This is a genomic window from Fischerella thermalis PCC 7521, assembly GCF_000317225.1.
GTDB classification, from domain to species: domain Bacteria; phylum Cyanobacteriota; class Cyanobacteriia; order Cyanobacteriales; family Nostocaceae; genus Fischerella; species Fischerella thermalis.
In genome coordinates, this window is the sequence record NZ_AJLL01000036.1 from 1 (window position 1) to 57,671 (window position 57,671).

Annotated in this window: 56 protein-coding genes and 2 pseudogenes (1 of these 58 running past the window's edge); 39 read left to right on the top strand and 19 right to left on the bottom strand. The window is 39.7% G+C overall.

The window, feature by feature from the left end; translation table 11 throughout:
* Positions 1-202: 202 nt before the first annotated feature.
* The gene (locus tag UYK_RS0108485; protein ID WP_016871260.1) at positions 203-991 is read left to right on the top strand and encodes an HAD family hydrolase; all 789 of its coding nucleotides are present in this window, start codon (positions 203-205) and stop codon (positions 989-991) included.
* A gap of 48 nt (positions 992-1,039) precedes the next feature.
* On the opposite strand, the gene UYK_RS0108490 is transcribed toward UYK_RS0108485, so the two are convergent.
* The gene (locus UYK_RS0108490) at positions 1,040-2,044 is read right to left on the bottom strand and encodes a glycosyltransferase family 2 protein (protein ID WP_026086407.1); all 1,005 of its coding nucleotides are present in this window, start codon (positions 2,042-2,044) and stop codon (positions 1,040-1,042) included.
* Positions 2,045-2,428: 384 nt separating this feature from the next.
* On the bottom strand, positions 2,429-3,595 hold the full coding sequence (locus UYK_RS0108495) for a glycosyltransferase (RefSeq protein WP_009756645.1): 1,167 nt from the start codon (positions 3,593-3,595) through the stop codon (positions 2,429-2,431).
* Positions 3,596-4,274: 679 nt separating this feature from the next.
* Here UYK_RS0108495 and UYK_RS0108500 point away from each other — a divergent pair.
* The 4 genes from UYK_RS0108500 (at position 4,275) to UYK_RS0108515 (ending at position 8,276) form a co-directional block, all read left to right on the top strand.
* The gene (locus UYK_RS0108500) at positions 4,275-5,324 is read left to right on the top strand and encodes an amino acid ABC transporter substrate-binding protein (RefSeq protein WP_009756644.1); all 1,050 of its coding nucleotides are present in this window, start codon (positions 4,275-4,277) and stop codon (positions 5,322-5,324) included.
* Positions 5,325-5,491: 167 nt separating this feature from the next.
* Positions 5,492-6,409, top strand: coding sequence for an amino acid ABC transporter permease (locus UYK_RS0108505; RefSeq protein WP_009756643.1), 918 nt, complete (start codon positions 5,492-5,494; stop codon positions 6,407-6,409).
* A 4-nt stretch (positions 6,410-6,413) separates the two neighbouring features.
* The gene (locus tag UYK_RS0108510) at positions 6,414-7,433 is read left to right on the top strand and encodes an amino acid ABC transporter permease (RefSeq protein WP_009756642.1); all 1,020 of its coding nucleotides are present in this window, start codon (positions 6,414-6,416) and stop codon (positions 7,431-7,433) included.
* Between the two features lie 102 nt (positions 7,434-7,535).
* Positions 7,536-8,276 (top strand): amino acid ABC transporter ATP-binding protein, encoded by a 741-nt coding sequence (locus UYK_RS0108515; RefSeq protein ID WP_009756641.1) that lies wholly within the window; start codon positions 7,536-7,538, stop codon positions 8,274-8,276.
* A gap of 556 nt (positions 8,277-8,832) precedes the next feature.
* Here UYK_RS0108515 and UYK_RS0108520 read toward each other — a convergent pair.
* Both UYK_RS0108520 and UYK_RS0108525 read right to left on the bottom strand, forming a co-directional pair.
* On the bottom strand, positions 8,833-9,546 hold the full coding sequence (locus UYK_RS0108520) for a hypothetical protein (RefSeq protein WP_146004540.1): 714 nt from the start codon (positions 9,544-9,546) through the stop codon (positions 8,833-8,835).
* A gap of 244 nt (positions 9,547-9,790) precedes the next feature.
* Positions 9,791-11,950 (bottom strand): Tex family protein, encoded by a 2,160-nt coding sequence (locus UYK_RS0108525; protein WP_009456253.1) that lies wholly within the window; start codon positions 11,948-11,950, stop codon positions 9,791-9,793.
* Between the two features lie 249 nt (positions 11,951-12,199).
* Here UYK_RS0108525 and UYK_RS0108530 point away from each other — a divergent pair, with 249 nt between their 5' ends.
* Positions 12,200-12,643, top strand: a complete 444-nt coding sequence (locus UYK_RS0108530; protein WP_009456251.1) for a DUF4278 domain-containing protein — start codon at positions 12,200-12,202, stop codon at positions 12,641-12,643.
* A gap of 133 nt (positions 12,644-12,776) precedes the next feature.
* On the opposite strand, the gene UYK_RS0108535 is transcribed toward UYK_RS0108530, so the two are convergent.
* Positions 12,777-13,664, bottom strand: coding sequence for an aspartoacylase (locus UYK_RS0108535; protein WP_009456249.1), 888 nt, complete (start codon positions 13,662-13,664; stop codon positions 12,777-12,779).
* Positions 13,665-13,825: 161 nt separating this feature from the next.
* On the opposite strand from UYK_RS0108535, the gene UYK_RS0108540 reads away from it, so the two are divergent.
* Positions 13,826-14,053 (top strand): helix-turn-helix domain-containing protein, encoded by a 228-nt coding sequence (locus UYK_RS0108540; protein WP_009456247.1) that lies wholly within the window; start codon positions 13,826-13,828, stop codon positions 14,051-14,053.
* A 160-nt stretch (positions 14,054-14,213) separates the two neighbouring features.
* On the opposite strand, the gene UYK_RS0108545 is transcribed toward UYK_RS0108540, so the two are convergent.
* Entirely contained in the window at positions 14,214-14,414 is a 201-nt protein-coding gene (locus UYK_RS0108545) for a hypothetical protein (RefSeq protein WP_009456243.1), read from the bottom strand.
* Positions 14,415-14,933: 519 nt separating this feature from the next.
* Between UYK_RS0108545 and UYK_RS0108550 the strand changes: the two genes are divergently transcribed.
* From UYK_RS0108550 to UYK_RS0108560, 3 genes are all read left to right on the top strand, one after another.
* Positions 14,934-16,058 carry a site-2 protease family protein gene (locus UYK_RS0108550; protein WP_009456242.1) on the top strand — a complete coding sequence of 375 codons (1,125 nt, stop codon included), beginning with the start codon at positions 14,934-14,936 and terminating at the stop codon, positions 16,056-16,058.
* Between the two features lie 519 nt (positions 16,059-16,577).
* Positions 16,578-17,561, top strand: a complete 984-nt coding sequence (locus tag UYK_RS0108555; protein ID WP_009456241.1) for an NAD(P)/FAD-dependent oxidoreductase — start codon at positions 16,578-16,580, stop codon at positions 17,559-17,561.
* A gap of 14 nt (positions 17,562-17,575) precedes the next feature.
* Positions 17,576-17,758 (top strand): hypothetical protein, encoded by a 183-nt coding sequence (locus UYK_RS0108560; RefSeq protein ID WP_009456240.1) that lies wholly within the window; start codon positions 17,576-17,578, stop codon positions 17,756-17,758.
* A 20-nt stretch (positions 17,759-17,778) separates the two neighbouring features.
* Here UYK_RS0108560 and UYK_RS0108565 read toward each other — a convergent pair whose 3' ends face one another.
* Together UYK_RS0108565 and UYK_RS0108570 are read right to left on the bottom strand one after the other, a co-directional pair.
* The gene (locus tag UYK_RS0108565; RefSeq protein WP_009456239.1) at positions 17,779-18,006 is read right to left on the bottom strand and encodes a helix-turn-helix domain-containing protein; all 228 of its coding nucleotides are present in this window, start codon (positions 18,004-18,006) and stop codon (positions 17,779-17,781) included.
* A 129-nt stretch (positions 18,007-18,135) separates the two neighbouring features.
* Positions 18,136-19,095 carry a stage II sporulation protein M gene (locus UYK_RS0108570; RefSeq protein ID WP_009456238.1) on the bottom strand — a complete coding sequence of 320 codons (960 nt, stop codon included), beginning with the start codon at positions 19,093-19,095 and terminating at the stop codon, positions 18,136-18,138.
* 78 nt (positions 19,096-19,173) lie between these two features.
* On the opposite strand from UYK_RS0108570, the gene UYK_RS0108575 reads away from it, so the two are divergent.
* Both UYK_RS0108575 and UYK_RS0108580 read left to right on the top strand, forming a co-directional pair.
* Positions 19,174-20,025 carry a glycerophosphoryl diester phosphodiesterase membrane domain-containing protein gene (locus UYK_RS0108575; RefSeq protein WP_009456237.1) on the top strand — a complete coding sequence of 284 codons (852 nt, stop codon included), beginning with the start codon at positions 19,174-19,176 and terminating at the stop codon, positions 20,023-20,025.
* A gap of 21 nt (positions 20,026-20,046) precedes the next feature.
* On the top strand, positions 20,047-20,835 hold the full coding sequence (locus tag UYK_RS0108580) for an RDD family protein (RefSeq protein ID WP_009456236.1): 789 nt from the start codon (positions 20,047-20,049) through the stop codon (positions 20,833-20,835).
* Positions 20,836-20,965: 130 nt separating this feature from the next.
* Here the strand turns inward: UYK_RS0108580 and UYK_RS0108585 are convergent, their stop codons facing one another.
* A complete protein-coding gene (locus UYK_RS0108585) occupies positions 20,966-21,763 on the bottom strand; it encodes a DUF1868 domain-containing protein (RefSeq protein ID WP_009456234.1) in 798 nt (265 codons plus the stop codon).
* A gap of 175 nt (positions 21,764-21,938) precedes the next feature.
* Between UYK_RS0108585 and holA the strand changes: the two genes are divergently transcribed.
* The 3 genes from holA (at position 21,939) to UYK_RS0108600 (ending at position 24,485) form a co-directional block, all read left to right on the top strand.
* Positions 21,939-22,928, top strand: coding sequence for a DNA polymerase III subunit delta (holA, locus tag UYK_RS0108590; RefSeq protein WP_009456226.1), 990 nt, complete (start codon positions 21,939-21,941; stop codon positions 22,926-22,928).
* Positions 22,929-23,038: 110 nt separating this feature from the next.
* On the top strand, positions 23,039-23,521 hold the full coding sequence (locus UYK_RS0108595) for a DUF4168 domain-containing protein (RefSeq protein ID WP_009456224.1): 483 nt from the start codon (positions 23,039-23,041) through the stop codon (positions 23,519-23,521).
* Between the two features lie 598 nt (positions 23,522-24,119).
* Positions 24,120-24,485, top strand: coding sequence for a DUF6464 family protein (locus UYK_RS0108600; protein ID WP_172451408.1), 366 nt, complete (start codon positions 24,120-24,122; stop codon positions 24,483-24,485).
* A gap of 39 nt (positions 24,486-24,524) precedes the next feature.
* On the opposite strand, the gene fmt is transcribed toward UYK_RS0108600, so the two are convergent.
* Positions 24,525-25,532: a methionyl-tRNA formyltransferase gene (gene fmt, locus UYK_RS0108605; protein ID WP_009456220.1), complete on the bottom strand. Its 1,008-nt coding sequence runs from the start codon at positions 25,530-25,532 to the stop codon at positions 24,525-24,527.
* A 9-nt stretch (positions 25,533-25,541) separates the two neighbouring features.
* On the opposite strand from fmt, the gene UYK_RS27550 reads away from it, so the two are divergent.
* From UYK_RS27550 to UYK_RS0108645, 8 genes are all read left to right on the top strand, one after another.
* Complete coding sequence (locus UYK_RS27550; RefSeq protein ID WP_009456219.1) at positions 25,542-25,667, top strand: hypothetical protein; 126 nt, start codon at positions 25,542-25,544, stop codon at positions 25,665-25,667.
* A 971-nt stretch (positions 25,668-26,638) separates the two neighbouring features.
* The gene (locus UYK_RS0108610; protein ID WP_016871265.1) at positions 26,639-27,877 is read left to right on the top strand and encodes a hypothetical protein; all 1,239 of its coding nucleotides are present in this window, start codon (positions 26,639-26,641) and stop codon (positions 27,875-27,877) included.
* Between the two features lie 166 nt (positions 27,878-28,043).
* Entirely contained in the window at positions 28,044-28,289 is a 246-nt protein-coding gene (gene sipA, locus UYK_RS0108615) for a regulatory protein SipA (protein ID WP_009456216.1), read from the top strand.
* Between the two features lie 38 nt (positions 28,290-28,327).
* Positions 28,328-28,885 (top strand): peroxiredoxin, encoded by a 558-nt coding sequence (locus UYK_RS0108620; RefSeq protein WP_009456215.1) that lies wholly within the window; start codon positions 28,328-28,330, stop codon positions 28,883-28,885.
* A gap of 381 nt (positions 28,886-29,266) precedes the next feature.
* Positions 29,267-29,755: a hypothetical protein gene (locus UYK_RS0108630; RefSeq protein ID WP_009456213.1), complete on the top strand. Its 489-nt coding sequence runs from the start codon at positions 29,267-29,269 to the stop codon at positions 29,753-29,755.
* A gap of 320 nt (positions 29,756-30,075) precedes the next feature.
* Positions 30,076-30,270: a DUF2949 domain-containing protein gene (locus UYK_RS0108635; RefSeq protein ID WP_009456211.1), complete on the top strand. Its 195-nt coding sequence runs from the start codon at positions 30,076-30,078 to the stop codon at positions 30,268-30,270.
* A gap of 509 nt (positions 30,271-30,779) precedes the next feature.
* Positions 30,780-31,016 (top strand): Asr1405/Asl0597 family protein, encoded by a 237-nt coding sequence (locus UYK_RS0108640; protein ID WP_009456208.1) that lies wholly within the window; start codon positions 30,780-30,782, stop codon positions 31,014-31,016.
* Positions 31,017-31,082: 66 nt separating this feature from the next.
* Positions 31,083-31,721: a (2Fe-2S) ferredoxin domain-containing protein gene (locus tag UYK_RS0108645; RefSeq protein WP_009456206.1), complete on the top strand. Its 639-nt coding sequence runs from the start codon at positions 31,083-31,085 to the stop codon at positions 31,719-31,721.
* Between the two features lie 201 nt (positions 31,722-31,922).
* Here UYK_RS0108645 and UYK_RS0108650 read toward each other — a convergent pair whose 3' ends face one another.
* On the bottom strand, positions 31,923-32,744 hold the full coding sequence (locus UYK_RS0108650; RefSeq protein ID WP_009456205.1) for an SDR family oxidoreductase: 822 nt from the start codon (positions 32,742-32,744) through the stop codon (positions 31,923-31,925).
* 156 nt (positions 32,745-32,900) lie between these two features.
* Entirely contained in the window at positions 32,901-33,248 is a 348-nt protein-coding gene (locus tag UYK_RS0108655) for a translation initiation factor (RefSeq protein WP_009456203.1), read from the bottom strand.
* Between the two features lie 151 nt (positions 33,249-33,399).
* Between UYK_RS0108655 and trpB the strand changes: the two genes are divergently transcribed.
* From trpB to UYK_RS0108675, 3 genes and pseudogenes are all read left to right on the top strand, one after another.
* Positions 33,400-34,638 carry a tryptophan synthase subunit beta gene (gene trpB / locus UYK_RS0108660; RefSeq protein ID WP_009456201.1) on the top strand — a complete coding sequence of 413 codons (1,239 nt, stop codon included), beginning with the start codon at positions 33,400-33,402 and terminating at the stop codon, positions 34,636-34,638.
* Between the two features lie 241 nt (positions 34,639-34,879).
* A pseudogene (locus tag UYK_RS27195) lies at positions 34,880-35,095 on the top strand (FAD-dependent oxidoreductase); the annotation flags it as partial.
* Between the two features lie 149 nt (positions 35,096-35,244).
* On the top strand, positions 35,245-36,573 hold the full coding sequence (locus UYK_RS0108675) for a GTPase family protein (RefSeq protein ID WP_009456196.1): 1,329 nt from the start codon (positions 35,245-35,247) through the stop codon (positions 36,571-36,573).
* Positions 36,574-36,674: 101 nt separating this feature from the next.
* Here UYK_RS0108675 and UYK_RS0108680 read toward each other — a convergent pair whose 3' ends face one another.
* Entirely contained in the window at positions 36,675-37,367 is a 693-nt protein-coding gene (locus UYK_RS0108680; RefSeq protein ID WP_016871266.1) for a serine/threonine-protein kinase, read from the bottom strand.
* A 202-nt stretch (positions 37,368-37,569) separates the two neighbouring features.
* Here UYK_RS0108680 and UYK_RS0108685 point away from each other — a divergent pair, with 202 nt between their 5' ends.
* From UYK_RS0108685 to mutT, 6 genes are all read left to right on the top strand, one after another.
* Positions 37,570-38,361: an SAM hydrolase/SAM-dependent halogenase family protein gene (locus UYK_RS0108685; RefSeq protein ID WP_009456192.1), complete on the top strand. Its 792-nt coding sequence runs from the start codon at positions 37,570-37,572 to the stop codon at positions 38,359-38,361.
* Positions 38,362-38,793: 432 nt separating this feature from the next.
* On the top strand, positions 38,794-39,348 hold the full coding sequence (gene dpsA, locus UYK_RS0108690; RefSeq protein WP_016871267.1) for a DNA starvation/stress protection protein DpsA: 555 nt from the start codon (positions 38,794-38,796) through the stop codon (positions 39,346-39,348).
* Between the two features lie 693 nt (positions 39,349-40,041).
* A complete protein-coding gene (carB, locus tag UYK_RS0108695; RefSeq protein ID WP_009456185.1) occupies positions 40,042-43,341 on the top strand; it encodes a carbamoyl-phosphate synthase large subunit in 3,300 nt (1,099 codons plus the stop codon).
* A 550-nt stretch (positions 43,342-43,891) separates the two neighbouring features.
* A complete protein-coding gene (locus tag UYK_RS0108700) occupies positions 43,892-44,848 on the top strand; it encodes an RNA polymerase sigma factor, RpoD/SigA family (protein ID WP_009456183.1) in 957 nt (318 codons plus the stop codon).
* A gap of 250 nt (positions 44,849-45,098) precedes the next feature.
* Complete coding sequence (locus UYK_RS0108705; RefSeq protein ID WP_009456181.1) at positions 45,099-45,449, top strand: DUF760 domain-containing protein; 351 nt, start codon at positions 45,099-45,101, stop codon at positions 45,447-45,449.
* Positions 45,450-45,959: 510 nt separating this feature from the next.
* Positions 45,960-46,397: an 8-oxo-dGTP diphosphatase MutT gene (gene mutT / locus UYK_RS0108710; protein WP_009456179.1), complete on the top strand. Its 438-nt coding sequence runs from the start codon at positions 45,960-45,962 to the stop codon at positions 46,395-46,397.
* An 18-nt stretch (positions 46,398-46,415) separates the two neighbouring features.
* On the opposite strand, the gene UYK_RS0108715 is transcribed toward mutT, so the two are convergent.
* Positions 46,416-47,228, bottom strand: coding sequence for an inositol monophosphatase family protein (locus UYK_RS0108715; protein WP_009456177.1), 813 nt, complete (start codon positions 47,226-47,228; stop codon positions 46,416-46,418).
* 70 nt (positions 47,229-47,298) lie between these two features.
* On the opposite strand from UYK_RS0108715, the gene ureG reads away from it, so the two are divergent.
* Positions 47,299-47,895 (top strand): urease accessory protein UreG, encoded by a 597-nt coding sequence (gene ureG / locus UYK_RS0108720; protein WP_009456176.1) that lies wholly within the window; start codon positions 47,299-47,301, stop codon positions 47,893-47,895.
* Between the two features lie 63 nt (positions 47,896-47,958).
* On the opposite strand, the gene UYK_RS0108725 is transcribed toward ureG, so the two are convergent.
* Both UYK_RS0108725 and UYK_RS0108730 read right to left on the bottom strand, forming a co-directional pair.
* Positions 47,959-48,450 (bottom strand): hypothetical protein, encoded by a 492-nt coding sequence (locus UYK_RS0108725; RefSeq protein ID WP_016871269.1) that lies wholly within the window; start codon positions 48,448-48,450, stop codon positions 47,959-47,961.
* 132 nt (positions 48,451-48,582) lie between these two features.
* Positions 48,583-48,981: a DUF5684 domain-containing protein gene (locus UYK_RS0108730; protein ID WP_009456174.1), complete on the bottom strand. Its 399-nt coding sequence runs from the start codon at positions 48,979-48,981 to the stop codon at positions 48,583-48,585.
* A gap of 248 nt (positions 48,982-49,229) precedes the next feature.
* Here UYK_RS0108730 and UYK_RS0108735 point away from each other — a divergent pair, with 248 nt between their 5' ends.
* The 3 genes from UYK_RS0108735 (at position 49,230) to UYK_RS0108745 (ending at position 52,111) form a co-directional block, all read left to right on the top strand.
* Complete coding sequence (locus tag UYK_RS0108735) at positions 49,230-50,201, top strand: acetamidase/formamidase family protein (RefSeq protein WP_016871270.1); 972 nt, start codon at positions 49,230-49,232, stop codon at positions 50,199-50,201.
* A 163-nt stretch (positions 50,202-50,364) separates the two neighbouring features.
* Positions 50,365-50,736: a sulfite exporter TauE/SafE family protein gene (locus UYK_RS0108740; protein ID WP_009456172.1), complete on the top strand. Its 372-nt coding sequence runs from the start codon at positions 50,365-50,367 to the stop codon at positions 50,734-50,736.
* Between the two features lie 232 nt (positions 50,737-50,968).
* Positions 50,969-52,111, top strand: coding sequence for a BMP family ABC transporter substrate-binding protein (locus UYK_RS0108745; RefSeq protein WP_009456171.1), 1,143 nt, complete (start codon positions 50,969-50,971; stop codon positions 52,109-52,111).
* A 291-nt stretch (positions 52,112-52,402) separates the two neighbouring features.
* On the opposite strand, the pseudogene UYK_RS24915 reads toward UYK_RS0108745, so the two are convergent.
* Positions 52,403-52,660 (bottom strand): annotated as a pseudogene (locus UYK_RS24915) (CD225/dispanin family protein).
* Positions 52,661-52,797: 137 nt separating this feature from the next.
* Between UYK_RS24915 and UYK_RS0108755 the strand changes: the two are divergent.
* From UYK_RS0108755 to UYK_RS0108765, 3 genes are all read left to right on the top strand, one after another.
* On the top strand, positions 52,798-54,339 hold the full coding sequence (locus UYK_RS0108755) for an ABC transporter ATP-binding protein (protein ID WP_016871272.1): 1,542 nt from the start codon (positions 52,798-52,800) through the stop codon (positions 54,337-54,339).
* Entirely contained in the window at positions 54,332-55,393 is a 1,062-nt protein-coding gene (locus tag UYK_RS0108760) for an ABC transporter permease (protein WP_009456168.1), read from the top strand. Before UYK_RS0108755 ends, UYK_RS0108760 begins: the two co-directional genes overlap by 8 nt.
* Before the next feature lie 200 nt (positions 55,394-55,593).
* Entirely contained in the window at positions 55,594-56,508 is a 915-nt protein-coding gene (locus UYK_RS0108765) for an ABC transporter permease (protein WP_009456165.1), read from the top strand.
* Positions 56,509-56,715: 207 nt separating this feature from the next.
* Here UYK_RS0108765 and UYK_RS0108770 read toward each other — a convergent pair whose 3' ends face one another.
* Together UYK_RS0108770 and UYK_RS0108775 are read right to left on the bottom strand one after the other, a co-directional pair.
* Entirely contained in the window at positions 56,716-57,144 is a 429-nt protein-coding gene (locus UYK_RS0108770) for an FKBP-type peptidyl-prolyl cis-trans isomerase (RefSeq protein ID WP_009456163.1), read from the bottom strand.
* 409 nt (positions 57,145-57,553) lie between these two features.
* Positions 57,554-57,671, bottom strand: partial view of a dihydrolipoamide acetyltransferase family protein gene (locus tag UYK_RS0108775; RefSeq protein WP_009456160.1) — the final stretch only. The gene runs 1,166 nt beyond the window's last position; only the last 118 of its 1,284 coding nucleotides appear in the window; its start codon lies beyond the right edge, outside the window; the stop codon is at positions 57,554-57,556.

Sequence of the window (57,671 nt, forward strand, 5' to 3'; positions counted from 1 at the left end):
TTTCAAATTATTTCGACGGTCCAATATTTTTTTGTAAGGGCGAACACCGTGCAAGGCGATGCACACTGATGGTTTATCTGTGTTCGTTATTTAGAAGTTTTTTGTCTGGCTAGGATTTATTTCGATGAATTCATATAAAAATGCGAAATTTGAATTCATGAATACGCTAAGCTGACAACAGCAACATTAATCTCAAAAAACAATGGCAAACATTCCCTCAATTCTTGCCCTAGACTTTGATGGTGTAATTTGTGATGGGTTAATTGAATATTTTGAGGTAGCATGGCGTACTTATTGCCAAGTGTGGTTTCCTAGTCACGAAACGCCACCAGATGGTTTAGCTTCTCAATTTTACCGACTCAGACCCGTAATTGAAACAGGTTGGGAAATGCCTATTTTAGTTAAAGCTTTGTTAGAGGGAATTGCAGAAGCAGAAATTCTCCAAGATTGGCATAGTATTAACCAGAAAATTTTGCTAGCAGATCATCTTAATGCCAGAGAAATTAGCATAAAATTAGATAAATTACGCGATGAATGGATTGCTACAGATTTAGAAGGTTGGTTGAGTTTGCATCGATTTTATTCAGGTGTAATTGACAAACTTAAAGCTACTATTACCACTACAACCAAACTATATATTATCTCCACGAAAGAAGGACGTTTTGTTCAGCAATTATTGCACCAAGAAGGGATAGAATTAGGATCAAAAGAAATTTTTGGTAAAGAAGTGAAGCGTCCTAAATACGAAATTTTACGAGAATTAATTCAATTACACAAAGTACCACAAGAAACAGTCTGGTTTGTGGAAGACAGATTAAAAACATTGCAACTAGTAGACCAACAATTAGACCTCAAGGAGGTAAAACTTTTCCTCGCAGATTGGGGTTATAATACTCCCTTAGAAAAAACTACAACCCAAAATGATCCACGGATTCAGCTATTATCACTTTCCAAATTTGGGCAAGATTTTTCCAAATGGTTAGTAGAATAAATTTTGTGCAAGGATTTTGCTAGCTATTCAATTTTATTGGCGGACTAATCAGCTACTAACTTGCACTATTTTCTTAATTTGTGCAAAAGGTTTTATTGTAAAACGGACAATCTTGCGAGTAAAAATAAAAGAAAAGACAAGTCTTTCAGACTGACGAAAACCACAAATATTTTGTAGAAAAACATAAATTGTTTTTCTACTTTTGTTCTTAAAGTCTGGGTAGGTGATTAAAACTTCTTCGATTAACTTAAAGTATAGTTTAAAATAGTTATGCTTCAAAGCTACTCTAGACATATTCAAATAGCATTGAGCTATAGCATAACGATATTTATCATCAAGTTTATTCAACTTCAAGAGCTTATTTTCTGCCTTTTTTAAAACTATAGAGTGGTTTTGAATCCAGCGGTTTGGGGAGGAACTAGAGACTGTGACATAGCCATAGCGTCTGTAAACTGAATAGCAACCTGGTTGATATAGGACTTTAGCACCATTAATGACAACTGATAAGAAAAAATCTCTATCTTGTGCAGCTGCTAATTCTTTATCCCAGCCACCACTTTTTTCTACAGCTGTTCTTCTATAGAGTAAAGAAGCAAGAGCAGTCCACCAATCTACTAGTAGAGATTCAAGAATGTCTGCTTGTTCTCCCGGAATCTCTATTTTGTCTAAATAATTTGTTCCGTCGGGTAAATGATGCTTGTATCTCCAATCGCCATAAACAACATCCACCCCCGTTTTTTCTAAAAAGCGTACTTGCCTTTCGATTTTTTCAGGTAAGATGTAGTCGTCTGCATCCAAGAACTGAATATATTCTCCCTTTGATAAAGCAAAGCCGAAATTTCTGGCGTGATTTCCTCCTTGATGGGAGCAATTTTTCCAGATAATTTTGTCACCATAACTTTTGATAATTTCCAAAGAGTTATCAGTTGAACCATCATCAATGACAATAATTTCAATATTAGGATAAGTTTGTTGCAAGCAGCTATCTATGGCCTCTGCCAACCATCTAGCGGCATTAAAGCAGGGTATAATTACCGAAATAAGCTTTGACATTTTTGTTATCCTCTAAAGTTTGAAAAAAATAAGTGAGGTCATGACGATGGAAATGGCAGTTATTTTTTCCCATCTGTCTGAATCTGACTTGTTTGATTTTTCTTGATCATCGGAACTATTTTTTCTCAACGAACATTATTTCCGATATTTTTACAATTTTTTTTTTCAAAAAAGTAGAGAGTTTAGATTTTTTTAAAATAAAAATAATTTACTACTGTCGATAGAACACATAAGAATAAAATCATGTTATTTACCTCGTGATAAAAGTTTCTGTATCCTGAAAATAGTGAGCCGAATCGCTTTCTACGATTCGGCTGACGATGGAATTTGATTGCTGGACTACTCACTTATGAACTTGCTCTTGTTTGTTGATTCAACAAATCATCAACAAACCAAAAATTCTTGTTGTAACCGCTTTTGAAAAGCTTCCATACCAAAATTAGCGATCGCCATTTCTCGTAACCACTCACCATTACAACGTTGATCTTCGCCTTTGAGGATTTCAATACAAGCCGCAGCTACAGCATCAGGATCGCGGTGTGGGACTCGCCATCCGAGTTTACCATCCTGCAATGGTTCGGCTGAACCATCAGCATCACCAGATAGCACGGGTACACCACAAGCCATTGCTTCTAAATAAACAATACCAAACCCTTCCTGAGAAGGCATAATGTAGGCATCAGCGAGGCGGTAGTGTTCCACGAGTTCTTCTGTGGGTACAAAACCAGCAAACACAACGCGATCGCTCACTCCCAAATCTTGTGCTAACTTGGCCAGACGGGGTTGATCATCACCACGACCTATTACTAAATATTTCACTTGTGGAAAAACTTGAGCAATTTTTGGTAGGGCTTGAATTGTAATATCTACACCTTTGTAAATATCACCAGACCACAACCGCGCTACAGTCATTAATACTTTCGCTCCTTGTAAACTATAGCGCTCTATTAAATTAGCTGCTTTGTCTCCAGGTGTGAGGCGATCGCCATCTACAGCACAGGGTAAAATTTTGACGCGATCAGGATTAAGATGATTGGCTCTACAAGCAACTTCACGAGTATAGCGGCTGATTGTCCAAACTTGTGCTGCTTTTTGCAGACTAGATTGCATCAACTTTGGTAATGGTTGCCAAACTTCCTTACCATAAGTGATCACAGTATAAGGAATTCCCAGAAATTGACACAGCACCCCTACCAAAGGTGCTAGCTTGATATGACCACAAAAAACATGCTGGGGTCGCTGGCGGATAAGATGAGTAAGTAATGCGATCGTGATTTTTGCTCGTCCTAATAGGGGAGAGGAAGATTTAAAATAATGAAACTGGCAACGATCAGATGCAAAAGGATTTGTGCAACCAGGAGCATCGCGTAATATAAATATATCTGCATTTATTGGTTTTGTTAATGCCAAATAAGCTTGAAAAATATCCTTGACATAAGACTGAATCCCACCTTCACAGGAAAAAATTTCCAAAAATACGAAAGCGTGATTAATAGGGGTATTTATTGATTGGCTTAAATCTAAATTTTCTTGATTTTGAGAAGTTAGCATTTTTGTTAATGTTGTGATTACTAATAAATAGCAGGGTTAAGTTATATTATGTCCGCCTATATCGGTAATCAGTAATTGGGGTACTACCTATATAGTTGCGATGGTTAAAGACCACTCGCAAAATATTTCTTTGTAACTAATTTTTGACAAGTTTATATACAAGTGATTTACATAAGTGGTATTACTTAAACTTATAGCAATTCTTAAAAGTGTAGAGAGGTGTCACTGCAAGTTTCTACAATACATAGTTCGTAGTAAGCACTTAAGTACTTACTACAAGCTAAGAACATTTGTGTTTTCTGCTGAAGAACTTCTAGGTCACCCTTGAGAGTGAAAACCAGTACACTCCAACATACCATCTGAAACTTTGCACAGCCAATTTTTAGATATGGTCATCACTAGCATATGCAATCGCAAAATTCAGATGTGGAATAGTGTTTACCTCACTGATTTTTCTATAAAATACGTTAAATCGATAGATAATTAGTATTTACCTACGATCAAGAATCTTTTCATGGGTGGGGGTAAAAATCAAGTGCTTATATTCAGACTATTAAATCAGTGAACAGGCAATAGGCAATAGGCAACAGGAAAGAAGTACAGTGGGTAGTGGTTGCTGGAGGGAATCTTACCTAAGTGATAAAACTGATAACTGTAATAGAAGGAGATTACAAAATTAATGTTGATGCGTAAATGGTATAAATGGAGTTTATCGCTATTGGCAACTCTTCCTCTAATTTTGTCAATGAGTGCTTGTAGTAGTAGATCGGCAGTAAGTAATAGCCGCTTAGATACAATCAAAAATCGTGGCAAACTGATTTGTGGAGTCAGTGGACAATTGCCAGGATTTAGCTATGTCAAAGCCAATGGCGAATATGCAGGATTGGATGTAGATATTTGTCGAGCGATCGCAGCTGCTATCTTTGACGATCCGAAAAAAGTCGAATATCGCAATTTAAACGCCAAAGAACGCTTTACCGCCGTGCAAACAGGCGAAGTAGATATCCTCAGCCGTAACACCAGCTGGACTATCAGCCGTGATACCTCTGTGGGTTTAGAATTTGCACCAGTGGTGTTTTACGATGGTCAAGGCATAATGGTGCGTAAAAATAGCAACATTAAAAAGCTAGAGGATCTCAAAGACAAATCCATCTGCACCCAAACCGGAACCACCAATGAACAGAACCTTAGCGACCAAATGCGGCAAAAAGGGATTACTTACAAACCATTAGTTTTTGAGGATGTAAATACTACCTACGCAACCTATGAACAAGGTCGCTGTGAAGCTATCACCTCCGACCGTTCCCAGCTAGTTTCTCGGCGCAGTACCTTCTCAAAACCTGATGAGCATGTAGTGTTGGATGTAGTACTTTCCAAAGAGCCTTTGACACCCGCCGTCGCCAATGGAGATTCTAAATGGTTCGATGTCGTTAAATGGACTGTGTATGGTTTGATAAATGCAGAAGAATTAGGTGTAAATTCACAAAATGTTAGTCAATTAACCAATAGTAGCAATCCAGAAATCAAACGGCTTTTAGGAACAGAAGGAGATTTGGGAAAAGGAGCAGGTCTTTCCAATGATTTTGTTGCCAGAATTATTAAACATGTGGGAAATTATGGTGAAATTTACGAACGTAATTTAGGGAAAAATTCAGAGTTAAAACTAGATAGAGGACTAAATAAACTCTGGAATCAAGGTGGAATTCTTTATGCTCCGCCATTTCGGTAATTTATGAGATAAGGAGATGGGGAACTCGGGGCCCCCACGACCGATAGGGAGTGGGGATTAGGGGCAATGGGGAGGTGGGGGGAGTAGAGAAATTATTATCAACCACTAACCACTAACTACTAATTTGTCATAACTGCAACCCACATCAAGCATTAATCCAAAATCGAATGACTCCTATTTGGTATAATAGAAAGTTTTGGGCTATTGTCATCCAGCTAGGTGCTGTTTTTATCGCAGTTGCGATCGCACTACAGTTATGGATAAACCTGACAGATAATTTACAGCGACTCGGTATTCAATTAGGATTTGATTTTCTCAATTCCCAAGCGTCTTTTGATATCAGTGAAACTCCTGTTGCTTATCAGGCTTCTGACCCCTATCGTCGTGCTTTATTAGTAGGTCTACTCAACTCTCTACGGGTGATAATTTTCGGGATTATCTTCGCTACAGTTGTTGGTATTACTGTAGGAATAGCACGGCTATCTGATAATTGGTTAGTAAGGAAACTGGCTTTAATTTATGTGGAAATTCTCCGTAACACACCTTTGCTACTACAGTTGTTTTTCTGGTATTTTGCGATATTTTTAAGTTTGCCAAAATCAGCAAACACAAACTCCTTTTTAGGGTTAATTCAAGTTACTAATCGCGGAATTATTTTGCCTTTTGGTGTTCAATTTTCTCCAGAATTATCAACATTAGCTCTTGGATTAACTTTGTATACAGGAGCTTTTATTGCCGAAATTATTAGAGCTGGTATTTTATCAGTTCCAAAAGGACAATGGGAAGCTGCAAAAGCATTGGGTTTTAAATCAGGATTAGTATTGCGTTTAGTTATTTTTCCCCAGGCTTTACGGCTAATTGTTCCACCATTAACAAGTCAATATCTCAATTTAGCCAAAAACTCAAGTTTAGCTATAGCGATTGGTTATCCTGATATTTATTTTGTAGCTTCTACTACTTTTAATCAAACTGGTAGGGCTGTAGAAGTGATGCTGCTAATTATGATTACCTATTTAACCATCAGTTTAGTTATTTCATTCATGATGAATTTGTTGAACCAGACTGTGCAGCTTAAGGAAAGATAAGCAGATGGCAAATCGAAATATTCGTAAATGGGTGAGAAAGAATCTTTTTAATAGCTGGTACAACAGTCTTTTGACTGTAGTTTGTATCTGGCTGCTAATTTCAGTAATTACAAATATTATTAACTGGATATTTAACCAAGCCCAATGGTCAGTGATTCAAGCTAATTTATCTTTATTTTTAGTGGGTCGCTATCCTGCGGAACTTTACTGGCGACTATGGTTAGTACTGGCTATTATTTTGAGTCTTTCTTTGGTGTCATGGGCAATTTTTACACAGCGTCTTTCCAGTCGTTTTAATACTTTTTTACCTATAGCATGGGCGCTATCTTTTCCAGTAGTTTTGTGGTTAATCGGGGGTGGTGTAGGATTACAACCTGTAGATACTAATTTATGGAATGGCTTACTGCTGACTCTCGTCACTGCTGTCATCAGCATAGTACTTTCCTTTCCTTTGGGTGTTCTCTTAGCATTAGGGCGTCAGAGTAAATTATTTGTAATCAAAAATTTTTCTATTCTTTATATTGAAATTGTGCGGGGATTGCCACTGATTGGCATTTTATTTTTAGCTCAGGTAATGCTACCGTTATTTTTACCAATAGAATTTCGATTAGATCGAGTTCTTAGAGGTATTGCGGGTTTAACTCTTTTTAGTGCTGCTTATTTAGCAGAAAATGTGCGTGGAGGATTACAATCAATTCCTCAAGGTCAATATGAAGCAGCAAAAGCCTTGGCGTTGAATACTCCCTTGATGATGTTACTTATTATTTTGCCGCAAGCTTTACGAGCAGTGATTCCGGCTTTGGTCGGACAATTTATCGGTTTGTTTAAAGATACTTCCCTATTATCAATTGTGGGATTATTAGAGTTAACAGGTATTTCCCGTTCAATTCTGGCACAACCACAGTTTCTGAATCGTTATGCTGAAGTTTATTTATTTGTTGGTTTGCTTTATTGGGTATTTTGTTATGCAATGTCCTTAGCTTCTAGACGATTAGAAAAGCAGTTGGGAATTGGTAAAAGGTGAAAGAAGGCAGAAGGTAGAGGGCAAAAGGGAAAATGCTTTACAGAAAAACTCTCATTTTAGATGATTTTACATTTAATTGTGTCCACATACTTAATATAAAAGATGAATATACAAGAGCCAATTATTGTTGCCCAAGATGTACATAAATGGTATGGCAAATTTCACGTTTTGCAGGGTGTCAGCCTGACAGTAAACCGAGGAGAGGTAGTAGTAATTATGGGTCCTTCCGGTTCTGGAAAATCGACTTTTATTCGCACTTTTAACGCCTTAGAAGACTATCAAAAAGGAAGTATAGAAATAGATGGAATTGCTTTAACAGATGATTTACGTAACATTGAGGCAATTCGGCGGGAAGTAGGGATGGTGTTTCAGCAGTTCAACTTATTTCCGCATCTGACAGTGCTACAAAATATTACTTTAGCGCCAATTTGGGTACGTAAGCGATCGCGCATCAAAGCTGAAGAAGCGGCGATGCAGTTATTAGAGCGAGTGGGAATCTTGGAACAAGCACATAAATATCCAGGACAACTTTCGGGAGGACAGCAGCAACGGGTAGCGATCGCCCGGGCTTTGGCAATGCAACCCAAAGTTATGCTGTTCGATGAACCAACCTCTGCTCTCGACCCAGAAATGGTACGTGAAGTGTTGGATGTAATCAAGACTCTTGCTGCGGATGGAATGACGATGGTAGTTGTCACTCACGAAGTCGGGTTTGCTAGGGAGGTAGCTGACCGAGTTATTCTCATGGATGGAGGTGTAATTGTAGAAGTAGCCACACCCTCAGAGTTTTTTCAAAATCCCCAGCAGGAACGTACCCGCAAGTTTTTATCCCAAATTCTTTAATCTCAAGTCCGGCTAATTGCTTACGATATAAAGCTGAGTCGCAAAGCCGATCACGTTAGGGATCTGAACTATAGTTCAAAATGAAATAGGCTGCCGCTGCTAGAGTGAAAATGCCAAATAGTATCCAGGATCATAAGGCGATCGCAACAATTAAAAACCGATTGTGCATATAAGCATATTACTCTAGCTTTGACATTTCCCATCGCGATCGCATCCTGTTCACTGGGATTTGGGGGTATCAATCGGGCGGTCAGATCTATTCTAAGACTTTCTCTTCACTTTTCCCTTGCTTTTTCAGTAGAGGCTAGGATCAATTAAGTGAGCGATCGCTATCACTTTCTGCTTCCTTTTTGCGTAGGTCTGTAAATATTGCATCCAAATCGTAGTTGAAAGACTTGGCATAGTCTTCTCAAATTCGATGGATTTCTTCAACACTCTCATCTATCCACATGATCTAATTTCCCATGCAAATCTTAATCCAGCAGCAAACAAACCTTTAATTGTCATTAATTAACTGATGTGATCATTCAGTCTTCCTCGACTTAGATGACACCTTCTAAAAATTTTCAAAAACAACCCCGTGCCTAGATTCAAGCTTGATTTTCAAGGCCTCTCTATTTGCTATCATAACCTCAATGTTCTGGTTCTGCTTGTTGATAAGAGCTAAATTATTATTCCATTCATTCTTAATTTGATTTGCTTCTTCTGCCAAAGCTCTAGGCACAGCAAATCTATCTTTTTCGTTAAATAAGAAGACAATTATTCCAACCCCCGCAGTTTCATCGGAATCACGCTTTTTGACAAATGCATTCCAGTTAGATATTATATTTGCCTGGTCTTGTAAAAGTCTTGCCCTATTTCTATACATTGCAATAGCATTGGCAGCTACTTCTGTTAGTTCTGGATCAACATCTACAGCAGACAGTTGCACCAGCCGATCTGCTAGTTGTGTGTTAAGAGATGATAGAGCAGTAGAATTTTCCACACTATATTCACCCAGTGGCTCAACAGCTACTTTGTAGCTTTCTAAGGAACTCTTCCAGCTTTTCCAATATCTAAGAGTTGCTTCAGCAGTAAGATTTTTTTGAGCTTCAACTGGTTCTGTGCGAGGTTCACTTGGAACTTGACTAGTTTTTCCACCTGGATTAATTTGTGGTTCTGGACTAACTTGTGACTCTCTAGATCGAGATGAAGATAAATTACCATTGCAGGCAACAAGTCCAAAAATAGCAGCAGTACTGAGAACTATACAGATAAAACGGTTCATCATCTTTACCCAGAACAATTGTGAAGTTAGAAAAATAAAAATTGACAGTGAGAATGACAAAGCGCCCTAAACCTAAGCGATGGCGTGTACTGGTACAGCTAACCCAGGAATTTGCGGTCTAAGTATACTATTATGCGGAAAGTTTCGATATGCCACGCTAAGCGTTTAGGTAGAGAAAAAAATTACAAGCATATTTATAAAAATATCGTAGCTGCCAATTTTTATACATGATTTGAAAATTGACAATTTACTGCTTCACACCCTTCATCGACAAACCAATCCGCTTCAATTTCTCATTCACCTCCATAACTCGCACTTTCACAACTTGTCCCACTTTCACGATTTTTTTGGGATCATCCACAAATCTGTCCGCAAGTTGAGAAATATGTACTAAACCATCCTGGTGTACACCAATATCCACAAACGCACCAAAGTTAGCAACATTTGTAACAATACCTTCTAGTTCCATCCCCACTTTCAAATCAGAAATTTCTTTAATTCCTTCTTGGAAAGTGGCATACTTAAACTCGGCACGGGGATCTCTACCTGGTTTTTCTAGTTCTTTGAGAATGTCGCGTAGGGTTGGTTCACCAACTGTTGCGGTGACGTATTTTTTCAAGTTTGCCTTTTTGAGTTTTTCGGCAATTTGCGTTACCTGTTGTAAGGGTACATTTAAGTCTTTGGCGATCGCTTCTACTACTGCATAACTCTCCGGATGCACGGCGGTATTATCCAGGGGGTTTTTGCCGTTGCGAATCCGTAGAAAACCCGCCGCCTGTTCAAAGGCTTTTGGCCCCAACTTGGGAACTTTCAGCAGTTCCCGACGATTTTTAAAGGCTCCGTTTTGGTTGCGGTAGGTGACAATATTGTTGGCGACGGTGGGGGTAATTCCAGAGACAAAAGTCAAAAGTTCCTTAGAAGCAGTATTCAAATCTACACCGACGTAGTTAACACAGCTTTCGACTGTTTCGTCTAATTTCTTTTTCAGCAACTTCTGATCTACGTCGTGCTGATATTGTCCCACACCAATAGATTTGGGATCGATTTTCACCAGTTCCGCCAGTGGATCTTGCAAGCGGCGACCGATGCTAATTGCGCCACGTACAGTAACATCTAAATCGGGAAATTCTTGTGCTGCAACTTTACTAGCACTATATATAGATGCACCAGACTCATTAACTATAACTTTTATTGGTTTACGTTCCAAAGTCCGCAAAACTTCCGCAACAAACTCGTCTGTCTCACGGGAAGCTGTACCATTGCCAATAGCGATTAACTCTATTTTGTATTTTTCTATGAGATTTTTGAGTATTTGTGCCGCTTTCAGGCGCTGTTCGGCTGCTTGGTGCGGAAATACTGCTTGATATTCCAAAAATTTTCCGGTTTCATTGAGGATGGCAACTTTACACCCAGTTCTAAACCCTGGATCGATCGCCATTGTTGGTTTCATTCCCGCAGGTGCAGACAGCAGTAACTCCCGCAGGTTTGCTTCAAATGTTTTAATCGATTCAACATCAGCGTATAGTTTCTTCTCTGAGATTACCTCGCTGATTAAAGAAGTTTTCATCAGGCGGTTGAAGGCATCTTTGAGCATTTCCTGATAAAAGTTACGGATAGGACGGTGTTTAGAGCGAATTTCCTGGGATTCTAAATAGGAAAGCACCATATCCTCATCAAAGGAAATGTCAAAACTTAACACTTGCTCATTTTCACCCCGACACAAAGCTAGCAGGTTGTGGGGTGCGATATTCTTAACTTTGATTTGATAGTTGCGGTACATCTCAAATTTAGTTGTACCTTCGGGATGTTCATCTTTGACCCGGGAGACAAATATTCCTTCCTCTAGCAGATATTCACGCAGATATGCACGTAACTCTGCTTTTTCTGCCACTTCCTCTGCAAGAATATCAGATGCACCCTTTAGCGCCTCTTGTGCTGTGTTGACTCCTTTTGCTTCAGAAATATACTTCGCTGCTTCTGTTTCCAAGTTCGCGGGTGCAGCATTTTTGGTATTCAACGATTTGATAAATTCTGCTAATGGTTCTAGTCCTTTTTCTCTGGCGACGGTGGCGCGGGTGCGACGCTTAGGACGGAAGGGTAAATATAAATCTTCCAGTTCTGTTTTTTGTAAACAAGCTTCGATTTTCTCTTTGAGTTCGTCAGTGAGTTTACCTTGTTCCGCGATCGCATTTAAAATTACCGATTTTCGTTCTTCTAGTTCTGTTAAGTAAGTATGCCTATCTGCTAACTCGCGCAGCTGGACTTCATTCATTTCTCCAGTGCGTTCTTTGCGGTAACGTGCAATGAAGGGAATAGTCGCACCCTCAGCCAGCAGTTCTAGGGCATTTTGCACCTGATAGGCTTTGAGGTTGAGTTCAGTTGCCAGTAGTTGAGGAATGTTCAGCATTGGGTGTCAGTCAGAAAAGCTACTCCATCAAGGTAATACCTTAGATAGCTTTGATTATGCAAGCGTATGATGTTAAGCTAATGTGTTAGACTTTTTTGGAATCATTATTAACGGTGTTGTAGTCTATTGAGTAGCGCATTGTGGCTTAAAAACAACGTGAGTTATAATTACTACACGCCTTTAAACTTCAGCCCAATATTAGAACACTAAAAATTAGCGCTTCTGGTTTAGTTCAGAGGTGAAAGAAAAATGCCCCTGTTGTTTTTGATACCACTTTTTACTGGTCTAGTAACTGCCTATATTTTTAAGAAAAGCACCGATGAAATCGGGCAGATTATAGGTGTAGTAGCCGCTGTTAGCCTAGTTTTAGGCTTGATTTTAGCGCCTTGGCAAGTACAGCTTTTGTTACTGGTAGTCGTTCTCGTTAGTACCAAAAAACTATTACAACAAAACGAGTACAAACTGAAGCAGCAGGAAAAAGAACAAGAACAATTCAACAGTGGTCATCACCAGGAAGTAATTAGTTCCCAAGCTGCAAAAATTGAGCATGAAGCAACACACAAGTATCGTGGTAGTTACTACCAAGCAACAGATGTAAGTGTTGAAGTTCAAGAGGGAGAAATTATTGGCAGATATCGTGGTCTTCCTTGGAGAATGCATCAAGTAGTCAATACACCCAGAAGCATGGAGTAACTACTCACCTGCTTCAAGGAAAAATAGGTGTCTGAACAATGGAAGCAAAATTACCAGATACCAGACAAAATCGGCTGACGCTGAAGCGCGGCAATAGTTGATTTCGGCGAAAATAGACTAAAACAAGTATAAGTTATTCACCAAAATCATCTGAGAGAGTCACCTGCTGCTGAATAGTTAAACACATAGCGATTTGTTTCTCAAGATAGGCAGCTTCAGCAACAAAAACAGGATAACAAGTAGAATTTCCTTGATAGCTGATTTCCTGTCCATCAAATCCCAAAAACATAGGAGAATTGGGGTAAAGCGGCTCATAATCCTTAATTTGAGGTGCAATCATCGCTTTTAATTCTCCTTGTTCATCTCTTGGATAGTCTATTGTTTCTAGCTGTTTATAAATAAAAAAACTATTATAAATCGGCTGTTTGATTCCCTGGTTATTATTTTGTATATAATCTAATATCTGACTAAGCACTAATTCTGTTTGTAAGAAGAAATATCCATTTAAAACACCTTGGGGAACTGAACCTACTTCTATTGCTAATCCTAATTCACAAAGACTCCTAAGATAAGAGGGTTTTTGTTTTTGTGAATATTGTAGTATTTTTACTAATGGGTTAACTGTACTCAAATAGCCAGCTAGGCGTAGCAAGAAACAATTATCATTATTCAAAATAATTGTGACTCCCATATGAGCAGTTGAACTGTGTAGATCGATAATAAAGTCAACTTTTTCTTGATGCAAATACTGAGCAATTTGTTTGGCTCGCATTTGTTCGTAATTAATGAGCTTCGGATTTTGTAAATCTTCAGGTTGAAAACATCGATTTAAGTCGGTATCTATATATCTTATACAAACTTCTACAGCTTTGGGATTAGCTATTAAAGTGAGAGTATTAAAATTTTCTCGTTCAATCAGATGAGGAAATTTTTGAAACTTTTTAATCAGGTAAACTCCAGTTAATTCATTACCGTGAGTTCCACCAACAATAGCAACTTTTTTGATTAATTGATGAGGCATAACATACTCCCTTAGTGATTGTTAAGGTAATAATTGAATTGATTGTTTTTTTAACTTCATTTAATTATGTTGTTATTATAAATAAGGTTTTAGTATCATCGCTAGCATACATTGTGCATAGTAATATATAAAAAATCATATATTATTGAAGTTGATAAACAATGGAAATTCGGCGCTCACAATATTTTGACTTGCGACACTTGCGTTACTTTATTGCTGTAGCCGAAAACAAAAACTGTAGCATTAGTGAAGTGGCTGAAGAGTTACATATGGCTCAACCTAATCTCAGTCAGCAACTCAAAGATTTAGAGACAAAATTAAAGGTGAAACTATTTGATCGCCAGAAAGCACATATAAAACCACACTGTATTACCAGTGTGGCGAGATAGAGTATGGAGTTTTAAAATTAGGAGATTTACACTAAATAACAGCTACAGAGCCAGTACCCTCTATTCCGGAATATAAAGGAAATTATTTGAATACTTTAATAGCAGCGTAGACACCACTACGCTGCTTGATATTAATAATACGTTCAATTCAAATCTTGTTTTATCTGAGTAACCTAGTTACTCTAATATCATATTCAATGCCTTTTGGATGGTCAGTTTTAGCCTGCTTGAATGCCATACCATCCGCTTTTTCTCTTGACTCTGCATCTATTTCGTAACGTGCGGTTCCGCGTTGGAAGCTATTACTTAGCTGATCACTATATTCTCTAATATCAACCAACACCTCGTATGTGTGAACCATTGTCGGCCTCCTCGTGCAACATGCAAACGATTGGGAATAAAACCAGTATATGAATATAGAGAGGTGGTAGTCTTTAACAAATACAAATCTTATGAAAATGAAGTTTTAATACCTAATAAATTTTAAATTTTATTTACCAAACAGTTCCTATTCCAGTTTATGAAAATAATTGATACTATTTCCGTAAAATATAAATACAAAAGTTCTATTTATTTAAAAATTATAAAAGTAATTACTGTAAATTATTTATAGTTTTATTTTAAATACTTGATATCCATAACATCTTAAATGAATTGTGAAAATTGAGAGACTCAGAACCCCGACAACTCCTGCGAAGTCGGGGTTCTTGTTGTTCATAGTTGTCCCCACTTGCTTCCCAACTCTCCCTAAAAGTCGCAAAACCGCACCTAGAAGGACGGACACCACTACAGTGAGTAAGATTAAAATTGCTTAATATTTCGTTACGATAGAGCCATAAGAGGAAAAAACCTCTAATAGCTGAAATCAAAGGTAAACAGCATGAATAACACAATTCGCGTTGGCAACCTGTTTGGGATTCCCTTTTATATCCATCCATCCTGGTTTTTAGTCTTGGGTTTAGTAACTTGGAGTTATAGTGGTGGACTAGTAGCACAATTTCCCCAGTTAGGTGCGGGGTTAGCTTTGCTACTAGGATTAATGACAGCGCTACTGTTATTCAGCTCTGTAGTTGCTCATGAACTAGGACATAGCTTTGTTGCCATTCGTCAAGGAATTGATGTCAAATCAATCACATTATTTATATTTGGTGGATTGGCAAGCTTAGAAAAAGAATCGAAAACTCCAGCTGAAGCTTTTTGGGTAGCGATCGCTGGCCCTTTAGTTAGCTTAATTCTATTCGGTATCTTTACAGCTATTGGTTTTTGGACTGCGGTATCTGGGCCACTAGCAGCGATTCTTGCTGTAGTTGCCACTGTAAACTTGGCATTAGCGCTGTTTAACCTCATTCCCGGCTTGCCTTTGGATGGCGGCAACATACTGAAAGCAATTGTATGGAAAATAACAGGTAATCCTTACAAAGGTGTAGTTTTTGCCAGCCGAGTTGGACAAATCTTTGGTTGGATAGCGATCGCCTCTGGTTTACTACCGCTAATATTATTTGGTAGCTTTGCTAGCTTCTGGAACTTATTAATCGGTTTCTTCTTGCTGCAAAATGCTGGTAACGCAGCCCAATTCGCTAGAGTGCAAGAACAACTGACAGGATTAACAGCAGCAGATGCAGTAACTCTTGATAGTCCAATTGTATCTGCTCATCTTACCCTCAGAGAATTTGCTGATGAAGGTTTATTTAAATGGCAAAACTGGCGTCGCTTCTTGGTTACAGATAACAACGGACAACTATTAGGAACAATCAATATTGATGATCTGCGATCAATTCCTGTAGGACAGTGGACAGCAACTCAAATCAAAGAGATCATCCGACCAATCGAGGCGTCTAGCACAGTAAAATCCGACCAACCCCTATTAGAAGTCATCCAACGACTCGAACAACACAGATTGTCTTCGCTAGCCGTGATTCGTGACAATGGCGTACTAGTCGGAATCTTAGAAAAAGCTGCAATCATTAACTTACTACAGAACAGAATGCAAACCAACCCTGCATAACCTCTGGTATGTCCTTCAATACAAAAACCCAGTCACGATGACTGGGTTTTTTGTTGAGAAAGAGTGGGGCTATATTACCCATAGTTTACTTATAAGAAGTTAGTTATAGATCGTTAAGCCCTGTATATAACTACCAAACCCGTCCTATGAATTTCGGAAAGTTAAAAACACACTTTGAAATAAATGCAAACGAAAAATTCATCTCCGTTCATCTGTGTCCATCTGTGTTCATCTGTGGTCGATTTCTAAAACATGATATTTTTACCAAACGCGATAAACCCCCATCTCCACTCCATTCACATTAGCTGTACCTTCCAATTAATTAAAAATTTACATTTTTCTAATTCATGTCTTGGCTGTCATCAAACGATAACTATTCTCAAAAAGAAACTATGGGAAAATTTGGGACAATCTTAATTAGACTCCATGAACCGACTACACCAAGGTGAATAAAAATGTGATTCTTATACCCCTACACCCTTACTCCCCTATACCCCTGTTTTAAATCAGGTTTGATTCATGACTCAAAAAGCATCAACATCTTCTTGTTTAGTAATTGGCGGTGGGATCTCTGGTTTGATAGCAGCTACAGTACTACGCGATCGCAACATGCAAGTTACTGTAGTTGATAAAGGTCGGGCAATTGGTGGCAGAATGGCAACTCGTCGCATCAGAAATTCTCAGTATGGCGAAGGTATTTTTGATTACGGCGCTCAATATTTCACTGCCCAAGATCCCAAGTTTCAAGCTTTAGTAAATAGCTGGATTCAAGAAGGAATCGTGAAAGAATGGTCACTTAATCAGCAAATTAGTAGAAAAGTTTACTATCGAGGAGTCAACAGTAACCGCAGCATCGCCCAGCACTTGGCTGAAAATTTGGATGTCCATACAAATATAAAAGCAATCAGTTTTGCATGGCAAGACGATCATTGGCAGGTACTAACAGCAAATAACGAAACCTTCCTAGCAGATGTGTTAATACTGACGCCACCATTACCCCAAACTCTGGAACTACTGGATCGTTCGCAAATACAATTACCACCAGAAACAAGACATCGGCTAGAAGAAATTGTCTACCATCCTTGTATAGCATTACTGGCATTATTGGCACAACCTAGTCAGATTCCAAGTCCTGGTGGTATGCACTTAGATGGAACTCTCTTAAGTTGGATTGCTTGCAATCAAAAAAAAGGAATTTCACCTCAAGGTAACGCGGTGACACTGCACGCTACTTCTGAATTTAGCAAAATCCACTGGGACATAGATAATACAGTTATTGCCAATCAACTTTTAGAAGCTGCATCACCGTGGCTTGGCTCATCGGTGATCGATTACCAAGTCCATCGTTGGCGTTACAGCCAACCACAGACAGTATACGGTGAACCTTATCTCGTGGTGACTAAACCAGGGCCAATAGTTATATGTGGAGATGCTTTTATTCAACCAGATGTTGAAGGTGCTGTTTTGTCTGGGTTAGCTGCTGCTGAGTATTTATTGGGATAGCGATCGCTTCACGTATGACCACAGCAGATATTGTACTACTAAGCCTGAAGGAAGAAAATATGAAATTGATTTTATCCGGTTTTAGCATCGATTATGAGGATGCAGTCACAACATCCTCAAAAAAAAATGAAGGATTCGAGGTTATCGATTGTGAAAGATTAGATGAATGGGTAGCAGTAGCTTACAGTTTACCCTAAAAGCTCAAAGTCCTCCTTTCTTAGAATTCCACGCCAAAATCAACCTCCAATGCCTCTTCTATCTTGCGCAGGTTCTCAATTGAGAGCGCTCCTTTGAGAGTTTCCTTTTCGATATCGTACCAGTAAGTACGCGACACACCAACCTCATCGCATATCTGTTCCAGAGACTTCTTGGAATCTAGTCGAGCTTGTTTGATGCGATCGCCCAATCCCTCAATATCAATTTCTTTGACTTGTCTTATTCGCATGATCGCACTTATTTACACAAACACTGAAACTTATATATCTAAGTATACACCATAAATTTTTAGCTAGCAAACTAAAAATTTTTAGTAAACTGCAAAAATAAAGAAAATTCATCTTACCAATTACCAATCCTATATTTCTTTTTTCTTACGATTGGAATACCAAACCAAAAACACAAATAACCCCATCCCAACCAGATATTTTAATGGTAATGGTACGCGGGGATTAGGAGAAAAAAAGCCCTCAATTGTACCAGCAATAATTAACATTGGCACTATCGCAAATACTAGCTGCACTGCCAGAGAACCGTAGAATTTTAACGCATCAGCACGGCGATACTTACCAGGAAATAAAAGCGCTTTGCCAATTAAAAATCCTGCACCACCAGCAAAAAAAATAGCAGGTAATTCTATAGAACCGTGGGGAAATACAAATGCCCAAAAAGGATAGGCAAGATTGTTTTGTCCTACCAGAGTGCCAACAGCACCAATTAATAAACCATTAAATAACATTAAAAATGCTGTATAAGCTCCAGCGGTGATTCCACCAGCAACAGCACCAAATGACACCGATAAATTATTAATCATAATATTGCTAGATGCCAAAGGTTCAATCCCAACAATTGATCCCATCCATAACTCATGCTCATCCCGCACCTTAATAATCATGCTTTCAGGCACTATTAAGGACATAAAGCTTGGATCTTGCCAAGCATACCACCAAGCAACCAGCGCCCCCAACAAAAATAGGGCAGCAGCAAAGGCAATATACGGGAATGTCTGCTGTATTATAGATGGCAAACCCCAACTGTAAAATTGCAGTACTGCTTGCCACTCTTGGCGACGAGAACCTTGGTAAATTTGCGTGTAGGCATGCGTTGTTAATAATTGTAAATTCTGTATCAGTATATTACTGACTTGCTGGGTGCGGGCGCGGGCTAAATCTGCTGATACAGAACGATATAAACTCGCTAATTCCCTGATTTCTGAAGCTGGCAGTGATTTTAACCCTTTTTTTTCTGCCTGTTTTAATAAAACTTCCAGACGTAGCCAATTTGCTTCTCGCCTAGCAATCCAACGTTGAATATTCATAAATTTTAGGAACACTAGCTTTTACTTAGCTTAAGATAGCCTCAATTCAACACAGTAGATTAAAAGTAGGAGCAGTGTATGTCTTATAATTTGGGTTCTCCTAGTCCCATAGAACCACTAAGCCTCGGTAACGTCATTACTGCGGGAATACGAATATATCGCTCCCACCTAAAAGATTATTTTTTGTTAGCTCTAAAAGCTTATGTGTGGTTGCTTGTTCCGATTTATGGCTGGGCAAAATTTTATGCCCTCTCTGCATTGATCTCTCGTCTGACTTTTGCTGAATTAGTCAATCAACCCGAAAGTATTTCATCAGGGCAGCGTTTCGTCAATTCTAGAATATGGCAATTTTTAATCAACATACTACTCATGTTACTTGTGGGTACGGGAATTTTGATTGGTGTTGTAATTGTATTTGCTATTTTTGGTTTTTTATCAGCAGTATTGGTTGGGGGATTAAATCAACAAGCTAATATTGGTGTATATCTAATGTTAGGTTTGCTTGCTTTTGTGGTTGGCATTTTGGCGCTTGTAGCAGTTTTGTGGATATCTACACGTTTTTATTTGGTGGAAGTTCCTCTGGCAATTGAAGATAATGTTGATGGGACGTCAACAATTGCTCGGAGTTGGGAATTAACGAAGGGTTACGTGTGGCGAATTATTTTAATTTCTTTTGTTGCTTTTTTGATTACGTTACCGATTCAAATTGTTGTTCAGATTGTTAGTACCATTGTGCAATTAGTTTTTACACCTTTACTAGAACAAAACTCTGGTTTTGGACTTCTGTTTGCTGTGATTATCTTGGCTTTAAGTTTTGCTAGCGGTGCGGTAGTTTTACCATTCTGGCAAGCGATCAAAGCAGTAATATACTATGACTTGAGGAGCCGGAAAGAGGGTTTAGGCTTAAAGTTACGCGATTACGAAATCTAAAAAAAGTTGGCTTTGATTGCAATGCATATTTTTAATCGTGTTAAATACCAAACACCAGAAAGTGTAGAACTTGAATTTGTTTTAGCAGGGATTGGTAGTCGTGCTTGGGCTTTAGTGATTGACTATCATGTCTTGGCTTTAATTTTAGTTGTTTTTCTAATTGCTTGGGTAGCAATTGCTTTTCAGCTCATCGATTGGTTAAGCAATATTGTTGGTTCTGAAAATATTGGTCTTTGGTTTTTGGCGATCGCTATTTTAGTTAATTATTTTGTTTACACAGGATATTTTGTTTTTTTTGAAACTCTTTGGCATGGCCAAACTCCTGGCAAACGAATTGCCAAAATTCGCGTGATTAAGGACAACGGTCAACCAGTAGGATTACAGCAAGCGGCTCTGCGTGCTTTGTTACGGCCTATTGACGATACCTTATTTTTGGGAGCTTTTTTTATTCTTTTCGGTCGCCGTGAAAAACGTTTAGGTGACTGGATAGCTGGTACAGTTGTGATTCAAGCACAAACAAGACCTGTATCTACATTGACGATTTCGCAACAAGCTAAACCTATCTCTGAGCAATTGTTGCAAACAGCCAATATCTCAGCGATGTTACCTGATGATTTTGCTGTGATTCGTGAATATTTGCTTAGACGTAGTGGTATGGCGGCGAAAGCCAGAAATTCCGTGGCTCTACAATTAGCTAAACAGGTAAAAGCGATTATTAACTTAGAAAAAGTACCAGAAAATGTCAGCCCTGATCTATTTTTAGAAGCAATTTATCTGAGTTATCAGCAAAGTTCAAATTTTGGTCAATAGTCATTTGTTATTAGTCATTAGTCATTTGATTACTACTAAAAATTAACCAGTCATCACTAAATAGTAAACAATAACTACTAGCTACTAATCATCAACCAATGACAAATGACCAATAGCAAATGACCAAGAATTAACTAAAATTTAGGGCTGGCCAATCTGCTTGGCGATAATAATAGGTCATATCGTCAAATTTCCGCAATTCTGCACGGTGGATCAGAAATTCTGGTGTGTTTAATAACCATTGTTGATTCAACTGTGAAAATAGAGTAGCAAGGCGATCGCGATCTAAATTTGGTGAAATTTCCCCAAAATAGCCTAAGGTGACGTGGGCAGTAAAATGATACTGTTGTTCGATACCTAAAGTCATGATGTTAGGATTTTGGTAAATAGCCCGACGAAAGTTAACAATTTCTTCATAAGAGTTTTGATCTTGGGGTACTAAACAAACACCCACAGCTCTCGTCATCACCATGAGTCCTAGCATTTGCCAACGAATGGGATGAACAACACGTCGTGTCAAAGATTGTTGATATTGCTGAAAAATTTCAGCAAAGCAAGAACGTAACTGTTGTTCGTATTCAGGATTTTTTTCACAAGCATCACTAAAAGCACTATCCCAAATTAAATCTGCCAAAGTTACATGGAAGCTAGCAGGCGGTACGGGTACAATCAGATCACCAGCAACAGGTAACTGCAAAAGTTCCTGTTGATAACTCTGCAACTGAGTATAGAAATAAGAGTTTTGTGTCTCTTCTTTCTGGGGTGGAGTAATAACCGTATAACCCGGAAAAGACACAGCCTGTCTTTCCCCATTGTGTATAGGCTGAAATTTGGAAGATTCCAGGATATGCTGGACTTGGGTTCTAAAGGCTTCTGGTAGCGTCATCCGTGCTACCCGGTTGAGGTAGGTTTGATAATTGTCGTCCACTTTTCATATCCTCGCACTCTGTCCTTGATTTTAATTTGTTAGTGGTAGTAGTTAGTAGTTAGTTGTTGGTTGGTGGTTAGTAGTTAGTAGTTAGTAGTTAGTGGTCATTTGTCATTTGTCATTTACTCCCCATCTCCCCATCCCCCATCCCCCACTCTCAACAGGAGGTTTCATCATGCCAATTTACGTTTACTGGGGTGAGGACGATTTTGCTATGGAAAAAGCAATCGCGATTTTACGCGATCGCGTCCTTGATCCTGCCTGGGCAAGTTTTAACTATACTACCCTTTCCCCAGATCAAGCTGATGCTGCGATCGCTGGGTTAAATCAAGTGATGACACCACCCTTTGGTGCTGGTAGTCGCTTGGTATGGCTTGTCAATACTACTATTTGTCAACATTGCCCAGACAATGTGTTATCAGAATTAGCGCGAACTTTACCAGTAATTCCCGAAGATGCATTTTTATTGCTGACTAGCCGTAATAAGCCTGATGAACGACTCAAATCTACTAAACTTTTAAAACAATTTGCTGCTGAATTCCGCGAATTTTCGTTAATTCCACCTTGGAAAACAGAACTATTAGTGCAATCTGTTCAGACTACCGCTCAAACTGTAGGTGTAAAATTAACTCCTAAAGCTATAGAAATTTTGGCAGAGGCTGTAGGCAACGATACACGACTACTGTACAATGAACTAGAGAAAATACAGCTTTACGCTGGCGACAGTAACAAACCACAAGATATAGATGTTGTTACTCAGCTAGTTAAAAATACTAATCAGAATAGCTTGCAATTAGCAGCAGCGATGAAGTCGGGAGATACAGCCAAGGCTTTAGCTATACTGGCGAACCTCATTAATGCTTGTGAACCCTCTTTACGGATAGTTGCTACACTGATTGGTCAATTTCGTACTTGGTTATGGGTAAAGTTGATCGTGGAAAGTGGTGAACGCAATCCCCAAGCGATCGCCCAAGCTGCTGAGGTAAGCAACCCCAAGCGTATCTACTTTTTACAGCAAGAAGTTAAATCGCTTTCTTTACAGCAACTTATTGACTGTTTACCCCTACTACTAGAGTTAGAAGTTAATCTCAAACAAGGAGCAGCAGAAATGTTAATTCTCCAAACAAAAATTATAGAAATTTGTCAACTATGTCAAAGAAGGTGACAAAAAATATACATGTTGCCTAAAGTCAGTATTTTCTTGGAACTTCTTTCTCCTAAAATTATTCATTCTAATTAACATAATTTTATTTGTAGTTTTTTTGAACACAGCAAATGAACAGATTGTATCAACCATTATGCCGCTCTAGCGTGACTAGAATGCTTTCTAAAATAATGTTTTGTCGCTCTTTGACTATAGCTAGCTTTGTCTCCAGTGTTTTGGTACTTAGCTCAACAGCTAATGTTAATGCTCAAAGTCCTCAACTCAACAATACAGATATAGTGAACTACTCTCGAGCTTTATTAAGGATTGAGCCAGAGCGACAGCAAGCCTTTGACAAAATCAAGAAAATTATTGGGGATAGAGAAATTCCTAAGATTGTTTGTAGCGAACCCAATACCTTTAAATCTCTACCATCCGAAGCCAGAGATGTGGCGGTAAACTACTGCAATCGTTCTCAGCAAATAGTCCAATCTAATGGTCTTAGCATTGATCAATTTAACAATATTACTCTCCAATTACAAAATAATGAAGACTTAAAACGACAGATTTATAATACTTTAATCCGTCTGCAAAAGGTACCTAATAATCAGTAAACCATCTTGCAAGCTGTCTATCACTTCTTTTAAAAAATCAGCTTGTTGCCAGTAATGACATTTAATATTTCCTTTGAGATGGAGTGATATGTTTGCGAGAGTAATCATAGTAACTTGATTATTATTTTTAAAGTTTTTTGAATAAAAACACAAAACTAGCTTATAATCGCGCCGAAGCGCAACCATAAACAAGATTATGTATTGCACAGATGAAAGTTTATTTAAATTGACATACTTTAAATACAAATGTTTTATTAATTATTTCGGATATTTTTTTAAAATATTTACTATTTGCACCAAAAATATAGAAATATTAGTAAATATGCTGTTGTGATTTTATTTTTAATTTTATATTTACTAAGCATTGACTTGGTATAAACCGTACAAATAGCTACAACTCATCAATGAAGCCATAATTGCTAGCTAGTGATAATTAACACCTTTAAGTTAGGTAACATACCAACCCATCAATGCAAATTATAATTACATTCTTTTTTACAATTTTTTAGAGAACCGTTAACTATAACATAAACTTGTTATCTTCCCACCAGTTAGTGCGTTACCATCCTAAATAATGTAAATGACATTACAAGAGCTTATGGAGCCAGATACTTTGCCAACCGAGGTAATTCTGACACATCCGCGTCAGTCCCTCGGTAGTGTGAAACTTGATTGGACACCGCAACCAGGAAATTATCTTGACCTCGAAGGAAAAACCTATGCTGTTCTAGAACGCCGTCACCGTTATCAGCTAAAGTCAGGGCGCTACCGTTTACATAAAATAGCTTTGTATGTGCAATTTGCCAAACTTCCAGAAGAAAAAAGCTGGTTAGATGGACGTTGGATCATTGGTAATCCTAGCTGTCGCTACAATGCTCGTTCAGAAATTATTCGCTGTGCGGTTAATCCAGAAGGTCCATGCAAATCTTGCCGTTACTATGAAAAGCTGAAGCATGAAGGATGAAGTATGAATATTTATCTTTCTACCTTCTGCCTTCTGCATTTATCCATTAATATTTTCAAATACTTCTCCTACTCTCAAACGCATCCCATTAACAAAATCCCATCCTGACTGGGGACGTTTCCCAGCTAGCTGGACTTCTCGTAAAATTAACAAACCATCTCCAGTCTGTGCGATCGCTCCTATACCCTTGGCAATACCTACTACTTCCCCAGGGCTACCTGATAAAGTTGATCTATCAGATTCTTTGTGAAGATATTCCTGAATTTCCGATGGTAGTTCCTGCAAGTAAGTAGGGTCAAGGGGAGCGGTTGCAGTAATTTTTATTGGTTGGTTGCGAAAGCTGGTAATACAGTTGGGGTAAAAACCTCTGATTTGATTGTGTAATTGTATGGCGCTTTTTGACCAATCCAATTGGTAATCTTCCTTTTTAATCAAAGGTGCATAGGTAGCTTCAGTATTATCCTGAGGAATTGGCTTAATTTCCCCACGTTCTAAACCTATCAAAGTTTCTACTAATAAATCCGCGCCTATTGTGGCTAATTTTTCTGCCAAATCTTGGGCATTATCTAATAAGTTTATTGGTGTAGTTGCTTTCAATAGCATTGCGCCAGTATCCATACCCGCATCCATTAACATAGTTGTGATACCTGTTTCTTTGTCCCCGTTATACAAACACCACTGAATTGGAGCTGCACCCCGGTACTTAGGTAAAATCGAGGCATGTACATTCACACAACCTAATTTAGGTATATCCAAAATTTCTTGAGAAAGAATTTGCCCGTAGGCAATCACCACAAATACATCCGCACCAACTTCCCGAAGCAGAGAGAGAGTTTCAGTATCTTTTTTAACTCGTTGGGGTTGCCATACAGGCAGATTATGAGTGATTGCAACAGTTTTTATCGGCGAAGGTGTTAATTGATTTCCTCTTCCTCGACGCTTATCTGGCTGGGTAACAACTGCCAGTACTTGAAAATCTGGATGATTTAGCAAATTTTCCAGAGTAGGAACTGCAAATTGGGGAGTACCAAAAAATACAACTTTCATGCTTTGTCAATGGTTAATGGTCAATGGTCAATGGTCAATAGTCATTTCATTATTTACTCTCCCCACACTCCACCCTTACGGGAAGCCCTCCGGGTACTCTACCTTGAAGCCGATGAGCGCGTCTACGCCAGGTGACGCCTGCCACAACTCTTGGAACCCCCAAGGGCGCAGTGGCTCCTTTATGCCGGGGAAAGAGTCCACCGCACTGGCTCACCGCTACGCGTCTACACACTCCTCACACTCCCCACTCTCTCTTATGAAAGAAGATTTGGTAGAGTTTTTCTAGTAGAGTTATAATGAATTGGTTGAATAATCAAATCAGCCAGTATCAATTGTATCTATTACAACCAAATTCAATTCTTTGGCTTTGTCTCGCGACAAGTCGGCTAGCGTCTACCATCATCAATATAATTTTTATAAATGTTTCCAAGAAGGCAGCTGCTTTTGCTAAGCTTCTATTCTAGGATCGTGTTGCCAAAATCACTGCAAGCATAAAAACTTAGTCTTTTTGCAGTAAATCTCACACAGATTAATTTTGGCTAGACTTTAATTGTTATCGCTTGGATTTGTTTGGTTAAATGATATTTGTGCTAAGTTCCTTTAGCAAAGCTGCACTATCCACTTTTGTCTGGAAGTGTTAGTGTAGTGGTAACAAAATAAACAGGCTATATCTACCAATTTAACCTACGCATCTTTCGCATCTTTAGTAGTTAATATCACATACTCCCTTAATAGCTACAGGATGATGCTTAGGTGCTGATTTCGCTTGCTTTCAGCACTGACAATAATCATTATCAGGTAGTGACAAGCGTCACCTAATCCAGGATTAAGTGTCATGCTAGTATATCTTGCTAGCGAAGGTTGGCTAGTAACTTTTTGTAAAAAGTCATACACAAGGCTTTGTAAAATTATGGCAAATTTTAGTGATTTATTTCGTGAATACAGTTAGTTTTTTGTTATACATATAATCAAACTCTACTTTCTAACTATACTGGCATCTCTTCTCACACAGCACCCGCCCTCTAGAGAGTCAACCAATGTTTAAACATCTTTTGCTGTCAGGATGGTTTCGCGTGCAACCATTCTTCAAGTATGTTGTCGTCGTGATGCTGATTGCGCCCTTGGTGGACGCATCTAGTTACTCTTCCTCTGCCCAATCACAAACAGCTAAAAGTACTTCGATGATGACGGAATTAGCCTCTGTTTCAGCAGGAATAGATGCTAATAGCATATCTAATCACGCTCAAGAATCAAAAGTAACTAATGTTGACTCTTTGGCAGACCAATATCATTCCCGGCGAATGTCTGTAAATGCTGCTGAACCACAAATATTAATAGTAGATAAGGTAGAGTCTTGGGTAGTAGAAAATGATTCTCTGTCGGTGATCGAAATACCCGATAATGACTCATTGGCGGCGGTAGAACTTGCACCAGTCAAGGTGCAAACAGATTTTATGTCTGGAGGGCTGTCTACTAGTCAACTAAGTTTAGTGGAAAAATTAAAGGCTGCAAAAATACAGTCTTTATCTGGGGATAAAATTTATATATCGATGGGTAAGTCTGCTAACCCATCACCTCAAGCAGCTACGAACGTAGCTCCTCAGTATAAAGAATTACCAGTTGTTGAACAGGCTGAACAGGCACAACAGGAACAGCAAGATCCGATCGCTAGTCCTCATCCAATTCCTTGGAATTGGATCTTGACTACCCATGAAACTGTTAGTTCTAAAGAAGGTTCTGGAGTACGCCATTATCGCAGTCTACCCGTAGTTTCCCCAGATGGTAGGTATGCTGTTTACAGCCGTGTACAGCTAGAAATAAAACCAGAACTTTATAACAGCCGTGTTAGTAGCGTTTTGTTTTTAGAAGACAGGCAAAGCAGGAAATTACGCGTATTATCTTCCACTTCTCGCAATATGGATACTTTAATAAATGCTAAAGTATCCCAAGATGCCAATGGCGAAGGGACTATTGGAGTATTAGTTCCCGTAAGTTGGTCAGAAAAAGGCGATCGCTTCCTAGCACGCAAATTTGAAGCCGTATTTAACACATCTGATGCTACAGATAGGGCAGTCATTTGGGATCGACAAAGCGATCGCACTAACACCATTTCTCCTGCTCATGAAGAACAAGAGCATGAAAAGATTGCTATACTATTAGGCTGGAGTAAAACCCAACCGAATAGCGTCCTATTCCGTACAGGTGAAATGGGCGAAGAAGAATGGCCTGTGTTAGCAGTTGCTAGTGATGGTAACACTGTCATAGCAGCAGATGCAGATAAAGCAGTAACTTTTGGTGAAACAATCAAACAAGTTTGGCCGGGCCCGCAAGTCGCTTATCGGTAAAGTAATTTGAAATACCATTTGAGCTAAAACTGTATTTACTTAGCCTGCGTTAGCAGGCTTTTTTTGTGATTGTGGATTGAACACACTTTGCGATCGCTCCAAAAATCATGAATCATGAACTATGCTTTCTTTCATTATTCACCATTCATAATTCATCTTTTTAATCATGTCTAAAGAATTTACCATCGGTAGTAAAGTTCGTGTCATTGCCTTACCCCCCTACCTCAAAACCGCTGATCCCATGCCTATGCTGCGTCCGCCCGACGTGATTCGTATTGGCGAAGAAGGCGTAGTACTTGATCGCCGTCCTGCTGGATACTGGGGCGTCCGTTTTGCTAAGGGGGCTTTTCTGATGGAAAGCCAATATATCGAAAGTGTAGAAACTACCCAAGCTGAGAATAGCAACGAGTAATTGTAAACTTGTGTTAAGTTGTGATTCTGGTCAGCACAATGACTTCTCGCCGCCATTTTTTAACCATATTATTCGCTAGTTGTTTTGCATTCATCAGTTGGTTAAATTTTGCCCCAGCAGCTAACGCCTTGGGTGGCAAACTTCCCCCTATTAACCAACCAGCACCAGAGTTTACTTTGCCAACCAACTCGGGCGAAGGTAAACTTTCTCTGTCTGATTATCGTGGTCAGTGGGTAGTTCTTTACTTCTATCCCAAAGACTTCACCCCTGGTTGTACCATAGAGGCCCGTCGGTTTCAGCAAGACTTACCTAAATACCTCGAAAAAAATGCACAAGTAATTGGTGTTAGTGCTGACGATGTAAATTCTCACACTGAATTTTGTGATTCACAAGGACTCAAATTTCCTCTGTTGGCAGATACAACAGGCGCAGTCAGCAAAGCTTACGGTTCTTGGATGAGTTTTGTTTCTGTACGCCATACATTTATCATTGATCCCCAAGGCATTCTGCGAGAGACTTTTGTCAAAGTTAATCCAGCTATTCATAGCCAAGAAGTATTAGCCCGGCTAGAGGAATTGCAACAAGCTACCTCATAGCTTATTTAAGCCTTTTTAGTCGACCTCTTGCACAAATATTTTTACCCCACCCTAACCCTCCCCTTTGACGGGGGATCGGGGGGTTTTTAGAATTCATGCAAGAGTTCGAGTGAGTCCAATCAATCTCTTTCCTAGCCTCTCACCTACGAAGTGAGGGAGAAACAACGAAAATTTTAGGTTTTTACTACCCTTTCCGTTTCCAACAGGGGCTGGGGGAGAGATAAAAGCAGGATTAGTCAAACTTACGTTCAACATAGCTACAAATCCTAATAGGACTATATCCTTATAAGTAAGAATCATTGGTAATTAGTTATTCATGATTAGTTACTAATCGTTACAAACAACTCATGACTTTGGACTTTTGATTCTGGAGCAATAACTATGGATTTCAAAAGTGAAGTAAACATTAAAACTAATACACAAAACTTCAAATTTGCTCAGCCTACTGTCAGCCGTAAACCATTGGAATTCCTTAGAGATACTGAGGCTTTGTTACGGCGTCCAACTGTAGCAACATTAGCACCATTGTTGCCACCAAAGGTAGGGAATAACTTACAAATCGCCTCTTGTGTAGCCGAAGAATCACTGCAAGAGTTAGCAGAAATCGACTTAGAAACAATCAGCGACTGGGAACTAAGACCTCTGCGGATTCGGATTGGGTTAAGTTTTGTTGGGTTTGGAGCGCTGATGACAGTTTTACTGCTACTTTACTTAAATACTCTCTACTCACAATTAAGTCCGATTGAGCAAATAGCGAGATATTGGCATCAATATGTTTGGTTTGTTTGCTTAGGTGTAACTGGAATGTTTATTCTAGGTCGAGAAGCAATGCGTCCTATTAACAAACCTCAAAAATCGGGTGAAAAATAAGTTTGTGTGTCCGAACTCAACTAAGTAGATTGCGTTATAATGCCTACTTAAATTTTTTGGTAAAGCCAGGTCCCAGAGTTTTTCTCGAACCACTACTAGACTATGCACTGTAGTACATTATTTTGCTGATCACAAATAGTTTACACGCCTTGCTATTGCTGATATTATTTTTTCAAAGTAGAAATAACTAAAACAGAGACATCTATAAAGTTAAGTAAAGAACATAAACGGTGACTCTTGCAAGCTAAGGCAATGCTAGGGCTGGAAGATAGATTTTAGAAACATAACTTCAACATATTGCCTAAGGATAGGTGGCGAATATGGAACCAGGGAGACTTGCACAATTTCTTAATTTTCTGCAAGAAGATTTAGCAATTCCTACCACTGATCTACAGTTAGCATTACGACATCCTGAGCAGACCCCAAATTTGTTACCAATAATTTTGTGGCAATACGGGCTAGTAACATTGAACCAGCTGGATCGTATTTTTGACTGGTTACAGGGGAATGTTTGAAGTGAAACCACAATGAAAGTAAAAAATCTTGGGATTTTGACCAGTGGTGGCGAATGTCCAAGTCAATACAATTGCAGATATTTTAAATCGCCTAACCTGCAATACTACGAACAATGATCGCACCATCGTTGTAGAGATAATGGGGTGTACATCTGCACACTCGTTACGGAAATCAAGGGTGTCAGTAAGTAACTATTCTAATTGATGTCCAAGTTTCTCTATTGGGACAAATCCAACATCGCACTGCGATTAAATAGCGAAATTTTCGCTTTTGAGCTTTAAATCATTGTTTATTTAATTTATACCTCTTATTGCTTCTTATAGCTACCTATTTCTCTGTATAAATCTAATTTCCGGGTATCATTGAGATTTTTTATCAAAAACTAATGAGAAAAGTTTGCACTTAAGGTATGCTAATTTAAGGAGTTCTACTCCCGATAACATCTATATTCAACGAAGTCGAAACGCAGTATTTACTGCGAGTTTATTGCACTTTGAGGACGGCAATCTTGAAGTCTTTCAGTTCAGAACTAGGAGCAAAATACGTTGTAGAAGTGAATTGGTCAGACCGTTGGCAGGTCTATCAACGTTTACGGGAACTAGATATTCCTTGCTGGTGTGAGACCAACCAACCATTGACAGTTCAAATTGACAATGCTTACACAGCTATTCAACTTTGGAGTGTCATGCGGCAATTCACAGCATCTCGACAAGTATTGATTTGGGCTTTAGAAGTGTGTTGGTAAAAGAATTCTCAATTTGGGATTAAATGTCAACCATTGATTTTACTAGTAAAAAAATGGATCACAACTATGAGTAAATTCCACGAGACTGAAACAACAGCATTTTGTTTGGAGGCAAGATTCCTCGATTTTGTGATCAAAGATGGCTACAAACTCAAAGGGCTAATGCTCGCGACTCCTGAAGGTGAATGTTATGTCAAACTAGCGAAACATTTACGAGTAGCTTTTGATTGGCGCTTGCCACGTGGTACTTGGTTGCAAGTTGTGGGTGAGAAAAAATACAATCGCAAAACTGGTGAAGTTAAGCTGAAAGCTGAACGAATTTTGGCAGCCAGAATAGACACGGTGACGCAAAGACAGGATGCGGAGAATTTCTCTGTGTCCTCCCCTCATGAGACCAAGCCAAAAGCAGCAAAATCAACAATCCTGGTATGTCAAAAATCTGATTGTATGAAACGTGGCGGCAAAGAAGTGTGCCAAGCTATACAAGCAGCTATGAGCGATCGCGGTTTAGAAGATCAAGTAACTATTAAAGGCACTGGCTGTATGAAAAATTGTAAAGCAGGGCCTAATGTAGTCATGCCCGATAAAACCCGCTATAGTCGCATACTCGCTACACAAGTACCCGCGCTGATGGATAAGCATTTTGCTGCTAAAGATCAAGACAGTGAAATGACAAAAGCGATCGCTAGTAGTACAAATATTTAAAAAGAAAGAAATTTAATAAATATATTTTGCTGAGGTTTTGATACTCAGTCCTATTTTTTTGCCCTATGTTCAGTTAAGTGGAGACGTGATGTTCCTCGCGTCTGTGGAAAATTATTTTTGAGAATCGAACACAGATGGACACAGATGGACACAGATGGATCATCGGTGTGTATTAAATATTCTGTTCCCTGTTCCCTATTCTCAATCCAATTTGGAGAACAGTGCATCCCAATCGATTGCAGAAGGTCTCGACCCAGTATTGACTATCTCAAAAATTTTTCTTTCACAATGGGAATTGGTGATACATTCTACGCAGGCTGTAGCAACATCGATGCGGCTGGTTTGACCAGTGAGTTTGTCACCTGTTCCCACTACTACACCAAGTTTACCTCCTGTTTTGGCTTTCAACAAAGTGTTGAGGTCGTATGAAGTATAAGGGCCGTCAATCAGGCGACCTGGGCGGATAATAGTGTAAGGTAACCCCGAATTGATGATCGCTTCTTCACCCTTTTGTTTAGCATCAAGCACACCAAAGGCATTGAGAATACTATAAGGAAACTTATCTTTGCGTAGAACTCCGCAGGAAGATACATAAACAAACCGCTTTAACCCAGAGGGCGCTGCTTGTATTAAATTGGTGACACCTTGGATATCAACTTTTTCAGGGCTATTTTTTGCTTTGGCTTTAGCATCTGAGGGGTTAAAAAATAGCTTTATCCATGTAATCAAGTTAGGTGTTTGCTCAAAATCCCATTTAGCAGAAGGGAAAGCAGTTGTGCCGGTACAACATATGATGTAACTGACATCCACCATCGCTGCTGGAAGTGTAGCTTCCTCACGTATATCACCAACAGCAATTTCTACTTTGTCATCAAACATCTTTTGAGCTTTGTCAGTGTTACGTGTCAGGACGCGAACTTTAAAACCCTTTTCCAACAGCTTACCTACTACCAACTGCCCCACGCCACCAGTCGCGCCAGCAACAAGTACTCTTTCTTCAGTAAATACTTCCTCAGAAGTCATAACTGTACCATTAACTAACTTACTGTTAATCTAGAAACAAAACTTCACAACTTCATAACATCCTACTCTGCGTTTCTCTGCGTTTACCTCTGCGCTCCTTTGCGTTTCAATTCCAACCCTTACAACAGAGTGTCGCAAAAACTCAAAACTTAAATCTCAACCACCACTGATTTTGGCTTTATACCCTAGCTTGGTCAAAATTTCCAGAATTTTCTGCTTGTGTTCGCCTTGAATTTCAATTTCGTTATCTTTAACTGTGCCACCTGTACCGCACTGAGTTTTCAACTGCTTCACTAATGCTTGTAAGGTTTCTGGTTTAGTTTGAAAACCGCTAATTACAGTGACAGTCTTCCCTTTGCGCCCAGCGCGAGTTGCTTGTACCCGCAAATTTTGTTTTTCCGGTGGTAGTTCTTGAGTTGGTCTTTCTAATGCTGGGGAGTTGTTGTCACCAAATTCACGGTAGACAAAGCGATCGCTAGATGATTTATCCTTTCCAGAAGCCATAAACTTTAACAATTCAGTGAACAGTTATCAGTTATCAGTTATCAAAAACTGATAACTGTTTTATTAGTCTGTTTTTATCCTAATCCGCTTGAGACTTTTTTATAATGAAGTTCGTCTTGTTATGCCGCACCAATCCAAAATCTAAAATCGAATGACTACTACTCCCATTTTCCCTAATTCCCAAACGAATCAACAGCCCGACCCCCAAGGACGCTTCGGTCGTTTCGGTGGTAAGTATGTTCCGGAAACACTAATGCCAGCACTGGCAGAATTAGAAACAGCATACGAACAATACCGCAATCAACCTGCTTTTGTTGCTGAATTACAACAATTACTCCGTGATTACGTAGGACGTGCTACTCCTTTGTATTTTGCTGAACGCCTCACTGCTCACTATGCCCGGCCAGATGGCACAGGAGCGCAAATTTACTTAAAGCGTGAAGACTTAAATCATACAGGCGCTCACAAAATCAATAATGCGATCGGTCAGGTGTTATTGGCAAAACGCATGGGCAAAAAGCGGATTATTGCCGAAACTGGTGCTGGACAACATGGTGTAGCAACGGCGACAGTGTGCGCTCGATTTGGTTTGGAATGTGTAATTTACATGGGCGTTCACGATATGGAACGTCAAGCTTTGAATGTCTTTAGAATGCGGCTGATGGGGGCAGAAGTCCGGCCAGTAGCGGCGGGAACAGGTACACTCAAGGATGCCACTTCTGAAGCAATTCGGGATTGGGTGACAAATGTAGAGACGACTCACTATATTTTGGGTTCGGTGGCTGGGCCGCATCCTTACCCAATGATGGTGCGAGATTTTCATGCAGTGATTGGGCAAGAAACCCGCGCTCAAGCAATGGAAAAATGGGGAAGCTTGCCTGATATTCTCATGGCTTGTGTCGGTGGTGGTTCTAATGCGATGGGACTTTTTCACGAGTTTGTGAATGAGCCATCTGTACGGTTAATTGGGGTGGAAGCTGCTGGCGAAGGTGTAGATACAGATAAACATGCCGCTACCTTGACAAAAGGACGAGTTGGTGTATTGCACGGAGCAATGAGTTATCTGCTACAAGATAACGATGGACAGGTGATTGAAGCCCATTCGATTAGCGCCGGTTTAGACTATCCAGGTGTCGGACCAGAACATAGTTATTTAAAAGATTCTGGACGTGCTGAATATTACAGTGTCACCGATGCGGAAGCTTTAGCAGCATTCCAAAGACTTTCGCGCTTAGAGGGAATTATACCCGCACTAGAAACTTCCCATGCGATCGCCTATCTCGAAACTCTGTGTCCCCAACTTAGCGGTAGCCCTCGAATTGTGATCAACTGTTCTGGACGTGGTGACAAAGATGTACAGACAGTAGCAAAGTTCTTAAATCCGGCATAAGAACGATATTAGGCATGAAGTTAACAACCACAAATTATTAATTACCCATTACCCATTACCCATTACCCAAATAGTGTCTATCTTAGGATTCTGGTTGCACTCAAGACTATAGTGTTACATTCAAAAAGCCAGACGAATGCTGAAAAATTTGTTTGTAGTGAGCGCTTTAGCGCTTGCTATCAACTATCTGCAACATGTTAGTCACACAAGTGCAATGGCTAATGATGCCACCAAAAAGCATATGCTTACCAAAACGTCTTTGGCAGGAAAAGAAAGCCAACATTATCACCAAAATGTATTGATTGTTGGAGGAGGACCAGCAGGACTTGCCACTGCGTTAATGTTAGCTAAACGCGGTTGGACAAATATTACAGTATTAGAAAAACGCCCTACTGCGGATTATTATGAACCCGACAAGTCATTTAATTACTTAATTGATGGTCGGGGTCAAAATTTATGATTCAAAATCACCAGCTTTCCTATCAGGAAATCATGGTTATGGCTCAACGCACCACCCAAAGATTATATTTACTTGTTCTAGCAGTTATTTTTGGATTTTTATTATTACCTTATTTTGTCTATTTTAAAGATATTTTTTAGAGGACAATGACTGAGCAACGTGAATCTGACTTGCAGTCAGCAAATATTCAAAAGTCAAATGAACCGACTGATGATGTCAAAAAAGAGTCGGTAGATAATTCCAACACTAATCCGATCGCGAGTGTTTGGAATAAAACAACAGCACGATTGATACAATTATTACCTGTAGAACAAATTTCACAGCCTTTTGTAAAATGGTTTAGTGTCAACGAAGCTCAAGTTGCAGAGATTCTAGAGCAAGTACGAGCAGAATTGCCTACCACAGAAGCTTTATTGCTTGGTAAGCCTCAGGCTGGAAAAAGTTCAATTATACGAGGATTGACAGGAGTTTCGGCCGAAATTGTTGGTCAAGGATTTCGCCCCCATACCCAACACACCCAACGTTACGCCTATCCTTCCAATGACCTTCCTTTACTGATTTTTACGGATACAGTCGGGCTAGGTGATGTTAATCAAGATACTGATATAGTCATTCAAGAATTAGTTGGCGATTTGCAAAAAGAGAGTCGTGGTGCAAAAGTCATGATTCTCACTGTCAAAATTAATGATTTCGCCACCGATACACTCAAACAAGTTGCTCAGGAGTTACGTCAAAAATATCCCGATATTCCTTGTTTGTTGGCAGTTACCTGCTTACATGAAGTTTATCCTGCTGATGCTGCCGATCATCCAGAGTATCCACCAGCATACGAAGAGGTCAACCGCGCTTTCAGTGCCATACAGGATACTTTTGCTGGACTGTACGATCGCTCTGTGATCATCGACTTTACGCTAGAAGAAGATGGCTATACACCAGTGTTTTATGGGTTGGAGGTTTTGAGGGATACTCTAGCAGATTTACTTCCAGAAGCCGAAGCAAGAGCAATTCATCAATTATTAGATCAGGAAACTGGTGAGAAAATTGGTAATCTCTACCGAGATGTAGGACGCCGTTATATTCTGGCATTTGCCGTGATTGCAGCGACGATCGCAGCCACACCACTACCATTAGCGACAATGCCTGTGTTAATTGCATTGCAAGTATCAATGGTCGGACTGTTAGGTAAATTATATGGGCAGACACTCACCCCTTCTCAAGCTGGTGGTGTAGTCAGTGCGATCGCAGGTGGTTTTTTTGCAAGGGCGGTAGCGCGGGAGTTAGTTAAATTTATACCTGGGTTCGGCAGTGTGATTGCTGCTTCTTGGGCTGCTGCCTACACTTGGGCATTAGGGGAAGGAGCCTGTGTATACTTTGGTGATTTACTGGGAGGTAAAAAACCTGATCCCCAAAAAATTCAATCTGTGATGCAAGATGCGTTTAAGCAAGCGAAAGCACGTTTTAAGGGGATGAAGTAGGAAGTGGGGAGTGTGGGGAGTGTGAGTAGTAGTAAATAACCAAGCAACAATTAACAACTAGCTACTAACTACTAACTACTAACTACTATCAACCAACACTATCAAAATCTCAAACCTAAAATTTTATGCGTGAGGTGATTGCAAAAATTCTTTAACTTACCTAAGAAGCGGTAACTCTTGCGAACAATATCTAGGATGAAGTAAGGAAGCCTGAGTCGCAATGGGGAGAAGATGGGGCGGTATAACCAATAGTATGCTCTTTTTAGATTGTCCCATTTTGAACATTTTTCTGCTTGCAGGAAGTCTGAAATATCTACAACTAATCCCCTACCGTGATGCATCATGACATTACGCCCGTGGACATCATGGGGATATAGTCCCCGTCTACGTGCATAGTCTAGGGCCTCGTCGATATCTCTGATAACCTGCTTGGGGATACGTAGACCGCGATGGATGCAGTCATAGAGAGTGACTCCGTGTAGCCGTTTCAATATTAAAAAGCCCTCGGTAGCATAAAGACACTCAGAGAAGGCAGGGTGAGAACCGATACGACGGTAGACTTCTACCTCTTCCTCAAAGCCTGGGCGTCCGGGTGCGTAAATCTTGACTACCCAGTTTGGGTAATCAGGATGGTAGACGACCGCAGCATAATTTCCTGCTCCCAGCCGTTGCCAAGGATGGGGAAGATAGCTGATTTTTACAGGATCATGGGGATCTATGCTCTCAATCTGTAACCTGGGAATTAATTCTTGGTGAACAGTCTCTATAAATTGATCTATGAGCGATCCATCCATACTGACTCCCCTGAGAGTGATAAAGCTGTTCGGAAATATACATCACGGCTAGATGATTTAGTGTAATTCTTAGCCTAGCTGAATTTCCAGAATTCACACACAATGTTGTTTAAAATTCTTGCATCTAGTCGCGATCGCAACTAGACTGCTGGTGAGCAGAATATGAAATCGCCAATTATAATTCCTAACCTGGAGGAGCAAAATGTTTATCTGCGTCATTGCAGACTACGGTACAGGAGATCCGGCATTTGCTGAAGTCAGCCAACGTCTCCTGATAGCTTTCCCTCAAGCCCAGATTCATCTGCTTTCCGTTCCTCCCTTCAGTACCTTGGCAACAGGTTTTTGGATAGCTCAACTAGGGCTGAACCCTGGGCCTAGCGATCGCCTAATTTATCACAACTGCGCTCCTCGCCAAGATGATCCAGAAGCCCGTTGGGACAATGAGGGTGAGGGATTAACCTATGCTTTGTTATCTAATGGTGTCAAAGTAGTGGGTGTAAATGCGGGCTACACTCTGTCATTTATCAAACATCATAGTCAAGTCTTGCGAACGGTGAATGTTTCTCGCGGTGGCTCACAATTTCGCTCACGGGATGTCTTTCCGCCTGCGGCGGCTGCGATCGCGAGTGAAGATTTTAGTATCTTAGGAGACAGCCTGCTGCCTGAGCAAATTCCGGATGTACCAAGCGATCGTATTGCCTGGATTGATGGTTACGGCAATATCAAAACTACTATTGCAGCACATACAGTAAATCTGGAGCCTGAAAGCAAAATTGTGATCCGCATTGGAGATGTGGTTAGTGATGCTGTCTATTCTGATGGTAGTTTTAAAGTTCCTTCGGGAACTCTGGCTTTTGCTCCTGGTAGTTCAGGTTGGCGATTGGCTAAGTCAGGAGAACCATTACGTTGGATGGAATTATTTCTACGGGGTGGTAATGCTTGGGAACGTTTTGGCAGACCCCGCTTGAATCAGCAGGTGACTCGGATAGTCTAAATTGAGTCAGAATGGTTTCATACAATCGTAGAAAAATGAAAATTTAGAGCCAATAATCAACTTGAACAAATTTTTATCTGACTGTATGAAATTATTTTGCTCTCCGATGCAAACAGAAGGGGTGAGATTTTACATTGGCACTTCATTTCTTTCTACTTAATGAAAATTTTTACCTTTTATACAAAATCTATTCATTGTTAACAAACGAAAACACACACCTACTGCTCGGTTGTGTAGCTCACTGCTCTTGATGGCTAGTATATGTCAAACGATTTGATGATATGTATTTTCAATAATAAATATACAGAAGTTTGGTTTAGTAAAAAAATCAGAATTTAATCATATTGCTCCAGTTGGTTTTTGTTTTTAAAATGCTAATATGTAAAAACCTAAGCAGTTAGAAACTATAGCTGCTCAAAAGCGAGGAGAACAATGTCTGAAACGCAAACTTTATTACAAAATTTTGGTCAAGTTTATGACAATCCTGTGTTACTGGATCGCAGTGTTACCGCTCCAGTTTGCGAAGGATTTAACGTTGTTCTAGCTAGTTTTCAAGGCCTGGCTTTACAGTACCAAAAGCATCATTTCGTAGTTGAAGGTGCAGAATTCTACTCCCTGCACGAATTTTTTAACGATAGCTATAAAGAAATACAAGAGCATATCCATGACATTGGTGAGCGCTTAAATGGCCTGGGAGGAGTACCAGTTGCTACTTTTGCCAAATTGGCAGAACTGTGCTGCTTTGAACAAGAAATAGATGGCGTCTTTTCTAGCCGTGACATGGTAGAAAATGACCTCAAGGCAGAGCAAGCTATTATTAAATTGCTCCGTAGCCAAGCTTCTCAGGCAGAGAGTTTAGGCGATCGCGCTACACGTTACCTCTACGAAAAAATCCTTTTGAAAACAGAGGAAAGAGCTTACCATTTAGCTCATTTTCTTGCTAAGGACAGTTTAACTTTAGGTTTCGTTCAACGTGTTCAAAACTAACACCTAATTCCTTTAAACGCTTTTGTTAAACTTCAAAAAAATTTGCAAGTGTTAGTTGTAAAAAAATTATAAAAAAAGGCAGAGATATAATTTTTTTCTCTGTCTTTTTGTTCTTGTATATATCAACACACAGTGTCCCGTTCCAGAGAATTATTATTTTGTTTACAAAAAATATTTTTGAGTAAAATAACTCTAAAATTTGAAAACTTAATTTATATAGAGTTAAAACTTAAATTACAGTTGTATTGAGAAAATAACTAATAAAAATCAAATTCATCATCAAGCAAGTGAGAAAAGCTACATCATTCCTACATGTAAATTAGATATAAACAGGACTTACGCAAAACATAACAATACATAGCGCAATAAACAAGAATAAAGTTTTTGGTCATATCTCGCGTAAGCCTTGATAAAAAACAGTGGAAACATGTTTAAAAATCTAAAAAGTAAAATGAAAGTGTAATTTAACTGTGTTTATAGTCGTGAGACTTATATACCTTTATTTGACTGCTTGTACCGATAGCAAACAATTACACAAAATACTGGTAATACTAGAAAAATCCACAAGAGTGGTTTTTCTTTATTTGGTCACTGTGATTTTGTCTAGAAAAGTTGATAATAAACAGCATTAGTAGTGGGTAAAGACCCTTAAAATAATCAGGATTTGTATTCTCTTACTCCAAAGCAAGAACTATGCCACGCCGTGATGACATTAAAAAGATTCTGCTATTAGGGTCAGGCCCAATAGTAATTGGACAAGCTTGTGAGTTTGACTACTCTGGAACACAGGCCTGTAAAGCGTTACGAGAAGAAGGTTATGAAGTAGTGTTGGTCAACTCCAACCCTGCTACCATTATGACCGACCCAGAAACCGCCGATCGCACATACATTGAACCGCTAACACCAGAATTAGTCGAAAAAGTGATCGCCAAAGAGCGCCCCGACGCCTTATTACCAACAATGGGAGGACAAACCGCCCTCAACATTGCTGTGACTTTGGCAAAAAATGGAGTGCTGCAACAGTACAACGTCGAGTTAATTGGTGCAAAGTTACCAGCGATTGAAAAAGCCGAAGACAGGCAACTGTTTAACGACGCGATGGCCAAAATTGGTGTTAAAGTGTGTCCGAGTGGCACAGCTTCATCACTAGAAGAAGCAAAAGCAATTGCCCGGAGCATAGGTACTTATCCTTTAATTATTCGTCCTGCTTTTACCTTGGGTGGTACTGGCGGTGGTATTGCTTACAACGAAGAAGAATTTGCAGAAATGGCCCAAACAGGAATTGATGCTTCGCCTGTATCGCAAATTCTAATTGATCAGTCCCTGTTGGGCTGGAAAGAGTACGAACTAGAAGTAATGCGAGACTTAGCAGATAACGTTGTTATTATCTGCTCAATTGAAAACCTAGATCCGATGGGTATCCACACCGGAGACTCCATAACCGTCGCTCCTGCCCAAACCCTTACTGACAAAGAATATCAGCGGCTGCGGGACATGGCGATTAAAATTATCCGCGAGATTGGTGTGGAAACTGGTGGTTCTAATATTCAGTTTGCCGTCAATCCTGTGGATGGGGAAGTAGTTGTGATCGAAATGAACCCCCGTGTTTCTCGCTCTTCAGCTTTGGCAAGTAAAGCGACTGGTTTCCCGATCGCCAAAATGGCAGCCAAGTTAGCCGTCGGCTACACCTTAGATGAAATCAAAAACGACATTACAAAGAAAACTCCTGCTTCTTTTGAGCCGACTATAGACTACGTAGTCACCAAAATTCCCCGGTTCGCCTTTGAAAAATTCCCTGGTTCGGAACCAGTGTTAACCACACAAATGAAGTCCGTAGGGGAAGCAATGGCAATGGGACGGACATTTAACGAGTCTTTCCAAAAAGCTTTGCGTTCTCTAGAAACAGGACGTGCTGGTTGGGGATGTGATATCAAAGAAAAACTCCCTAGTGGCGAACAAATTCGCGCCCAACTGCGGACACCCAATCCCGAGCGGATTTTTGCTGTGCGCCACGCGATGCAGTTGGGGTTAAGCATTGAAGAAATCTACGAGTTGACAGGTATTGACCCCTGGTTCCTGGAAAAAATGCAGGAACTACTGGAAATAGAAAAATTTCTCAAGCGCACATCCTTGCAACAGTTGACAAAAGAGCAAATGTATGAAGTCAAGCGGCAAGGATTCAGCGATCGCCAGATTGCCTATGCCACCAAAACCACAGAAGATGAAGTCAGGGCATACCGCAAACAATTAGGCGTCATCCCGGTTTATAAAACTGTCGATACCTGCGCGGCGGAGTTTGAGGCGTTTACTCCTTACTACTACTCTACCTACGAACAAGAAACAGAGATTTTGCCTACTGATAAACCCAAAGTCATGATTTTGGGAGGCGGACCAAACCGGATTGGGCAGGGAATTGAATTTGACTATTGTTGTTGTCATGCTGCCTTTGCACTCAAAAACGCAGGCTATGAAACAATCATGGTCAACTCTAACCCCGAAACTGTGTCAACAGATTATGACACAAGCGATCGCCTTTATTTTGAACCGCTGACAAAAGAAGATGTCTTAAACATCATTGAGGCAGAAAATCCGATAGGTATAATTGTGCAGTTTGGTGGACAAACACCATTGAAATTAGCTGTACCGTTGCAGAAGTATTTAAACCAACTTGGTAATGGGTCATCGGTAATTGGTAATAGGGAAGAACCTAACCAATTACCAATTACCAAAATTTGGGGTACTTCTCCAGATTCTATTGACATAGCCGAAGACCGGGAGCGGTTTGAGAAGATTCTCAAACAATTAAATATTGCCCAACCAGCAAATGGTATAGCCCGTACCTATGAAGATGCTTTGATAGTCGCCAAACGCATTGGTTATCCGGTGGTAGTGCGTCCTAGCTACGTGTTGGGAGGTAGAGCAATGGAAATCGTCTACTCTGATACGGAACTAGAACGGTACATGACTTTTGCAGTGCAAGTGGAACCAGAACACCCAATATTAATCGATAAGTTTCTGGAAAATGCGATCGAAGTCGATGTAGATGCGATCGCAGACCACACAGGTAGAGTAGTCATTGGTGGGATTATGGAACACATTGAGCAAGCAGGTATCCACTCAGGAGATTCGGCGTGTTCTTTACCTGCTATTTCCCTATCCGCAGCAGTTCTGAATCAGATTCGTCAGTGGACAGTACAATTGGCACAAGCACTAAATGTCGTGGGCTTGATGAATATCCAATTTGCTGTGGCTGGTTCGCAAACTGAATCGCCCCAAGTTTACATTTTGGAAGCTAATCCCCGCGCCTCTCGAACTGTGCCATTTGTTTCTAAAGCTACAGGCGTACCTTTGGCAAAACTGGCATCCTTAATTATGTCGGGCAAGACTTTGGAAGAACTAGGCTTTACAAAAGAAGTCATACCATCCCATATTGCCGTGAAGGAGGCTGTATTACCATTTAATAAATTCCCTGGTACTGATACCATCCTTGGACCAGAAATGCGCTCTACTGGTGAAGTTATGGGCATAGACAGTGATTTTGGCCGCGCCTTTGCCAAGGCAGAATTAGGGGCTGGTGAGCGTTTACCCTTAAGTGGTACAGTGTTTGTCTCAATGAACGATCGCGATAAAGCAGCAGCAGTAGCAGTAGTCAAAGAATTTATCGATTTGGGCTTTGCTGTCATGGCTACCGATGGTACTCGCCGTGTCCTCCAAGAACATGGTTTAGAAGTTGAGTTAGTATTGAAACTCCACGAAGGCCGACCCCATGTTTTGGATGCCATCAAAAATCACAAAATTCAACTGATTATTAACACACCTTCTGGGGAAGAAGCCCAAAGCGACGCTAGGCTGATTCGGCGTACAGCCTTAGCTTACAAAATTCCCATTATCACTACGATTGCCGGCGCAAAAGCCACCGTCGCTGCTATCCGTACTCTGCAAAACACAACCTTAGATGTCAAAGTGATTCAAGAATATTGCATGGTTCCATAAGGGATTGGGGAACTCGGAGTAGGGGCAATGGGGATTGGTAATCTTGGATGATTAATAACCACTACCAATTACCAATTACCCATTACCCATTCAAAACTTAATTCTTCCATAGGTATATCATTATAGTTGATATTGAGTTTTGTTAAGAAAAATTAGAAAAATTTCTTGCCCTTGCTAGAGTTATGAAATAAGCTGGTAGATGTAATTTCAGAAAAATACGTAGCCGAAGTTAGCAAAAAGAACATACAATTACAGTCTGTCCTCTAGTCAAAAAATTATCATAAATGTTACAATGCTTAATAGTGTAACAATAGTAAAATGTTTTACAGAACACCATCTTTCTATCCGTAGATACTTGTGCATCAAAAAAAGCAATTGTAGTCTTTAACAACTGAGAACAAGTCTCGGAACATCAACAGTCGTCCTCATCTTAGCGGGCGTGCAGATTGCAAATTACAGCATAGGTTCCCAGTTTGACTGGGTAGTTACCCAGCCGCAAGCATCCATAAATGACTTACTTCCACACCCAGAATTATTTAAGAGTAGTGCCATGAAGACCGCTCAGACAGCTACAGACCTAGTGCGGACTTACCTACGTGAAATTGGTCGCGTGCCATTGTTGACACACGAGGAAGAGATTTTTTATGGCAAACAGGTGCAACGGGCAACAGCCCTGCACGAAGTTAGAGAGTTACTTGCCACCCAGTTAGGTCGTGAACCAACATTAGAAGAATGGGCAACAGCGACACAGTTAGAGCTAACAGAATTAAATCAAGCGATCGCTGATGCCGAAATTGCCAAGCGCAAAATGGTAGAAGCGAATCTGCGACTGGTGGTTTCTGTGGCGAAAAAGTATATTAAGCGCAACGTTGATTTGCTTGACTTAATTCAGGAAGGTAGTATTGGGATGCAGCGTGGTGTCGAAAAATTTGACCCCACTAAAGGCTATAGATTTTCCACCTACGCTTATTGGTGGATACGTCAAGCCATTACTCGCGCGATCGCTGAAAAAGGGCGCACGATTCGACTGCCAATTCACATAACAGAGAAACTGAATAAAATTAAAAAAGCACAACGTCAATTATCTCAAAGATTGGGACGCGCCCCCTCAGTTGCAGAATTAGCGCAAGAACTAGAATTAACTTCCAGACAAGTACGAGAGTATTTAGAGAAAGCACGTGTACCTCTATCTCTAGATATACGCTTGGGAGACAACTATGATACCGAACTAGGAGAAATGCTAGAAGATCCAGGAGCATCTCCAGAAGAATTTGTTACCCAATCTTCCTTGTCTGGTGACTTAGAACGTCTCATGGCAGAACTGACACCACAACAACGGGAAGTAATATCCTTGCGCTTTGGTTTAAACGACGGACATGCCCTAACTTTGGCAAAGATCGGCGAAATACTCAATATCAGTCGCGAACGCGTGCGACAAATCGAACGAGAAGCTCTCAGTAAACTCCGCAAATCAAAGCTCGGTATCAATGAATATTTGGCAAGTTAGCCGATTGTTGCTAGTTGTTGGTTAGTAGTTGCTTGTTACCAACAACAGACAACAAACAACCAACAACCAATATGGTGATATTTTCCGCTTTCTTTGGTACGGTTACACCCACTGTCAACACTGACTCTGCCTGTTAAATTAATTTGCAGGAACACACAAAAGTAATAGTAAAGTCAAACAGATTATGAATATCTGTGATTCCAGCTGAATAAATCTGTTTGGCTGCTGTGGTAGTACAGGAGGAAATAACGTGAGCAACCAATCTAATCGAGTCTCAGAATTTTTTAGCAGTGAGTCAGAAACCGATAACTTGCTCTGGCAGTATGTTAAATCATTGAGTCCAGATACCGTTACTCAATTATCTAAACCTACTTCTCCTGAAGTATTTCAGGTGATGGAACGGAACATCGTAGGACTGTTGGGTAATTTACCATCTGAACACTTCGGCGTCACAATTACCACTAGCCGTGAAAGTCTTGGTCGTCTGCTAGCATCTGCTATGATTAGCGGTTACTTTTTGCGTAACGCTGAACAGAGAATGAACTTTGAATTAGCGCTGCAAGGTGCAGAAGTCAACAACGCTCATGAGAATAGCAAATAAAAACTACCTATTAACTAGCTGTTAATAGACCAAACACATTGACTTCATGCTTTGTCTTAACCACATAAAATAAATTCAAGATTATTCTCTGCTAAATCCTTTTAGTCTTGGTCTTTGGTTCAAAAGCATAAAGACAAATCACCCAGCCAAAGTGGTCTAGAAGTAAATCAAAGTTCTGTTGATGAAAACAAGCTGATTCAACAAGTATTGTTATAATACTGCACATGTATATACTTGATGTACTCAGCCTCTGATATCAAGTCCGGCTAATTACTTACGATATTATTCTGATGCAGTTGGGCATTGATTTTTCCCATTACCCATTACCAATTACCAATTACCGGCCTTCACAGATATGATAAGTCTTCAAACGGACATGATATGAAACGGAAGTGCTAAAAAGATAATATACAAATTGTCATGAAATACATACTCGGCAAATAAATATTTGTCGAGTTTTGTCGTTTGTATGGTAGTTGTTATTACCAAATAATCAACCACCAACTATCTATGAATGAAACTACTTTTGTTCCACCTCATAAAATTATAGGTGTTGCCGTAATTGCAAATGACCAAGGACAAATTTTAATTGATCGCCGTCGTCAAGAAGGCGCAATGGGTGGATTGTGGGAATTTCCTGGAGGCAAAATCGAGACAAATGAGACTGTCGAAGAGTGTATTCAACGGGAAATAAAAGAAGAATTGGGAATAGTGGTTGAAGTCGGTGAACACATAATTACCATCGACCATACCTATAGTCATATCCGTGTTACTCTCAAAGTACATCATTGTCGTCTCATACAAGGAGTTCCCCAGCCCATAGAATGCGATGAAGTACGCTGGGTTAGTGTAGATGAACTAGAGTCTTTTGCTTTTCCAGAGGCGAATATTCAAATTATTGCTGCATTGCGGAAGTGGGGAAATGGGGGAGGTAGGGTAGTGGAGTGATGGGGAGGTGTAGGTTTTTTACTTCCAAGCAGACAAAGGTGGAACTTGCTGGAGTTCTTGACTGAGAATTTCGTGAAGATGGCCATTTGTTGCCAAAATTCTACCAGATTCAATTTTTATAGGAGTACAATCATAAGCCGTGACTTTTCCCCCAGCTTCACGCACTATGATAATACCTGCTGCAATGTCCCAAGGAGAAAGACCCCGTTCCCAGTAACCATCAAGACGCCCACAGGCTACATGAGCTAGATCAACAGATGCAGACCCGCTGCGTCGTACTCCTTGGGTAAGATGGGTCAGGTGACAAAATTCTGCGTAGTTGTTGTCAGAAGTTTCCCGGCGATCATATGCAAATCCCGTCACCAGTAAACTTTTACTTAATTCAGAAGTGTCTGAAACTCTGATTGGAATGCGGTTACGGGTTGCACCCAGATCTTGGGCTGCACGAAATAGTTCGTCGTGGAAAGGGTCATAAATCACACCTACTTGGGGAACGCCATTGATCAGTAACCCGATAGAAACAGCAAAAAAAGGGTATTGATGAGCGAAGTTTGTTGTACCATCTAGAGGATCAATCACCCAGAGAAACTCATTTTTTTGATCTCCCAGTTTCCCAGATTCTTCTGTGAGAATGGCATGATCGCTAAAGTGACGACCCAAAACTTGTAAAATGACTGCTTCTGAAGCTTTATCAGCAACAGTAACTAAGTCACCGGGGCGCCCTTTTTCGGTAATTGCGTCTTCTACCTTACCCAAATAACCTTGCAAAACTGCACCAGCAGCTAGGGCTGCTTCTGTGGCAATATCTAGAAAAATTTGTAAATTAGTCATTAGTCATTTGTCATTGGTCATTTGTCATTAGTCCATAGTTAGTGGTTAATAGTCAACAACCAACAAAATTATGAATGCTTTTCGAGTCGGAGTTGCTGGACCTGTAGGATCGGGAAAAACTGCTTTAGTCGATGCTTTGTGTAAAGCAATGCGTGATCAATACCACATTGCGGTGGTAACCAATGATATTTATACACAGGAAGATGCACAGTTTTTGGTACATTCTCAGGCTTTAAGTGGCGATCGCATTATCGGTGTAGAGACTGGCGGTTGTCCTCATACTGCTATTCGTGAAGATGCTTCTATGAATTTAGCAGCAGTTGAACAGTTAGAGGCGCGTTTTCCTGATTTGGATTTAGTTTTTTTAGAAAGTGGCGGAGATAATTTAGCTGCTACTTTTAGCCCGGAATTAGTAGATTTAACAATTTACGTGATTGATGTTGCTGCTGGCGATAAAATTCCTCGCAAAGGTGGTCCTGGTATTACAAAATCTGATTTATTGGTAATTAATAAAACTGATTTAGCTCCCTACGTTGGTGCAGATCTAAGTGTTATGGAACGAGATGCCAAAAAAATGCGCGCTGATAAACCCTTTATTTTCACAAATTTGAAAACAAAAACAGGTTTAGCAGATGTGGTTGAATTTGTGACTAAAAATATTTGTTAGTGGTAATTGGTTTTCTTCCTTCCCTTGTCCTCCTTGTCCTCTCACACTCCTCACCTCTCTACCTCAATCCGTACCAGACCAACTCCAAGTGGGATTACCATTATTTACACCTTTTTTAGTAATGCTGGGAGTAAAATTGTTCGCATCTCGTTTACCTGTCATATCTAAAATCAGAAATACTTTACCCCGATTAAATCTGATACGTAAGTGGGAAGGAGAATTGTAGTTTTCGTTATCGTATTTGACAATACCACCGCCTGCAACACATTGACGATAGGCAGGTTTGAGGTTTGCTACCCAGGTAACACTAAACAAATCTGAAGAGGCGATCGCAAATGGCCCGGCGAAAGAACCTAATTTTGCCTGACCATTAACTGTGTATCCTCCTTCGTAGTAAGGTGCATTTTGCTCTGTCACAACTACTTTTTGAGGACAATTTTTTTCAGGTGCATCAACAGATTTAAAAACACCTAATTCTACCTGTGCGGCTTGGGCTGCAATGGTTGGAAAAACGGTAATAATAGCAGTTAATAAATAGAGAAATTTGTTGTTCATTATTATAGCTTAAATTATTCCAGGCTATACTAATTAGACTTGGTTTTTTAAGAATATTATGTATAAACCTGGTTTTTTGATAAACCAGGTTAATTGATTTGCAATAATTTAACAATCTGACTTTCAATTAAATCAACCAAAAGCAAACTGGTATAATATCACAAAGTTAACTATAGGAATAATCATCAACAAAATTAGCCAAGGATTCTTGCCTAATTTTTTCACAATGTTAACAAAGGCGATAATTAAAAAGACGACGGCAACAATATTTACAAAAGGGATAAATAATCCAATGATCCACCAAGGCGATTGATCGCCAGCTTTATACATAATCCAGTTATTGAGAATAGGAATCCAAGCAAACCAAGCATTTGGTTCTCCTAACTTTTGATAAATTTTGTAGAAGCAATAAGAAGCAAAAATATAAGCAGCAATCCCAATAATAAAACCAAGAAATCCTCCAGCACCACCAGAGCGATTAGCCTGGGCAATAAGGTAGATCAAACTCAAATTATAGGTTTGGAAAAGCATTGTTATTCTCTAAACAAAATTAAAAATGGAAAATTGCAGGTGTTTAGTTGTTTTAACTTGAAATACAGAGATAAAGGTAATATTTTCAACAAAAATTAGCTTTTATGTAAATAAAATGATACAATTCATTCGCTTAGTTATAAATACTTAATCCATCCCAATATCTGATAATTAGGAAAATAGCCAATTTCTTTCCAGCTGACAAATATTTGTGGCGACTTACTTACACAATAAGTACCAAAAGAGTAATGACTCATCACATTATTAAAGCAACTGCAAATACTGTGCATCTAGGTGGGTTTTCCCATGAATTAGAACCAGTATTGATGATTGAATCTGGCGATACAGTAGATGTAGAAACTTATACTGGTTACTATATTTACGACAAAGCACCACCAGAATTTCTCACGCCAGAATTTGTTGATATTTGCCAAAACCTACCGCCAGAACGCAAAATTGCAGGTGGACCGCATTTGCTTACAGGGCCTATTTATGTGCGGGGAGCAGAACCAGGAGATATTTTAGAAGTAAAATTGGAAGCAATTAAACCAAGTTTACCCGTTGGTTTTAATGCTATTCGCACAGGATGGGGAGCTTTACCACACCAGTTTACTCAACCAGCATTGAGATTTATTCCCTTAGATTTAGAAAATAACGTAGCGGAATTTCCTGTCAATAGTGGCATTAAAATTCCCCTCAGACCTTTTTTTGGTATTCTTGGGGTTGCTACTCCCGAAACGCAACGTTCTTCGATTCCTCCTGGTTGTTATGGTGGTAATATCGATAACCGCGAACTACAAGCAGGTTCCAGAGTATTCTTACCTATTTTTGTTCCTGGCGCTTTATTTTCGATTGGTGATGGACATTCAGCACAGGGAGATGGTGAAGTTAATGTGACTGCAATTGAAACATCTATGAATGGCAGGATTCAACTAACAATTCGCAAGGATTTGCAACTGACTGCACCGATCGCTGAAACTAACACTGATATTATCACAATGGGGTTTGGTGAGACGTTGGATGCAGCCTTAGAACAAGCTTTGAACAACATGATTGATTTTTTGGTGAAGTTGACAAAAATATCACCAGAAGATGCCTATGTGTTATGCAGTTTAACGGTAAATTTTCGCATGACTCAAGTTGTCAACCTTCCCCAAAAAGGGGTGCATGGGATGTTACCAAAATCTGTTTTCCCAGGAGAGATAAATTTATTAATTTAATATAATACAACTAAAAGTATTTTAGGTAAAATCGACCACAGATGCACATCGATAAACACAGATAATTTTTGATTGTGCAAATTAATGTTTATCTCTGTCGTTTTTACTATAAGTTATTTATTACTGTAGCTCAAGTGCATTTAATTAACTTACAGTATATTTTATGTCTAACATACTCATTCAATTGTTAGTGATTGGTCTTGTGGCTGGTATAGCTGGCGGTATGTTTGGTATTGGTGGTGGTGCAATTATGGTTCCAGCGATGGTTTTACTCATGAGCATGGATCAAAAGTTTGCTACCGGTACTTCCATTGCTGCTCAAATATTGCCTATTGGTATTTTAGCCGCAATTGTCTACTACCGTAACGGTAATCTTAATATCAAATATGCGGTAATTATTGCAGTTGGTCTGATTGTTGGTAATTTGTTTGGGGCTTTATTTGCCAATCAGCCATTTGTTAGCAGTGAATTGATGAAAAAGCTGTATGGCGTATTTTTATTAGTGATTGGTTTACGATATTTGTTATTTAGATAATTAGATTAAAAAACTCTGCTATCTATTACGCTCTCCTTTGGGTAACTCTGCGTGAAAAAAAATATATTGCTCCAAATGTATTATCAACTTGTGATTATTTGCATATTTAGGTATATTGATCGCAAAAATAAAAGCTACAATCTAGCACATAATATAACTCAAAATAGCATCTACCACTTATTTAACACTAAAAAGAGAAATATTTTTAACATAGTGCGGATCAGCAATCAATATGGATCGTCGTCGGTTTATCAAGTACGCCTCCCTTACAGGAGCTGGTTTTACCTTTGTTGCTTGTTCTGGAGACAAATCTAATAATCCCCAGGGCGAAGTATCCCCTGGAACATCACCTGTAGCAGCGAATGAGCCTTTGAAGGTAGGATTTGTGTATGTAGGGCCTGTGGGTGATTTTGGATGGACTTATGCTCATGACCTTGGTCGTAGAGAAATGGAAGCAAATCTGCATGGTAGAGTGAGATCTACTTTTGTAGAAAATGTGAATGAAGGTGCTGATGCTGAGAGGATAATTCGTCAACTGGCGTTAGATGGTAATAAGTTGATTTTTACAACTTCTTTTGGTTACATGAACCCAACTATTAAAGTAGCCAAAGATTTTCCTCATGTATATTTTGAAAACTGTACTGGGTATAAACGCGCTACTAATGTTGGTACTTACTTAGGACGTTTTGAAGAACCACGCTATTTGACTGGCATGATTGCTGGTAAGATGACCAAATCTAATATCATCGGTTTTGTCGGAGCATACCCCATTCCAGAGGTAATTCGTGGTATAAATTCTTTTACTCAAGGACTACGGGCAGTAAACCCTAAGGCAAAAGTGAAAGTAGTGTGGGTACAAAGTTGGTACGACCCAGCTAAAGAAAGAGAAGCAGCACAGGCTTTAATTAATTTAGGTGCAGATGTGCTAACACAGCATACTGACTCTGCTGCTGTTGTGCAATTAGCAGAGGAAAAAGGTATTTTTGCATTTGGTTATAACACTGATATGAGTCGGTTTGGTGCAAAAGCACATTTAACATCAGCGATTAATAAGTGGGGGAAATTTTACACAGATAAAGCTTTGTCTGTAATCAATGGTACATGGAAAGCGGAGGATGTTTGGTTGGGAATCGGTCAAGGAATGGTGGATATCTCGCCTATCAATCCTGTAGTTCCTCAAGATGTGCAGCAATTGGTAATGGCGAAGCGGGAGGAATTTATTAAAGGTACTGCTCATCCGTTTGCAGGACCAGTAAAAGACCAAAAAGGTGGAGTACGGGTGCAGAAGGGTAAAGTTTTGCAGGATAAAGAACAACTAGCAATGAATTGGTATGTAGAGGGAGTTGAGGGGTCAATTCCGAAAGCAGAATCCTAATGTATACCTTTGTAGATATTTGTGCTGGGGTTCTAGGGGAAAAGTTATGCAAATCTGTCAAAACCCAAATTGCTCAAATCCTTTTCTTCCCGGTTTGAGATTTACTTTATAAATAGCCTCTAAAAAAATATAAAACTATTGCAGCTAAAATAATAGTACTTGTGAGTGCTGTTACTTTGAAACTTTTTTGAGTGAGAAATAAATATTTGCGGTGATAAAGTGTATTCATTTTCATAGAATTAAAAACAATGGTTTATATAGAGTTTATTGTTGAGTCAGTTAATCAGGAATCTATTGTGAACCCAAAAATGCCACAACAATAACGAATAAGATATAAAGTATGCCGAAAGCTAGTCCTGAACCAAAGGAGACCCAGCACCATGTTTTGGCACTTTTAGATGCTTGCATAGCACCCTCATAATCCCCGGCAGCTAATTTAGAATTTACTTATGCCGCATAAACGATCGCCACAATTCCGAATGGCAGACAGCAAAAAAGGGTAGTTAATATTGCTTGTGGCAAATAAGTCGGTATGTTCCGAGATTGCATTAAAAAATCCTTAAATTTAAATAACTATTGGCAATCGCTGTATAAAAATTACGCACCTTATAAGATATCAGAATGACCTGAAATCCTGTAAATCGACTTAATAAACTATAATAAATCGAGAATGTAGCAGAGGCAAAATGCAAGGGTTAAATGACCTGATTCCCCGTTTGCAAGTAAGGAATATTACCAAGTCTTATTCTGGTTTTTTCGCAAATAATCAGGTGAATTTGACAATTCAACCGGGTGAAATTCATGCTCTGTTGGGAGAAAATGGGGCGGGTAAGAGTACCCTGATGAAAATTATCTATGGGGTGGTGCGTCCTGAAAGTGGTGAAATATTTTGGGAAGGAAAACGAGTTGACATCACCAACCCAGCCAAAGCGCGATCGCTTGGTATTGGTATGGTGTTTCAGCACTTTTGTTTGTTTGAAACCTTGACTGTAACTGAAAATATCGCCCTAGCGCTTCCTGCTAGCGAACAATGGAATTTAGGACAAGTTAATCGCAAAATTCGTGTTTTATCTCAAGAATACGCTTTAGATATCAACCCAGATTCCCCAGTTTATACATTATCTGTAGGTGAAAAGCAGCGAGTAGAAATCATTCGTTGTCTGTGTGTTGCTACCAAGTTACTGATTTTGGATGAGCCCACGGCGGTTTTAACTCCCCAAGAAACAGAAAAGCTATTTCTGACATTGCAGCAAATTGCTGCTGGTGGTTGCAGTATTTTATTCAGCAGCCACAAATTACAAGAAGTGCGATCGCTATGCACTCATGCAACAATATTGCGGAATGGCGAGGTGATAGCAGAGTGTAACCCCCAAGCAGAGACAATCGACAGTTTAGCAAGGATGATGATAGGCGAGGATGAGGGACACGGGGGACAAGGGGAATACGGAAAATATCACACTCCCCCCACCTCCCCCATCTGCTTCCAAGTCCGCGATTTGTGTTTGGAATCAAAGCATCCTTTAGGAATATCGTTGCAGCACATTAATTTGGAGGTTCGCAGTGGTGAAATTGTCGGGATTGCGGGAGTTGCAGGTAATGGACAAAGGGAACTCCTAGCAGTTTTGAGTGGTGAAGTAATCTGTCCCAAAGCAGACATGATCATGTTGGGAGAAATACCTATCGGTGATTGTGATGTACCCCAACGTCGGCGTTTGGGTTTGGCGTATATCCCAGAAGAACGTTTGGGGGTGGCTATCGTACCAAATATGAACCTCTTGGAAAATGCTTTGTTAACAGGCTACTCCCAAGGATTATTACGAAATGGTATGATTCGGCAACGCAAGTTAAAAGCTTGGACTAGGAGAATTTGCGACGCCTTTAATGTCAAACAAGTAGGGTTGAATTCGCTTGCTGCAAATTTATCGGGTGGTAATCTACAGAAGTTTATTGTAGGGCGAGAGATTCAGCAAAACCCGACTATTTTGATTGCAGCACATCCGAGTTGGGGTGTGGATGTGAACGCAACTGTAACCATCCATCAAGCTTTCATGGAAATGCGAAATATGGGTGCAGGGGTGCTAGTGGTTTCCGAAGATTTGGACGAGTTGTTGACGTTGTGCGATCGCATTGGCGTCATCTACAAAGGACAGCTCTCTCCCTTTATACCAATTGCAGATATCAGTCGCGAAAAAATTGGTCGTTGGATGGGAGGAGTGAGTTTTGTTTGACTTCAAATTAGAACCCCGTGAACAACCCGCCAAAATTTGGTTAATTTTATCACCCCTACTGGCATTACTAGGAACAGTGATCGTCGGATTATTTCTGTTTCGTTTCTTAGGTAAATCTCCAATTACTGCATTCACGACTTTATTTATTACGCCTCTAAGTAGCTTGTATGGAATCACAGAAATCGCAGTCAAAGCAGCACCAATTATTTTAATTGCTGTTGGTTTAGCTGTATGTTTTCAAGCCCAAGTGTGGAATATTGGTGCCGAGGGACAATTTACCCTGGGAGCAATTTTTGCTAGTACCGTAGCTTTAGTATTTGCTAATATAGATAACTATATTGTACTCCTACTTTCTTTATTAGCTGGAATATTAGGTGGTGCAACTTGGGCTAGCATTCCAGCTGTGTTAAAAGTAAACTTTCATACTAACGAAATTCTCACAAGTTTAATGCTAAATTATGTAGCAGTTTCTCTTTTAAATTATTTAGTCAGAGGTATTTTACAAGACCCCCAAGGATATAACTTTCCTGAATCTGCACCCTTTAGCGAATTCGCCAGTTTGCCATCATTAATTACCGGCACACGGTTACATTTGGGTGTAATTTTTGCCCTGATAGCAGCAATCTTAATCTGGGGAATGCTGCAACAGACATTTTTTGGTTTTAGCGTAAAGGTAATTGGTGCAAGTCCCAATGCAGCAAATTATGCTGGGATCAAAAGCGATCGCATTATTTGGCTGAGTTTACTTATCAGTGGTGGTTTAGCAGGTTTAGCTGGTGCGTGTGAAGTTCTCGGTCCCATTGGACAACTACGCCCTTTCATTTCTCCTGGTTACGGTTACGCGGCTATTCTGGCAGCATTTGTTGGTCGTTTACATCCATTGGCAATTATTTTATCTAGTTTGCTGATGGCACTGTTTTATGTCGGCAGTGAATTATTACAGATAAAATTGGGACTTCCCTTAGCTTTAGCAGGAGTTTTTCAAGGTATTGTATTTTTCTTTCTTTTGGCAGGTGATTTATTAGTTTATAAGCGGATAGTCAAGAGTCAATAGTCAATTGTCATTTGTGATTAACCGCTAACTGCCAGCACTTTCAAGGTATAGTCTGGCTAATGAAAATTCCTTGGCGTCTTAGTGTCTTTGTGTTTCAAAAAGAAATTTGATTCACCACCAAGACACTAAGACACAAAGAAAACTTGTTTTTATTGGATTGCACCACCAAAGGTCTATCACTAACTACTAACCACCAACAAATGATTTTTACCAACATTCTCAACGATACTTTACGTGCAGCTACACCTTTAATTTTGGCCGCATTGGGTGAATTAGTGGCAGAAAAATCGGGGGTTTTAAATCTTGGTGTAGAGGGAATGATGCTGGTTGGGGCTGCTAGTGGTTTTATTGTTGCTTCAGTTACAGATAATATCTATTTGGGGTTCTTGATTGCTTTAGTTGCAGGTATAGCGATCGCCTTTATTCATGCAGTGCTAACAATTAATATAAGTACCAATCAAGTAGCAACAGGTTTAGCCCTTAGCATCTTTGGTTCTGGACTCAGTGCTTTTATAGGTGCAGATTATGTTGGTCAAACAATTACTGGATTGCAACCTCTAAGCATTCCAATTTTGGAATCTATGCCTGTGATTGGGAAAGCTTTTTTTCAGCAAGATATTTTGGTGTATCTCTCAGTGATTTTGGTATTTTTGGTTGCTTGGTTTTTGCAAAAAACGCGCTCAGGGCTGATATTGCGTAGTGTAGGTGAATCAACCACAGCAGCCTATGCTTTGGGTTTACCTGTAAATGGAGTACGTTATTTAGCAGTTTTGTTTGGTGGGGCGATGGCAGGGTTAGCAGGGGCCTATCTTTCCCTAGTGTATACACCTTTTTGGGCAGAAAATATGACTGCTGGACGGGGATGGATTGCGATCGCTTTAGTTGTGTTTGCAACTTGGAAACCAATGAGAATCTTGCTGGGTGCTTATTTATTTGGTGGAGTCAGCGCTATCCAGTTAGTTTTGCAAGGACTAGGGGTAGGTATTTCTCCTTATCTTTTGTCCTCTTTGCCTTACCTTGCAACTATCTTAGTACTAACCCTCATCTCACGGGATGCTACCCGTATTCAACTAGTAGCACCAGCATCACTGGGAAAACCATTGCAGAAATTATGAGTTATGAATTATGAATTATGAAATTCATGTTTGAATTGTAGTGGTGATGAAGATTATGTTTTATTAAAGCGAACACAGATGCACACAGATACACACAGATGAATTACAGCAGTTGCGATCGCTAGTGCGGTTGCTCATGCGACGGGTGTAGGGTTGCGTCAATATAACAATGTTACCCGAACGAGTTTGGCAAGCGATCGCTTTCCATTAGTTAATCTGGATTAACTGGATATCAAATATCAGTTCTTGTCCTGCTAGGGGGTGGTTAGCATCGAGAGTAATTTGAGAGTCTGAAACCTCTGTGACAACTACGGGTATGGCTTGACCATTACTCTGAGAAATTTGTAACATTTGACCCACCTCTATAGATACATCTGTGGGGATGCGTTCTTTGTCAACTACCATGACTAATTCTGGGCGATAAGGACCGTAGGCTTCATCTGCTGGAATATTTGTCCTTTTAGATTCTCCTGGGGTCATACCAACTACAGCTTGTTCAAAGCCGGGAATAACTAATCCTTCACCAATCGAAAACTGCAACGGTTCTCGCTCAACAGAAGTGTCAAATACTGTGCCATCATCTAGCTTACCTGTATAGTGAACTTTCACAGTATCACCTAGTTTGGCTTGTCCCATTTTCGTCTCCTTCAAAATTTTAGTTCACTACACCTACCCACCCTAGTACTTCTACGAGCAAATGTATCCCGATTTTGTTATTTATTAAGATTTCAATTTTGTCAGAGACAAGATCACCGACTTCTTTGAGAAGTCGGTGATCTGAGCTTTGCGATTCTCACAAATCATATAGTAGGATTGCTATATTAGCCCCAAATTTATTTGAGGGCGGTATTTTGGGATTTCTTGAAATTGTTGCAAGATGTCATATCATGTCCGTTTGAGGACTGATCATATCTGTGAAGGTCGGTAATCGATAATCGGTAATGACAAAAACCAATTACCAATTACCTATTACCCATTACCAACACATGCGCATAATACTAGTCTTCAAGCTAACAGGATATACAGTATTTTCACTGTTTTTCCCTTACATAGTCAAAGATTGCGGATTAGTCTCAATCAACTTCGCCAAATCTTGCAAGAACGCCGCAGCATGAGCACCATAGATAATCCGGTGATCGCTGGTCATGTTGACCTGCATTTGT

What these genes read in the sequence shown, in the direction of transcription:
- UYK_RS0108485 (WP_016871260.1), top strand. Translation starts at nt 203, where the DNA reads ATGGCAAACATTCCCTCAATTCTTGCCCTAGACTTTGATGGTGTAATT.
- UYK_RS0108490 (WP_026086407.1), bottom strand. Translation starts at nt 2,044, where the DNA reads ATGTCAAAGCTTATTTCGGTAATTATACCCTGCTTTAATGCCGCTAGA.
- UYK_RS0108495 (WP_009756645.1), bottom strand. Translation starts at nt 3,595, where the DNA reads ATGCTAACTTCTCAAAATCAAGAAAATTTAGATTTAAGCCAATCAATA.
- UYK_RS0108500 (WP_009756644.1), top strand. Translation starts at nt 4,275, where the DNA reads ATGTTGATGCGTAAATGGTATAAATGGAGTTTATCGCTATTGGCAACT.
- UYK_RS0108505 (WP_009756643.1), top strand. Translation starts at nt 5,492, where the DNA reads ATGACTCCTATTTGGTATAATAGAAAGTTTTGGGCTATTGTCATCCAG.
- UYK_RS0108510 (WP_009756642.1), top strand. Translation starts at nt 6,414, where the DNA reads ATGGCAAATCGAAATATTCGTAAATGGGTGAGAAAGAATCTTTTTAAT.
- UYK_RS0108515 (WP_009756641.1), top strand. Translation starts at nt 7,536, where the DNA reads ATGAATATACAAGAGCCAATTATTGTTGCCCAAGATGTACATAAATGG.
- UYK_RS0108520 (WP_146004540.1), bottom strand. Translation starts at nt 9,546, where the DNA reads ATGATGAACCGTTTTATCTGTATAGTTCTCAGTACTGCTGCTATTTTT.
- UYK_RS0108525 (WP_009456253.1), bottom strand. Translation starts at nt 11,950, where the DNA reads ATGCTGAACATTCCTCAACTACTGGCAACTGAACTCAACCTCAAAGCC.
- UYK_RS0108530 (WP_009456251.1), top strand. Translation starts at nt 12,200, where the DNA reads ATGCCCCTGTTGTTTTTGATACCACTTTTTACTGGTCTAGTAACTGCC.
- UYK_RS0108535 (WP_009456249.1), bottom strand. Translation starts at nt 13,664, where the DNA reads ATGCCTCATCAATTAATCAAAAAAGTTGCTATTGTTGGTGGAACTCAC.
- UYK_RS0108540 (WP_009456247.1), top strand. Translation starts at nt 13,826, where the DNA reads ATGGAAATTCGGCGCTCACAATATTTTGACTTGCGACACTTGCGTTAC.
- UYK_RS0108545 (WP_009456243.1), bottom strand. Translation starts at nt 14,414, where the DNA reads ATGGTTCACACATACGAGGTGTTGGTTGATATTAGAGAATATAGTGAT.
- UYK_RS0108550 (WP_009456242.1), top strand. Translation starts at nt 14,934, where the DNA reads ATGAATAACACAATTCGCGTTGGCAACCTGTTTGGGATTCCCTTTTAT.
- UYK_RS0108555 (WP_009456241.1), top strand. Translation starts at nt 16,578, where the DNA reads ATGACTCAAAAAGCATCAACATCTTCTTGTTTAGTAATTGGCGGTGGG.
- UYK_RS0108560 (WP_009456240.1), top strand. Translation starts at nt 17,576, where the DNA reads ATGACCACAGCAGATATTGTACTACTAAGCCTGAAGGAAGAAAATATG.
- UYK_RS0108565 (WP_009456239.1), bottom strand. Translation starts at nt 18,006, where the DNA reads ATGCGAATAAGACAAGTCAAAGAAATTGATATTGAGGGATTGGGCGAT.
- UYK_RS0108570 (WP_009456238.1), bottom strand. Translation starts at nt 19,095, where the DNA reads ATGAATATTCAACGTTGGATTGCTAGGCGAGAAGCAAATTGGCTACGT.
- UYK_RS0108575 (WP_009456237.1), top strand. Translation starts at nt 19,174, where the DNA reads ATGTCTTATAATTTGGGTTCTCCTAGTCCCATAGAACCACTAAGCCTC.
- UYK_RS0108580 (WP_009456236.1), top strand. Translation starts at nt 20,047, where the DNA reads ATGCATATTTTTAATCGTGTTAAATACCAAACACCAGAAAGTGTAGAA.
- holA (WP_009456226.1), top strand. Translation starts at nt 21,939, where the DNA reads ATGCCAATTTACGTTTACTGGGGTGAGGACGATTTTGCTATGGAAAAA.
- UYK_RS0108595 (WP_009456224.1), top strand. Translation starts at nt 23,039, where the DNA reads ATGAACAGATTGTATCAACCATTATGCCGCTCTAGCGTGACTAGAATG.
- UYK_RS0108600 (WP_172451408.1), top strand. Translation starts at nt 24,120, where the DNA reads ATGGAGCCAGATACTTTGCCAACCGAGGTAATTCTGACACATCCGCGT.
- fmt (WP_009456220.1), bottom strand. Translation starts at nt 25,532, where the DNA reads ATGAAAGTTGTATTTTTTGGTACTCCCCAATTTGCAGTTCCTACTCTG.
- UYK_RS27550 (WP_009456219.1), top strand. Translation starts at nt 25,542, where the DNA reads ATGGTTAATGGTCAATGGTCAATGGTCAATAGTCATTTCATTATTTAC.
- UYK_RS0108610 (WP_016871265.1), top strand. Translation starts at nt 26,639, where the DNA reads ATGCTGATTGCGCCCTTGGTGGACGCATCTAGTTACTCTTCCTCTGCC.
- sipA (WP_009456216.1), top strand. Translation starts at nt 28,044, where the DNA reads ATGTCTAAAGAATTTACCATCGGTAGTAAAGTTCGTGTCATTGCCTTA.
- UYK_RS0108620 (WP_009456215.1), top strand. Translation starts at nt 28,328, where the DNA reads ATGACTTCTCGCCGCCATTTTTTAACCATATTATTCGCTAGTTGTTTT.
- UYK_RS0108630 (WP_009456213.1), top strand. Translation starts at nt 29,267, where the DNA reads ATGGATTTCAAAAGTGAAGTAAACATTAAAACTAATACACAAAACTTC.
- UYK_RS0108635 (WP_009456211.1), top strand. Translation starts at nt 30,076, where the DNA reads ATGGAACCAGGGAGACTTGCACAATTTCTTAATTTTCTGCAAGAAGAT.
- UYK_RS0108645 (WP_009456206.1), top strand. Translation starts at nt 31,083, where the DNA reads ATGAGTAAATTCCACGAGACTGAAACAACAGCATTTTGTTTGGAGGCA.
- UYK_RS0108650 (WP_009456205.1), bottom strand. Translation starts at nt 32,744, where the DNA reads ATGACTTCTGAGGAAGTATTTACTGAAGAAAGAGTACTTGTTGCTGGC.
- UYK_RS0108655 (WP_009456203.1), bottom strand. Translation starts at nt 33,248, where the DNA reads ATGGCTTCTGGAAAGGATAAATCATCTAGCGATCGCTTTGTCTACCGT.
- trpB (WP_009456201.1), top strand. Translation starts at nt 33,400, where the DNA reads ATGACTACTACTCCCATTTTCCCTAATTCCCAAACGAATCAACAGCCC.
- UYK_RS0108675 (WP_009456196.1), top strand. Translation starts at nt 35,245, where the DNA reads ATGACTGAGCAACGTGAATCTGACTTGCAGTCAGCAAATATTCAAAAG.
- UYK_RS0108680 (WP_016871266.1), bottom strand. Translation starts at nt 37,367, where the DNA reads ATGGATGGATCGCTCATAGATCAATTTATAGAGACTGTTCACCAAGAA.
- UYK_RS0108685 (WP_009456192.1), top strand. Translation starts at nt 37,570, where the DNA reads ATGTTTATCTGCGTCATTGCAGACTACGGTACAGGAGATCCGGCATTT.
- dpsA (WP_016871267.1), top strand. Translation starts at nt 38,794, where the DNA reads ATGTCTGAAACGCAAACTTTATTACAAAATTTTGGTCAAGTTTATGAC.
- carB (WP_009456185.1), top strand. Translation starts at nt 40,042, where the DNA reads ATGCCACGCCGTGATGACATTAAAAAGATTCTGCTATTAGGGTCAGGC.
- UYK_RS0108700 (WP_009456183.1), top strand. Translation starts at nt 43,892, where the DNA reads ATGAAGACCGCTCAGACAGCTACAGACCTAGTGCGGACTTACCTACGT.
- mutT (WP_009456179.1), top strand. Translation starts at nt 45,960, where the DNA reads ATGAATGAAACTACTTTTGTTCCACCTCATAAAATTATAGGTGTTGCC.
- UYK_RS0108715 (WP_009456177.1), bottom strand. Translation starts at nt 47,228, where the DNA reads ATGACTAATTTACAAATTTTTCTAGATATTGCCACAGAAGCAGCCCTA.
- ureG (WP_009456176.1), top strand. Translation starts at nt 47,299, where the DNA reads ATGAATGCTTTTCGAGTCGGAGTTGCTGGACCTGTAGGATCGGGAAAA.
- UYK_RS0108725 (WP_016871269.1), bottom strand. Translation starts at nt 48,450, where the DNA reads ATGAACAACAAATTTCTCTATTTATTAACTGCTATTATTACCGTTTTT.
- UYK_RS0108730 (WP_009456174.1), bottom strand. Translation starts at nt 48,981, where the DNA reads ATGCTTTTCCAAACCTATAATTTGAGTTTGATCTACCTTATTGCCCAG.
- UYK_RS0108735 (WP_016871270.1), top strand. Translation starts at nt 49,230, where the DNA reads ATGACTCATCACATTATTAAAGCAACTGCAAATACTGTGCATCTAGGT.
- UYK_RS0108740 (WP_009456172.1), top strand. Translation starts at nt 50,365, where the DNA reads ATGTCTAACATACTCATTCAATTGTTAGTGATTGGTCTTGTGGCTGGT.
- UYK_RS0108745 (WP_009456171.1), top strand. Translation starts at nt 50,969, where the DNA reads ATGGATCGTCGTCGGTTTATCAAGTACGCCTCCCTTACAGGAGCTGGT.
- UYK_RS0108755 (WP_016871272.1), top strand. Translation starts at nt 52,798, where the DNA reads ATGCAAGGGTTAAATGACCTGATTCCCCGTTTGCAAGTAAGGAATATT.
- UYK_RS0108765 (WP_009456165.1), top strand. Translation starts at nt 55,594, where the DNA reads ATGATTTTTACCAACATTCTCAACGATACTTTACGTGCAGCTACACCT.
- UYK_RS0108770 (WP_009456163.1), bottom strand. Translation starts at nt 57,144, where the DNA reads ATGGGACAAGCCAAACTAGGTGATACTGTGAAAGTTCACTATACAGGT.